The sequence below is a fragment of the Methylobacterium sp. ap11 genome, from assembly GCF_900110515.1.
GTDB classification, from domain to species: domain Bacteria; phylum Pseudomonadota; class Alphaproteobacteria; order Rhizobiales; family Beijerinckiaceae; genus Methylobacterium; species Methylobacterium ajmalii.
Map to the genome: position 1 here is coordinate 1 of NZ_FOEB01000034.1, position 52,822 is coordinate 52,822.

Consider the following 52,822-nt stretch of genomic DNA (forward strand, 5'->3'; position numbering starts at 1 on the left):
GGGTGCGGCGGAAGATGTGCGCCACTTCCACGGTGCGGGTGCCGAGCGCCCCCGTCGCCTGCTCGGCCGAGCGGCGCATGATCTCGGCGGCCTCCACCGAGCGCGCCTGGAGCGCGTCGCCGACCGTGTCGGCCGACGAGGTGAGGGCGGCGGCGGCCGCTTCGGCGCGCTCGGCGAGGCCCGACAGGGCGGTGCGCAGGGCGGTATCGGCGGTCTCGGTGCGCTCGCCGATCAGGCGGCTCGCCTCCTCGGCGGCGGCGACGAAGGCGGCCGCCGCGGTGGCGGTGCGCCCGTCGAGGGCGCCGGTGGCGTTCTCGGCGGCGAGCGACAGGGCCGCGGACACGTCCTCGGCCTGGCGCGTCAGGTGCTCGACGGCGGCGCGCAGGGTCGCGTCGGTGGCGTCGGTGCGCTCGGCGACGAGGCGGCCGGCCTCGTCGGCGGCCTTCGCGAAGGCGGTGGCCGCCGCCAGCGTGCGGGCGTCGAACTGCCCGGTCGCCTGCTCGGCCGCCCCGGTGATCGCCGCAGCGAGCGCCTCGGCCCGCTCGGTCATGCCGTCGACCGCGCCCCGCAGGGTCGCGTCGAGCGTCTGGGTGCGCAGGGCGACGACCTCGCCCGCCGCCTCGGCGGCGCGGGCGAAGGCCGTGGCGGCCTCCTCGGTCTGGTCGCCGACATGGAGCGTGGCGGCCTCCGCGGCCTTGCGGAACCGCTCGGAGAGCGCCACGGCGCGGGCGTCGAGGTCGGTCGCGATCTCGTCGGCGGTGCGGCGCAGGGCCTCGCCGGCGCCGGCGGTACGGTTCGCGAAGCGGTCCTGCAGGGTGTCGGCGGCGACGGACAGGGCTGCCTCGGTCTCCTGGGTGCGCCGGTCGAGCCCCTCGATGAGGTCGCGGCTCTTGGCGTCGAAGGCCGCGGCGAGGCCGCCGAGCGCCTGCTCGATGCGGCCCTCGGCCTCGGCGGTGCGCTCGCTCACCAGGGTGGCGACGCGCTCGCCGGTCCGGTCGAGGTTGCGCTCCAGGCTGCCGCCATGGCCGATCAGCACCTCCTCGACGCGCCCGATCGTCTCCTCGAGGCGGGCGGTGAGGTCGGCGCCGCGCACGCCGAGCGCCTGCGCCGCGTCCTCGACCAGGGTCGAGAGGTCGTCGCGCACCCGGACCGCCCGGTCGCCGAAGGCGGTGATGACGCCGTCGCTGGCGCGGGCGAGCCCGGCCTCGGCCTCGGCCGCGCGGGCGCCGATCGCCGCAGCGACGCCGGTGCCGGCCTGCTCGATCTCCTCGCGCAGCGCGATGCCGCGATCGGCGATGTGGGCCGCGATGGCGCTGCCGGACGCGGCGAAGCGCTCGGTGATGCCGGCGCCGGTCTCGGCGAAGCGCTCGGTGAGGTCGGTGCCGCGGGCGAGGAAGCGCTCTTCCAGGCTGACGGCCGAACGCTCGAAGGTCTCGCGGACCTGCGTGCCCTCGCGGTTGAGGGCCTCGATCACGCCGGCACCGGTCTCCGCGAGCGTGCGGGCGACCTCGCCGGCATTCTCGGCCAGCGTCCGGGTCAGCAGGCCGCCGGTGCGCTCGAACGCCTCCGTCACCTCGACCGCGCGACTCTCGAGGGCGCGGCTCAGGGATTCGCCGACGCCGTCGAGATCGGCCTTCACGCCCTGGCTGGTGGAGACGAGGCGCTGGACGAGTTCGTCGCCGCGGCCGGCCACGGCCTCGACCACCCGCTCGCCCGCGGCGGCGAGCGCCACCGTGACCGCGTCGCCCCGCTCGCCGAGCGCGGCGGTGATCGCCTCGCCGCGCGCCCCGAGGGCGTGCGTCACGCGCTCGCCCGCGCCGTCGACCGCGGTGACGATCCGCTCGGCCGCGGTGTCGAGCTCCTGGGTCAGGTTCTGGTGCGAGCCCTGGATCGCGCCGCGCACCCGCTCGGCGTTGGCGACGATCGATTCGCGCTGGGCCACCAGCTCGTCGACGAGGGTGCGGATGCGGATCTCGTTGTCCGAGTAGGCGCGCTCCAGGGTCGAGATCTCGCCGCGGACCAGGGTCTCGAGCTCGCCGGCCCGCGCCAGCGCCCGCTCGACGCCGTCGCCGACCGCCGCCACCTCGCGGCGGACCGCCTGGGACATGGTCAGGACCGCGTCGGTGGAGAAACCCTCCGGTTCGGCGAGGCGGATCGCCACCTCGCCGACGGCGCGGGCGACGAGGCGCATCTCCTGGGCACGCACCGCCAGCATCGCGGCGATGTAGAACAGCATCACCGGGGCGAGCACCGCCGCGGCGCCGATGGCGCCCTGGAGGCCGGTCAGGCCGGCGGTAAGGCCGTGCAGGTCCCCGCCCGACTGCGCCCAGGCGAGCGCGGCGAAGCCCGAGAGCCAGAGGAGGGCGGCGAGGCTGGCGACGGCATAGGGGGCGCGGGAGGGCTCGACCCGCAGGGTCTGCTGCAGGGCGCCGACGCTGCGGCGGTCGTCGTTGGCGACGAGCGAGCGGTCGGGCGGCAGCAGCCCGCCGTCGCGGCGGCCGTCGCGCGGGCCGGGCAGGGCGCTGCCGTCGAAGGCCGGCTCGCGCCCGGCGGCGGTGGCGAGGGGGTCGGCATCGTGCACGTCGGGCAGGCGCGGCTCGACCCGGCTCCCCTCCAGGGTCCCGTCGAGGGCGCGGGCGTCCGGCGACCGGGATTCCTGACCCCCGGCCGGATGGTCCAGGTTCAGGGCCTGCTCAATCGCCGACAGCGCCGCTTCCGCCGGATCCTTGAGCTTCTTTTCCGTCGCCATCGAACGCCCCGTTACGCCGTGAACGCCGCCGGGCGGCCCTCACGAGCCGCCGCGCCGCATCATCCCCGAGATCCCGCGAAACCCGCGCCGTGCCGCCAGCCGACGCGATCTCAGCGGTTTACCACGAGAACCTTAGACGCAAGGAGTACCAGCGGGATACCCGGACGGCGCGAACCCTCCCAAAAAGCTTAAGGGAATGGTTACCATGCCTCCGGGCGCGCTCCCGTGCCGCCGCTATCCTGCCGCAGAATCTGGGTTTTGGCGGCAGCAGGGAGGGACCCGCCGGGCCCGCATCCGGCTGTGGACAGGGCTCCACCGCCTTGCCGGGAACAGATCCCGCTTGCCGGGAACGGATCCCGGGGAGGGCCGTCCGTCCTCGGGCGTCGCGCCTCGGGTCTTGCGCGCGGCGCGTCCTTGCGGAATCCGACGCGTCGCGACCCCGCTGGCCTCAACGAGACGTCCCGATGGAGCCCCTCCTCGACCGCGCGCACCTGGCGCGCCAGACCTTCGACGACGACGACCTCGCCCGCGAGGTGCTGGCGCTGTTCTCCGGGCAATGCCGGCGGTTCCTGCCCGGCATCCTCGATGCCGCCCTTTCCCCAGCGGCGCGGGCGGACCTCGCCCATACGCTGAAGGGCTCCGCTCTCGGCGTCGGCGCCGCTCGGGTCGCCGCTCTCGCCGGACGGATCGAGACGGCCGGGCGGGACGGCGATGCCGGTGCCGCCGATGCCCTCGCGCCGGCCCTGGCGGAGGCGGTGCGCGAGACCCTGGAGTTGATCTGACGGCCCGCGGGCGGCGCAGGCGCGACCGGAGTGCCGCGCGACGCACGGCGCGCTTGCTTTCCGGTGCGCCAGCCGCCAATCAGGCCCCGCCGCGTCCTCGTCCGATCCGCGGCCGCGCTCGAGGCTTCCGGAGTCCCAGATGGTCCAGATCACCTACGTCGATGCCGCCGGCACGGCCCGCTCCGTGAAGGGCGAGGTCGGCTCGACCGTGATGGAGACCGCGATCCGCAACAACGTGCCGGGCATCGACGCGGAATGCGGCGGCGCCTGCGCCTGCGCCACCTGCCACGTCTATGTCGGCGAGGACTGGGCCGAGGCCGTCGGACCGGCCGAGCCGATGGAGCAGGACATGCTCGACTTCGCCTCGGACGTGCGGCCGACCTCGCGCCTGTCGTGCCAGATCCGTCTCAAGCCCGAGCTCGACGGCCTGACGGTCACGACCCCGGCCCGCCAGGGCTGACGAGAAGCGGCCGGCGGTCCGGGCGGGTGCGTCGCGCAGGTGCCGCGCCTCGCGCAGGCGGCGCGCGTGGCGCGATCCGGATCTCGCAGGACGGGTCCGCCGGGGCCAGCGCCCTTGGTCCGGTCGGCGCCCGCCTCGAGGCCGAGACGGCGCCGATCGAATGTCGCAAGGGGCGAGTCGTTTGCAAGGCACAAGTCTCGCGTGTACCGGCAGACGCAACGGCAGGGTCATGGACAAGACTGTCGTGACGATCGGGCGATGTCCGCAGATCCTATGATTTATTAAGCACCACTGTCCGATGATCCCCCCGGTTCCGGCATGGCCGGGCGGGGAGGCGCGTGTGACGAATCAGGTCCCGGCAGCGATCGACGATCGGGACCGCGGGGCGTGCTCCCTCGCGGGTATCGCCACCGCGGCGACGACCCTGCGCAAAGCGGCCCACGACAAGACGCAGCGCATCCGCCGGATCACCACCCAGGTGAAGATGCTGGCCCTCAACGCCCGGATCGAGAGCAGCAGGGTCGGCGAGCACGGCCGCGGGTTCACGGTGGTGGCCAACGAGGTCGGCGCCGTCGGCGATGCGATCGCCGGTCTGGCCCGGGAGCTGGAGGCGGATGTCGACGGGCAGATCGTCGGGCTCCAGGATCAGGTCGCCCGTCTGGTGACCCGGGCCCAGGGCGAGCGCCTGGTCGACCTCGCCCTCAACGCCGTGGAGCTGATCGACCGCAACCTCTACGAGCGGACCTGCGACGTGCGATGGTGGGCGACCGACGCGGCCCTGGTGGCCTGCGCGGCGGAGCCGCACGAGGCGGCGGCCGCCTATGCCGGGAAGCGCCTCGGTGTCATCCTGTCCGCCTACACGGTCTATCTCGACATCTGGCTGTGCGACCTCGACGGCCGCATCCTCGCCACCGGCCGTCCCAACCGGTTCCCCGGCCTGCGCGGCCAGAGCGTGGCGCAGGAGCCCTGGTTCCGTCAGGCCGCGTCCCTGTCGGGCGACGCGTACGCGGCCGCCGACATCCGGGCCGAGCCCCGGCTCGGCGGCGCCGAGGTGGCGACCTACGGTGCCGGCGTGCGCGAGGGCGGCGAGGCCTCGGGCCGGCCGATCGGGGTGCTGGCGGTGCATTTCGACTGGGCGCCGCAGGCGCGGGCGATCGTCGAGGGCGTGCGGGTGGCGCCCGAGGACCGGGCCCGCACGCGGGTGCTGCTCGTCGATGCCGCGCACCGGGTGATCGCGGCGAGCGACGGCCGGGGCCTCCTGAGCGAGCGGCTGCGGCTCGACGTCGACGACCCGGTCAGCGGCGTGGTGCCGGCGCCCGGCGGCAAGGGCCACACCGCCTACCACCGCACGCCCGGCTACGAGACCTACCGGGGCCTCGGCTGGTACGGGGTGATCGTGCAGGGAGCGGGCTGAGGCCCGGGGCGCGTCAGCGCAGCAGCGCCCGCGTCGCCTGGTCGATGCCCTCCAGCGTCAGCGGGTACATCCGGTCGGAAAAAATCTGCCGGATCATCGCGTTCGACTGGGTGTAGCCCCACTGCGCCTGCGGCACCGGGTTCAACCAGGCGACCTTCGGGAAGTGGTCGAGGACCCGGTTCAGCCAGACCTGGCCGGCCTCCTCGTTCCAGTGCTCGACCGAGCCGCCCGCCATCGCGATCTCGTAGGGCGACATCGCGGCGTCGCCGACGAAGACCACGCGATAATCGGACGGGTAGGTCCGGATCACGTCGAGGAGCGGCGTCGCCTCGGTGTGGCGGCGCCGGTTTTCCTTCCAGACCTTCTCGTAAAGGCAGTTGTGGAAGTAGAAGTGCTCGAAGTGTTTGAACTCCGAGCGCGCCGCCGAGAACAGCTGCTCAGCCAGCTCGACGTGCCAGTCCATCGAGCCGCCGACATCGAGGAACAGCAGCACCTTGACGGCGTTGCGCCGCTCCGGCCGCAGGCGCAGGTCGAGCATGCCGTGGCGCGCCGTTTCCCTAATCGTGCCGTCGAGGTCGAGCTCCTCCGCCGCCCCGGTGCGGGCGAAGCGGCGCAGGCGCCGCAGCGCCAGCCGGATGGTGCGCGCGCCGAGTTCCGCCGAATCGTCGAGATCCTTGAAGGTACGCTGGTCCCAGACCTTCACCGCCCGGAAGTTGCGGTTGCCGTCCTGGCCGATGCGGATGCCTTCCGGGTTGTAGCCGTAGGCGCCGAACGGCGAGGTGCCCCCGGTGCCGATCCATTTCGAGCCGCCCTGGTGGCGCTCCTTCTGCTCGGCGAGCCGCTGCTTGAGCGTCTCGAACAGCTTGTCCCAGCCGAGCGCCTGGAGCTGCGCCCGTTCCTCCTCGGTGAGGTACTTCTCCGCCAGCTTGCGCAGCCATTCCTCGGGGATCGCCTGCGGCTCCACCGCCTCGCTCAAGCTGACGACGCCCTTGAAGACCTGGCCGAACACCCGGTCGAACTTGTCGAGATTGCGCTCGTCCTTCACCAGGGCGGTGCGGGCGAGGTAGTAGAAATCCTCCACCCGCTTGTCGGCGAGGTCGCGGTCGAGGGCGTCGAGCAGGGTCAGGTATTCGCGCAGCGAGACCGGGACCTTGGCGGCGCGAAGCGCGGTGAAGAAGGACAGCAGCATGGCGCCGATCAACGCGCGAGCACCGTCCCCGGGTCAAGCCCCCTTCTCCGCCTCCTCGGCGACCGGCGCCGGGGCCTGACGCCGCGCCTCCGCGGCGAGGTTCCAGACGATGCCGCCGACGATCAGCCCGGCGCCGACGAACAGCCACGGGTCGAGGGTCTCGCCGTAGAGCTGCCAGCCGAGCACCGCGATGAGCGGGATGCGCAGGAAGTCGAGCGGCATGACCAGGATCGCGTCGCCGCGTCGGTAGGCGCTGGTCAGGCACCAGTGCGAGGTCAGGCCGGCGAGGCACACCGCGGCCAGCGCCAGGGCGTGGCGCCCCTCAAAGGTATGGGCCGGCAGCCCGGGAAACACCCGGCCGGCCACGAGGTTGAGCGGCAGCTGGATCAGGTTCATCCAGAACAGGATCGACAGCACGCTCTCGGTCCGGGTCAGCGCCTTGGTGGCGACCGCGGTCAGCGCGAACATCACGGCGGAGAGGAGCACCACGAGGCTCGCCGGCTGCAGGGCGGCGAGGCCCGGCCGCAGCACCACCAGCACGCCGAGGAAGCCCAGGCCCACCGCGGCGAGTCGGCTTGCGGTCAGCCGCTCGCGCAGGATCAGGACGGCGAGCAGCGTGACCCAGGCCGGCGTGGTGAATTCGAGGGCGAAGACCACGGCGAGCGGCAGGAGCGTGACGCCGTACGACCAGGCGTAGTTGCCGCCCCAATGGACGAGGTTGCGGGCGAGGTGCAGCCGCATCCGCCGCGCCGGCAGCGGCCGGCGGCGCAGGAGCGCGACCGCACCGACGATCGCGACGCCGGCCGCCGCCCGGGCCGCCAGGATGTCGAACAGGCCGAGCGCCGGCGCCAGCTCGCGCACCGCGATGGCGGTCGTCGAGAAGGACAGGAGCGCGCCCGCCATCCACAGGACGACGGCGGCGAGGTCGGGGAGGGGCTTCACCGGGTGCGCGCAGACCGCCGACGCGGTCGCGCCAGCGGCGCATTCTGGTCCTGCAACAACGCCGCATCGACCCCGCAGGCCTGCGCGATGGCGGCAATCAATGCAGGGCTGCCGTCGTGAGAGCCCGCTTCCATCGCGGTCAGCACCTCGGGGGATACACCGACCTTTGCCGCGAGATCGTCCAGGTTGAGGCCGGCCTGTCGGCGGGTCGCCGCGAGGAGCGACTCCCCGGCGAGCACGGCAGCGGTCAGCCAATCCGGCGCATAGACGACGGCGCCTGCGGCCTGCGCGGCCAGATGCTCCTCGGCCAGGCGCGCGGTCATGCGGTCTTCCGCGTCCTCGTCGCCGGCGCGGGCGAGGAGGGCGTCGTAGGCGCGCCGCGACAGGATGACGAGTTCCTCACCCCCATCCGTGACGATCGACTGAACGCTCATTCGCCTGACCTCATTCATAGATGTCGCGCCGATCGCCGACCGAAGACCTCGATGGCATCCGCCGTTTCGACGAACACCGCGCGGTACGACCCTGATCGCAGTCGAACTCCGGGAGCGCCAACCAGCGCCTTGACGTCGCCGGTGCCCGTCTCGGCGTAGCGTTGCAGCTTCGCCCGCATCTGCACCCGCGCCCGATCCGGCAGCCTCGCGAAGGCTTTCAGGGCCGGCCCGGTGAAGCGGATCGTCTTCATGCCCGATGACCGTCAGATGGGAGTGCGAAGGTCTCGGGATAAGATTGCCGCTACGGCCAGCGCACCGTCGGCGGCATCGACGACAGGATCGACGCGACGTTGCCGCCGGTCTTCAGGCCGAAGATCGTGCCACGGTCGTAGAGCAGGTTGAACTCGACGTAGCGGCCGCGCCGGACCTGCTGCTCGTGGCGGTCGGCCTCGGTCCAGGGGGTGGCGAGGTTGCGCCGCACGATCTCGGGATACACGCCGAGGAAGGCCTGCCCGACCTCGCGGGTGAGGGCGAGGTCGGCCTCGGTGTCGCCGGTCCAGTGGTAGTCGTAGAAGATGCCGCCGATGCCGCGCGGCTCGTTGCGATGCTTGAGGTGGAAGTACTCGTCGCACCAGGCCTTGTAGCGGGCGTAGTCGGCCGCCGGGTGCTTGGCGCAGGCCGCCTCGAAGGCGGCGTGGAAGGCTACCGTATCGGGATCGTCCTGGGTTCGGCGCCGGTCGAGGACCGGGGTCAGGTCGGCGCCGCCGCCGAACCACGTCTTGGTGGTGGCGACGAACCGGGTGTTCATGTGCACGGTTGGGACGTGCGGGTTCCACGGATGGGCGATGAGCGAGATGCCGGTGGCGAAGAAGCGGGGATCCTCCGCGGCGCCCGGGATCTGGCCGCGGAACTCGGGGGCGAACTCGCCGTGCACCGCCGAGACGTGGACGCCGCACTTCTCGAACACCCGGCCGCGCAGCATCGCCATGGTGCCGCCGCCGCCGGCCGCGCCGGAATGGTCGGTGCGCTCCCAGGGCGTGCGCTCGAACCGCCCCGGCCCGCCGGCCTCGGAGGCGAAGGGGCCGGTTGCCTCGGCCTCGATCTCCTCGAAGGCGGCGCAGATCCGGTCGCGCAGGGTGGAGAACCAGGTGGTCGCCGTGGCCTTGAGCGCGGCGAGGTCGGGAGCGGGCTCGGTCATGGCTGGTGTCATCCCACAGCGCCGGGCGCGGGCCAAGGCCCCGCGAGGCCGCCGGTCTGCCTCAGGGCCTCCCCCAGCATCATCCCGGCCGCCACCGCGACGTTGAGCGAGCGCAGGCCCGCCCGCATCGGGATCGCCACCCGGGCATCGGCGTCCGCGTGGACCGCCTCGGGCACACCGGCCGATTCGCGCCCGACCATCAGGCAGTCGCCGTCCGCGAAGGCGTGCGTCGTGTAGGGCACGGAGCCGGCGGTGGTGGCGAGCACCAGCCGGATGCCAGCCTCCCGCCGCCAGGCATCGAAGGCGGCATAGGAGCGGTGGCGGGTGATCGCGACGTGGTCGAGGTAGTCGAGGCCCGAGCGGCGCAGGTGGCGGTCCGAGACGTCGAACCCTGCCGGCTCGATGATCTCGACCGCGACGCCGAGGCAGGCGGCGAGCCGCAGCATCGTGCCGGCGTTCTGCGGGATGTCGGGCTGATAGAGGGCGAGGCGCAGCATGGGTCCGGGGGCCGTCGGGTCGTGTCCCCGACATAGCCCGTCGCGCCGCCTGCGGCATCACCCCCCGGTTGGCGGGCGGCGCCCACCGCATAGCTGAAGGACCTTATCCTCCTCGGGAGCCCGCATGTTCCTCGACTGGCTCGAGCGCCGCATCGATCCCTTCGCGCCCTTCGACGAGGCCGAGCGCCCGCCCGGCACGGTGGCGGGCTTCGCCTGGTTCTACCTGCGGCCGGTGCGCAAGCCCCTCGCGGTGCTGTTCGTGACGGCGCTCACCGCCGGCAGCGTCGAGGCCTCGCTCTACCTGCTGATGGGCTGGTTCGTCGACATCCTGGCCCGGTCGGGCCCGGAGACCCTGTGGCGCGACCATGGCACCGGCCTGATGCTCGCCGCCGCCCTGATCCTGGTGGTCCGGCCGCTCCTCGCCTGGGCGCACGAGGCGATCTCGAACCAGCTCGTGGTGCCCCAGACCACCGGGCTCATCCGCTGGCGCACCCACCTCTACACGCTGGGCCACGCCCTGTCGTACTTCCAGGCCGATTTCGCCGGGCGCCTCGCCAACCGGGTGACGCAGGTCGGGGTCGCGGTGCGCGAACTCGCGGTCGTGGTCATCGACACGCTCCTCTACGTCGCGATCTTCGCCGTCACGGCGGTGAGCCTCTTTGGCTCGATCAGCCCGTGGCTGGTCCTGCCCGTGCTGGTCTGGATCCTGGCCTATGCGGGGCTCACGGCCTACTTCGTACCGCGCGCCCGGGCGCGCTCGCTCCAGGTCGCCGATACCCGCTCGGCCCTCGTCGGCCGCATCGTCGACAGCTACACCAACATCCTGACCGTCAAGCTCTTCGCCCGCGACCGCGAGGAGCGCTCGGCGGTGCGCAACGCCACGGTCGAGCACACCGACGCCTACCTGCACTCGTTCCGGCTCATCACGGCGGTGACCGGCACGCTCTCGCTCCTCAACAGCATCCTCATCGTGGCGACCGCCGGCGTGGTGCTGGCCCTGTGGTCGCGCGGCCAGATGACGACCGGGGAGGGGGCGGCGGGCCTCGCCCTGGTGCTGCGGCTGATCGCGATGTCGGGCTGGGTGATGCAGACCGTGCGCGGCCTGTTCGAGCATATCGGCACGGTGCAGGAGAGCATGCAGACCATCGCCCGTCCGCACGCGCTCACCGACCGCCCGGGCGCCCGCGACCTCGCGGTGACCGGGGGCGAGGTTCGCTTCGAGGGCGCGAGCTTCCACTACGGCAAGGCCGAGGGCGGAATCATCGAGGACCTGACCCTGCGCATCGCGCCCGGCGAGAGAGTCGGCCTCGTTGGCCCGAGCGGGGCGGGCAAGACCACGCTCACCTCGCTGCTGCTGCGCCTGCACGACCTCGAGGGCGGACGCATCCTGATCGACGGGCAGGACGTCGCCGCGGTGACGCAAGCCTCGCTGCGCCGCCAGATCGCCGTGGTGACGCAGGACACCTCGCTTCTCCACCGCACCATCCGCGACAACATCGCGTATGGCCGCGAGGACGCCACCGAGGCCGAGATCGTCGCGGCGGCGCGTGCCGCGCATGCCGACGCCTTCATCCGCGACCTGTCCGACCACAAGGGCCGCGGCGGCTACGACGCCCAGGTCGGCGAGCGCGGCGTCAAGCTGTCGGGCGGCCAGCGTCAGCGCGTCGCCATCGCCCGGGTGATCCTGAAGGACGCGCCGATCCTGATCCTCGACGAGGCGACCTCGGCCCTCGATTCAGAGGTCGAGGCGGCGATCCAGGGCTCCCTCGATCGGCTGATGCAGGGCAAGACCGTGCTCGCCATCGCGCACCGGCTCTCGACCATCGCGGCTCTAGATCGGCTGGTCGTCCTGGATCAAGGGCGCATCGTCGAGGAGGGCCGCCACGCCGACCTCGTCAAGGCCGGGGGACTCTATGCGCGGCTCTGGGCGCGCCAGTCCGGTGGGTTCCTGGGGGACGACGCGGAGCGGGCGGCGGCAGAATAGGGCGCGCGCTCTCCATGCGACAGCGAGCCTGGGGAAAACGTTTCGAACGCTGGGGAAATCTCCTCTTCCCGCCCGCGAGGGAGAGTAGGAAACCCGCGTTCGATCTCCAAAAGGATTTTTCTCGTCTCGGACCCGAACCTACGAGGCGGCGTGCCTGCTGCCCGGGCCCTCGCCATTCCCGCCCTCGCCATCCCCCAGACAAACGAAAGGCCGGGCGACACGCCCGGCCCGCCGCGCAGGATCCGAGGATTACCGAGCGTTGCTGAACGGCTCGAACTTGGTCAGGCCGCGCATCAGCTGGCCGAGGAAGGCCTGCTCGCCTCCGCTGGTCGGCGTGGTGCGGGAGATGAAGTCGAACACGCGGCCGTCCTGCTCGCCGTAGAGGGCGACGCGCTCGACCTTGAAGCCGGCGTTGAAGTAGACGGCCAGGACGCGCTGGTCCCTCGGGCGCTCGCCCAGGAACATGACCGTGCGCTGGGTGTTCTGGCTGATGTAGTACCAGGACTTGTTGCCGACGGTCGACACGGTGGTCGGCGTGCCGAGGAGCTGGAGCACCTGCTCGGCGCTGGCGCCGGGGCGGACCTGGGCGACGGCGGCATCGTCGATGATGTAGCCGTGCCGGAACTCTTCGCCGATCACGCAGCCCGCGGCCGACAGACCGATCAGACCGGCCGCGGCGAGGCGGAGAAGCGACGGTGTGAAGCGGCGCGGCATCGAGACCTCGGGGAAACGTGTACGGGACGGTGTATCGGCCGGCCGGTTGGCGACCTTGCGCGAGAAGCGACCGTTGCCGTACCCCGGGGTTGTGGCGTTGGCAAGGCACGGCCAAGCTTCGGCCACGGGTGTGACGACCCGGTGCGGTGGGCAGTGTGTGCCGGGGTCCGTCCGCGTCAGGGTCCGTGCGTGCGGGACGATCGAGAGCTTGAGATGATTCGCAATCCCTTCCGCCGCGAGGATTCCCGCGAGCGCGCCATCCGGGCGCTGCACAGCCGGGTCAATGCGGGCGCCCGCGTCCCGGCGCTCTACCTCGACCTCGGCGTGCCCGACACGGTCGAAGGCCGGTTCGAGGCCCTGTGCCTGCACGTCGTCCTGGTGCTGCGCCACCTGCGCCGCCTGCCTCCCCCGGCGGCCGACATCGCCCAGGACCTCGTCAACTCGGTGTTCGAGCAGCTCGATTCGTCCCTGCGCGAGCTCGGCGTCGGCGACATGGGCGTGTCGAAGCGGATGAAGAAGCTGGCGCAGGCCTTCTACGGTCGGGCCGCCGCCTACGACGCCGCCCTCGACGCGAGTGACGCGGACGCGCTCGCGGCGTCGCTCGCCCGCAACGTGCTCGCCTGCGACGAGCCGGAGGCGGCCCGCCGCCTCGCCGCCTATGTCGGGGCGGCGGATGCGGGGCTCGCCGCGACCGACCTCGACGCGCTGATGGCCGAGGGCCCGGTCCTGCCCGATCCGGCGCGCTTCGCCGGCACCGCCGCGCGGTCCTAACGGAACGGCCGCGCCGAGCGTCCCGTAGCGGGGCCGCCGGTTTCAGGGCCCCTTGCGCCGGGACCGCGCGCGACGCATCTCGGGCGAAGCCGCGGAGCGCGCCCCCCGCTGGCCGCGCCGGCGCGGCGCCCCACGACCCCAGGATCCCCAGAGGAGCCAGCATGACCCCCGACAGCGTCGGCCCGTTCTCCCGTCCGATCCTGGTCGAGCGCATCCTGCGGACGGGCCAGCCCGTCACCGTCGAGGCCGGCGAGGAGGAGCGTGCCGCGCTCGCCCGCGACTTCGGCCTGCCGGGGATCGCCCGGCTCGTCGCGACCTTCCGGCTCTCGGGCTCGCTCCACCGGCTCCATGTCACCGGCACCGTCGAATCGGCGCTGACCCAGACTTGCGTCGTCACACTGGAGCCGTTCGACACGACCGTGTCCGAGGAGGTCGACGTCGATTTCGCCGACCAGGACGCCTTCGCGGGCACCGCCGCGGAGGATGCCGAGATCCCCGACCCGATCGTGAACGGCCGCATCGACCTCGGCAGCCTCGCGGCGGAGTTCCTGGCGCTCGGCCTCGATCCCTATCCGCGCAAGCCCGGCGTCGCCTTCGAGGCTCCGGCGGATGCCGGGGAGGAGACGCCCTTCGCGGCGCTCCAGACGCTCAAGGGCGACGAGGCCTGACGGGGCGCCCGGCCGCGGGCGCGGCGGGGGCGCGGCCGGCTTTCTCGCGCCGGTCCCGGACGCTTGGCGCGAGAAAGCCTTCAGAATTCGTTTGCGGCCCGGCGCGGTGTCGCTATTTTCCGCCGCGCCGCGGACCCCCTGGACGGCATCCGGCCGTTAGTCCCAAATCCGGTGGCGCTCTGCCCGCGGCGGATCCGAGAGGCTGTTCGACACCCCCATGTCCCAGAGAGTGCGCATCTCGCTCGACGCGATGGGCGGCGATCACGGCCCCTCGACGGTCGTGCCCGGTGCGGGGCTCGCCCGCGAGCGCCACCCCGAGACGACGTTCCTGATGTTCGGCGACGAGGCGGTGCTCGCTCCCCTGGTCGCGGCCGAGCCGCGCCTGAAGGGCGCGGTCGAGATCCGCCACACCACTGTGTCGGTGGCGATGGACGAGAAGCCGAGCCAGGCGGTGCGCTCCGGCCGCGGCAAGTCGTCGATGTGGAAGGCGATCCAGGCGGTGCGCGACGGCGAGGCCGACGCCGCGGTGTCGGCCGGCAATACCGGGGCCCTGATGGCGATGTCGAAGATCTGCCTCAAGACGATGTCGCACATCGAGCGGCCGGCGATCGCCTGCCTGTGGCCGACGGTGCGCGGCGAGAGCGTGGTGCTCGACGTCGGCGCGACGATCGGCACCGACGCCAACCACCTCGTCGACATGGCGGTGATGGGCGCTGCGATGGCCCGCATCGTGTTCGACCTCGACCGGCCGACGGTCGGGCTCCTCAACGTCGGTACCGAGGAGATGAAGGGCAACGAGGCGGTCAAGGAGGCCGCCCGGATGCTGCGCGAGGCCGACCTGGCGGGGCTGGCCTATCACGGCTTCGTCGAGGGCACGGATCTCGGCCGCGGCACCGTCGACGTGGTGGTGACCGAGGGCTTCACCGGCAACATCGCGCTCAAGACCGCCGAGGGCACCGCCAAGCAGATCGCCGCCTACCTCAAGGGCGCGATGGGCCGGACCCTGATGGCGAAGATCGGCTACCTGTTCGCCCGCGGCGCCTTCCGGGCCTTGCGCGAGAAGATGAACCCGAGCCGGGCCAATGGCGGCGTGTTCCTCGGGCTCGAGGGCATCGTCATCAAGAGCCACGGCGCCGCCGACGCCGAGGGCTTCGCCGCGGCGATCGATCTGGCCTACGACATGGCCCGTCACGACCTGATGCGGACGATCCGGGAGCGCCTCGACGCGACGCCGGCCCAGGCGTCGGCGTGACGACCGCCGCCGCTCAAGGAGAACGCATCATGACCCGCCTTCGCTCGGTGGTGCGGGGCTGCGGCTCCTACCTGCCGCGGACCACCGTCACCAACGACGACCTCGCCGCCCGGGTCGACACCTCGGACGACTGGATCGTCCAGCGCACCGGCATCCGCCAGCGCCACATCGCCGAGCCCGACGAGACCACCTCGGTGCTCGGCATCAAGGCGGCCCGCGCGGCCCTGGAGGATGCCGGCATCGAGCCTTCGTCGATCGACCTCGTGATCTGCGCGACCTCGACGCCGGACCACACCTTCCCGTCGACGGCGACCCAGATCCAGGCCGGGCTCGGCATCCAGGCGGGCGCCGCCTTCGACCTCCAGGCGGTCTGCGCCGGTTTCGTCTACGCGGTCGCCACCGCCGACAAGTTCCTGGCGACCGGAGCGGCCACCCGCGCCCTCGTCGTCGGCGCCGAGACCTTCTCGCGCCTGCTCGACTGGGAGGACCGCACCACCTGCGTGCTGTTCGGCGACGGTGCCGGCGCCCTGGTGCTCGAGGCGCAGGCAGGCGAGGGCCTCGCGAGCGACCGCGGCGTGCTGACGAGCCAGCTCCGCTCCGACGGCCGCCACCGCGAGAAGCTCTACGTCGACGGCGGCCCGGGCTCGACCGGCACGACCGGCAAGCTGCGCATGGTCGGCAAGGAGGTCTTCCGCTTCGCCGTCGGCTCGGTCACCGACGTGGTGACACAAGCCTTCGAGGCGACCGGCACCACCGCCGACGACCTCGACTGGTTCGTGCCCCACCAGGCCAACCGGCGCATCATCGAGGCCTCGGCCGACAAGCTCGGCATCGCCCGCGAGAAGGTGGTGCTGACCGTCGACCGCCACGGCAATACCTCGGCGGCCTCGATCCCGCTCGCCCTCGACGCGGCCTGCCGCGACGGCCGGATCAAGCGCGGCGACCTCGTGATGATCGAGGCGATCGGCGGCGGCTTCACCTGGGGCAGCGCGCTGATCCGCTGGTAGGCCCGCACCGGTCGGCCCGCAAAGTATCCGGGATCCCGCCCGACGCCCGGTTGACCCGGCGTGCAACGCCGATTAGCGTGCGCGATCATAGACATACGTTAGTTCGTGAATCAGCCGCCGGGGGAGCAGCACGATGGCAGGCAAGACGGTCACGCGGGCCGATCTGAGCGAGGCCGTCTACCAGCGGGTCGGCCTGTCGCGCACGGAATCCGCCGCCCTGGTGGAGACGGTCCTGTCCGAGATCTGCGGCTGCCTGTCCTCCGGCGAGACCGTGAAGCTGTCCTCGTTCGGCTCCTTCGTGGTGCGCGACAAGGGCAAGCGGGTCGGCCGCAACCCGAAGACCGGCGTCGAGGTGGCGATCGAGCCGCGCCGCGTGATGGTGTTCAAGCCCTCGAACGTGCTCAAGGCCCGGATCAACGGCGACGCCGCCCCGGACGAGGACGACGCCTGAACCGAGGCGCGGGCTGACGCGGGATCGGGCCGATGACCGGGATGCCGATCGGGGACGACGACGGGTCGGAGGCCGGCGGAGCCGACGCCCCCGGCCGGGCCCTCCTGCCCGAGAAGGAACCCGGTGCCTTCCGCACCATCGGCGAGGTCGCCGAGGACCTCGACCTGCCCCAGCACGTGCTGCGGTTCTGGGAGACGCGCTTCACCCAGGTTCGCCCGCTCAAGCGCGGCGGCAACCGGCGCTACTACCGTCCCGACGACGTCGACCTCCTGCGCGGCATCCGCCGGCTCCTCTACGGCCAGGGCTACACGATCCGGGGCGCCCAGCGGGTCCTGCGCGAGCGCGGCATGCGCTTCGTCCAGGCGGTCGGCCGCGGCGAGCAGGTCGCCCCGGCCTTCGTCGAATCGGACCACGAGCCGGAACCGGAGGCCGCGCCCCCGCCGCCGCTCGGTCGCGCCGACCGGGCGAGCCTGACCGCCGTCCTCGATGACCTAAGAGCGTGCCGGCGCCTTCTCTCCCGCCTCGATCCTCCCGCTCCGGCGGCCGACGCTCCGGGCGGGTAGCCGCCGCGCGGCCCAGCCCCCCGATCATCGCCGCCGCGGGCCCGGGGGCGTTCCCTGGCGAGACGCCGTGACGCGGTGAACGCGAATTTAGTGGCCGCAACGGAAGCGGCGCCTATCTGCGTCCGCGCACCGTATGGTCGGTTCGGGTTCGGGATGAAGGGTCGTCGTTCACGCTCGGCGCGGAGGTCGGTTTCGCCCGACGCCCGATTCGGCGATCCGCTTCTGATACCCTGCACCAGTATAGTGCCCCAGCCCCATCAGCGCGCGACTTCGCGGGCGGCCCGGTTCCCGTACCGGAGCTGCTCGCTCGCCCCTCCCGATCGCCGCGCGCGATCGGCATAGAAGGATCGACGGCGTGGAAACCTATAAAGACGTCCTGTCCGGCAAATGCCCGTTCGGCGGCGACCGCGTCGGCGGCGCCCAGGCGACGCCGCCGACCCTGGAGCAGTGGTATCCCGACCGCCTGCGCGTCGAGACGCTGCACCAGAACGGCCCGCAGGCGAATCCGCTCGGGACCGAGTTCGATTACCGGGCGGCCTTCGCGTCGCTCGACTACGAGGCGCTGAAGAGCGACATCCGGCAGTTCCTGACCAGCTCGGTGTCGTGGTGGCCGTCCGATTACGGCAATTACGGCCCGCAGATGATCCGCATGGCCTGGCACTCCGCCGGCACCTACCGCATCGCCGACGGCCGCGGCGGCGCCGGCCAGGGCCTGCAGCGCTTCGCGCCGATCAGCAGCTGGTGGGACAACGGCAACACCGACAAGTCGCGCCGCCTGCTCTGGCCGATCAAGCAGAAATACGGCAGCGCCCTGTCCTGGGCCGACCTGATGGTGCTCACCGGCAACATCGCCCTCGAAATCATGAACTTCCCGACCTACGGCTTCGCCGGCGGCCGCGAGGATGCCTGGGAGGCCGACAACGCGACCTACTGGGGCCCCGAGCTGTGGGACCCGACCAACGTCAAGTCGTTCGACGAGATGGTCAACCGCGACAAGCGCTGGCGCGGACAGAACGGCGAGGCCGATTACGACCTCGAGAACCCGCTCGCCGCCTCGCACCAGTCGCTGATCTACGTCAACCCGGAGGGGCCCTACGCCAACGGCGACCCGATGGGCTCGGCCCGCGACATCCGGGTGACCTTCACCCGCATGGCGATGAACGACGAGGAGACCGTGGCGCTGATCGCCGGCGGCCACGCCTTCGGCAAGAGCCACGGCATGGTCAAGGCCGACCGGATCGGCCCGCCGCCGGAGATCGCCCCGATCGAGGCGATGGGCCTGGGCTGGCACAACCCGGAGGGCTCCGGCGCGGCCGAGCACACGATGACCAACGGCATCGAGGGCTCGTGGACGCAGAACCCGACGACCTGGGACAACAGCTACCTCGAGAACCTGTTCAAGTTCGAGTGGAAGCAGACCCGCAGCCCCGCCGGTGCCCTGCAATGGGAGCCGACCGACCCGGACGCGCCGCGCACCCCCGACGCCCACATCCCGGGCAAGTCGCATCCGCTGATGATGATGACGAGCGACATCGCGCTCAAGACCGACCCGGTCTATCGCGAAATCTGCGAGAAGTTCCTGTCGGACTTCGACTACTTCACGCTCCAGTTCTCGAAGGCCTGGTACAAGCTGACCCACCGCGACATGGGCCCGAAGGAGCGCTATGTCGGCCCCGAGACCAAGATCGAGGACGATCTCCTCTGGCAGGACCCGATCCCGCCGGTCGACCACCCGCTGATCGACGAGGCCGACATCGCCGCCCTGAAGGCGGAGATCCTGGCCACCGGCCTGTCGGTTTCCGACCTCGCCTTCACGGCCTTCTCGTCGGTCGCGACCTACCGCAACAGCGACAAGCGCGGCGGCGCCAACGGCGCACGGCTGGCGCTCGCGCCGCAATCGGGCTGGACCGTCAACCGCCGCACCCTGCCGGTGATCGAGCGCCTGCGCGGCATCATGGCCGGGTTCAACGGCAAGGCGGCCGGGGGCAAGAAGGTCTCGCTCGCCGACCTGATCGTGCTCGGCGGCTGCGCGGCGATCGAGGAGGCGGCGAAGGCGGCCGGCGCCGCGACCCCGGTGCCGTTCGTGCCGGGCCGGATGGACACCACCGACGCGCTCACCGACGCCGACAGCTTCGAGTGGCTGAAGCCCCTGGTCGACGGCTTCCGCAACTACGTCGATCCGTCCTTCGCCGAGATCACCCAGGGCCGCGTCGCGCCCGAGGAGGTCTTCCTGGACAAGGCCAACCTCCTGGCGCTGACCGCGCCCGAATGGGTGGTGCTGACCGGGGGCCTGCGGGCGCTCAACCTCAACCACGACGGCTCGCGGCACGGCATCTTCACCGACCGCGTCGGCGCGCTCACCAACGACTTCTTCACCGTGCTGACCAGCATGGACTACGAGTGGAAGAAGACCGACGGGGCGGGCCACGCCTTTACCCTCGACGACCGGCAGACCGGCGAGACGAAGTTCACGGCGACGCGCTGCGACCTCGTCTTCGGCGCGAACGCGCAGCTCCGGGCGGTGGTGGAGATCTATGCCGGCCGCGACGGGCAGGAGCGGTTCGTGCGCGACTTCGTCAAGGTCTGGCACAAGCTGATGATGCTCGACCGCTACGACGCCAAGCGCAACGACGCCGGGGCGCCGAAGGCCGCGTGAGCGGATCGTCGGTCCCGTGAAGAAGAATCCCCTCTCCCACCCGGGAGAGGGGACCCCGCACCCTCAAGGTGCCATCAGCTTCGGAATCGCCCCGCGCAGCCGGGAATAGCCGCGGTTCGACAGCGGCCAGGCCCGCTCGTCCCAGTCGCGCCGGATCCGGCGGCAGCCCGCCGGCAGGGCCTCGGCCGAGGGGCCGACGGGGGCGTACGGCGTCGCCACCGGCAGATCGCCGGCCCAGCCGTCCCGCATCGGCTCCACGGGGCAGCCGAAATGCGCCGCCGCCCGGGCCAGCGCATCCGCCATCGCCGCCGCGTCCGCCGCCCGCACCGTCTCGCACGCCTCCTCCGCCGAGGCGACGAGGCCGGCGACGCGCGTCACCCGGGCGGCCCCGAGGGGCAGGGTCTCCGGGTTCAGGTCGTCGAGGTGGAGGAGCAGGGCGACCGGCCCGTCGGGCGCGGCATCGGCCGGCGGCAGGGGCGCCTCCCGGGGCGGAATCCCCTCGTCCAGCGAGGCGGCGGCCTCGTCGAGACCGGACGGATCGTGCCGGCCTTGCGTGAACTCGCGGATGTTGGCGCGCCTCGCGAGATACGGTTTGCCCCGCGTGTGCAGCCCGGCGACCCAGCGCCAGGACAGGGTGTTGCTCGCCGGATCGCCGTCGCGGAGGTGGCGCAGGAAGAACGCCGCGCCGAGCTCCCAGGGCAGCCGCAGGGTGAAGATCCAGATCGACGCGAACCACATCCGGGCGTGGTTGTGCAGGAAGCCGTCCGCGACGAGTTGCGCCGCCCAGGCGTCGAACCCGTCGATGCCCGTCTCGCCCGCGATCGCCCGCTCGTGGGTCCGGCGCAGGCCCGGCTCGTCGGAAAGGCGCACCCTCGCGGCCTCTCGCCCGGCCCGGTAGCGCGTCCAGGCCTCCGGGTGGGTCTCGAGATGGCCCTTGAAGTAGGTCCGCCAGAAGACCTCCGAGACGAATTTCTCCGCCCCCCGCTCCCCGAACGCGGACACCGCGGCCCGCGCCACCTCCTCCTCGGTCAGGAGCCGGCGGCGCAGGTAGGGCGAGAGGCACGAGGTCGTCGGCGCCCCGTCCCGGCCGGGATCGGTGTTGCGGTCGGCGGCGTAATCGGCGCCGGGGCCGGACAGGAAGGCGGCGAGGCGGTCGAGGCCGGCGGCTCGGGTCATGGCAAGATGGGACATGACGCGAAAACTAGTCCGGGCGCGACGCGCGCCAGGGGGCGGCGGACGTCCGGCGGCCGGGCTGGGCGGATCGGCCGCAACCGGCCGGCGTCACGGCTCTCCCGGCAGGGCCGAGGCCTCCAGGCGCCGGGCCGTGCGGCCGAGCAGGGCCTCCCGCAGCCGCAAGGTGTCGCCACGGGCCAGCATCCCGGCGAAGCGGTGGCGCAGGGCGGCGCAGCCGGGCGCGTGGCCGTGCAGGGTCGAGGCGGCGGCCAGGAGCGGCGTCGGGCGGGCCCGCGCGGCGAGGGGCGCCGGCCCGGCGAAGGCCCGGTCGAGGAGGCCTCCCAGGCGGCCGAGTCCCCTGCGATCCGGAAGGGCCTCGGCGGCGGCCACGAGATCGCCGTCCCGCCCGACCGCGCGGCAGGCCTCCTCGCTGCCGCTCGCCGCCATGGCGTCGAGAACGAGGCGGCCGAGATCCGCCATGGTGGCGTCGTCGGTGCCGAGGAAGGCGGTCCGGATCGCGCCGGCGGCCTCGGCCCGGATGAGGTCCAGCCCCTCGCTCTCGCTGCGGCCCTGGCGGTAGGCGTCGCGGTAGCGGGCGGCGATCCCGTCGAGCACCCCCGGCCGCTGCGCCGCGAACGGCGCGAGGAGGTCAACGGCGCGAAGCACCGCCGCGCGGGCGCCGGCGAGGGAATCGTCGTCGTCGAGGGTCGAATCCGGCAGGTCGCCCGGCCCGACCACCCGGGTGACGACGCCTGCGGCGCGCAGCCGCGCCGCGTCGGGGATCCAGATGTCGCGGGACGGCGTGCCGAGGGCCTGGTCGACGAAGTCGGGCTCGAGGCCGGCGGCGAGGTAGCGGCCGCGCTCCTCGGTCGAATCGACCTGGACCATGCTGCCGAAGGCGCCCGGCTCGTAGGGGGCGTGGAAGCCGAGCCGGCTGTCCTCGACGATCAGGCGCTCGCGGCCGCGCACGAAGGCGAGGGTGCAGGCCGAGACGCAGTAATCCGGCACGTAGGTGACGAGACCCCGCTCGGCCACCAGCTCGCCGATCGCCGCCCCCTCGTCGACGAGCCCGCCGTCGCTGGTCAGGTGCAGGCGGACCACGCCCGGGTTGGCGTCGAGCACGCGGCGCAGCCGCGCGGCGGCACCGTCGTTGAGGTCGCCCCACAGGCGCACGTCGCGCCCGCCCGGGCCGAGGGTGATCCGGGTCGGCGGCTCGTCGGGCGCGGTGTCGGGGGGAGCCTCGGCGGGGCGGGGCAGGCCGGCGAGCGCCGGGATGCCGGCCCGGTCGGCGAGGCCGAGACCTGCGAGGACGACGGCCAGCATGCCGGCCCACACACCCACCCGCGCACCGGACCATGCCCGGCGCCGCCGCACATCCGCTCCCACCATCCCGGACCCCCATATGCCCGCTTTTCGCGATGCCTTACGGCTTGACCCCAGTCAGCCACATCGCCGGGGCGATGCGAAGACCCTGGGGCATGGGCAAGGGTCAGCAAGATCCGGGCCGAACTGCGGCCGGAGCATGGTTCGTTTCGTCAGTGCGGCCCGAGAGCGGACAGAGTTGTCGAAATGCGGCGACGCGGGAGAAACTTGCGCCTTGCCCCGCGCCACCATGTCGCTGTGGCGGCTATGCCTCAATCCTTCAGCGGATCATGGCCCCAGTTCATGAGGGAGTAGCGCCAGCGCGAGGTCTCGGCGTCCTTCTCCGGCCCGCCCTGGGCGCGATGACGTTTGACGTAGGACGCGACCTTGCGCATGTCGGCGTAGTCCTCGTCGGTGAGGTCGGCCTTCTTGGTGTGCTTGATCTCGACGATTCGGCGGCCCTGGTGATGGCCGACCGATTCGCCGCCCTTGGCGCTCTCCTTCTTGGCGCCGTCGCTCCAGCCGACCGAGCGGCTCTCCTCGGTGTCGAGCCATTTCTCGAGCTCGCCCGGGCTCATGTTCACCGCCTCGCGGAAGGCCGTCCAGGTTTCCTCATGGTCGCTCTTGTCATGATCCTCCCGGGATGCCGCCTGCTTGCTCATGCGTCGTCTCCTGCTCGAATCCGGTCGCGCATCAACGTCGCGGACGCCCCGGCGTTCGTCGTCACGCGGGGATCTTCGGCAGGCCGCGGGGCGGGCCGCCAGCGGAGCGGCCCCGCGTCGCCGGTTCCCGCGTCATTCGCCCCGCCCGACCGGTGACCGTCCCGGCGAATGATGCTTAGGCTCGGCCGCAGAAGCTCATCCGGATGCGCCCGCCATGACCGACACCGACGAACTGCTCCACGAGGTCGACGAGGCGGGCATCGCCCGCATCACCCTCAACCGGCCGCAGGCGCGCAACGCCCTGACCTTCGCGATGTACGAGCGGCTGCACGGCCTCGCCGAGGCGATCGATGCCGATCCGGCGGTCCGCGCGGTGGTGATCCAGGGCGCGGGCGGGCGCGCCTTCGCGGCCGGCACCGACATCGCCCAGTTTCGCACCTTCTCGACCGCCGAGGATGCGCTCGGCTACGAGCGCTTCATGGACCGGGTGCTCGGCGCGCTCGAGCGCTGCCGCAAGCCGACCATCGCGGCGATCGCCGGGGCCTGCACCGGCGGCGGCGCGGCGATCGCCGCCACCTGCGACCTGCGCATCGCCACCCGCGACGCCCGATTCGGCTTTCCCATCGCCCGCACGCTCGGCAACTGCCTGTCGGTCGCCAACCTGCGCCGGCTCTCGGCCCTCGTCGGGGCTGCCCGGGTCAAGGAGATGATCTTCACCGCGCGCCTCGTCGAGGCCGAGGAGGCGCGGGCGATCGGGCTGGTGAGCGAGGTGGTGGAGGATGCCGCGGCTCTGGCCGAGCGGGCGACCACCCTGGCGCATCTGGTGGCCGGGCATGCGCCGCTGACGCTCGCCGCCACCAAGGAGGGCCTGCGCCGCGTGCGCGACGAGGCGCCGTCCGAGGCCGGGGACGACCTGATCCTCAGTTGCTACACGAGCGCGGATTTCCGCGAGGGGATGGAGGCGTTCCTGGGCAAGCGCCCGCCGCGCTGGACCGGGCGCTGACCCCTTCGCGAGGCGTGCCTATCCGGGCACCATCCCGTCCGGCAGCGCCATCGCGTGGTCGGCGATGGCGCCGGGGCGGGTGATCCACACCGCGTCCCGGGCCTCGGCGATGTGCGCGAGCGCCCGCCGCAGGGGCCGCAGCCGGTGCGGCTGGCCGACGAGGTAGGGATGGAGCGAGATGCCCATCACCAGCGGGGCGGCCTCGGCGGCAGCGCGCATCTCCTCGAAGGTGTCGACGATCATCTCGGCGAATTGCGCGCCGGAATCCTTGCGCCCGACGATCGACGGGATGTCGTTCAATTCCTGCGGGTAGGGCACCGACAGGATGCGGCCGCCGCCGCGGGTCGTGAACCAGGTCGGCTGGTCGTCGTGGCACCAGTCGAGGAGGTAGCGGTAGCCGGCCTCGGCGAGGAGGTCCGGGGTGGCGCGGCTCTGCGAGATCCAGGGCCCGAGCCAGCCGGCCGGCGCCTTGCCCTCGGCCCGGGCCAGGACCGCGGTCGCCTCGGCGATCAGCGCCCGCTCCTCGTCCTCGGGCAGGGTGCCCTGGCGCTCGGCGTTGCTGCGGCCGTGGCCGACCACCTCGTCGCCGCGGGCGCGAAACACCTCCATCAGGCCGGGGCACTCGGCGTAGATGCGGCTGTTGACCAGGATCGAGGCCGGCAGCGACAGCGCGTCGAACAGCTCCGCCAGGCGGAAGACGCCGACGCGGTTGCCCCAGTCGCGCCAGGCGTAGTTCAGCACGTCGGGCTGCGGCCCGCCCGGGGCCAGCTCGGCCCCGAGCCCGCCGCCGAACGCGAAGCACTCGACGTTGAGGGCGACGTAGACCGCCAGCCGCTTCCCTCCGGGCCAGTCGTAGACCGGGCGTTGCGGCAGGGGGCTGTAGCCGTAGCGCCCGTGCGGGCGGGTCTCGTCGCTCATCCGTGTCTCCGTGCCGGTCAGGGCTGCTTGGGGGGCGCCGGCGCCTCGGCCGGGGCGGCGGGCAGCAGGATGCCCGGGACGACCTTGCCCTCGGGACCGTATTCGCCGGCCACCGCCAGGCAGGCGGCCTCGCGGTTCTGCATCATCTGGTTCGACATCAGGGTGAAGATCGTCTGGACCTTGGTGCCGAAGGGCCCGCGCGGCGGGCGCACGTCGTCGATCGTCACCTGGTAGCGCGCGAGCAGCGCCTCGAACGCCTCGGTGCCGATGCGGTAGCCGCAGACGTTGGCCGCCGCGAAGATATAGGCCGCCGTCTCCAGCGCCCGCGGCGGCGGCGCATTGCGGATGCCCTGGGCCGAGGCCCCGCCGCAGGCGAGCGCGAGAAGGGCGCCGGTGAGGGCGGGCAGGCGGGAGAGGCGCATCGGCAAACGAATCCTCCGGCAGGGACGGCCCGGTCTACGGCCGGGCTCGCTCGACACGAGGCGACATAGCGCGACCCCACCCGGGTGCCAGGGCGGGTATCCCCGTCGTCCCTGGGCACGTCTGTCGGCGTGATGCGGTGCACGCCGCCGCCCGGCGTCCTATAACGGGGGCGGGACCCGCACCGCGCCGTCCGGTCGCCTGCCAGGGGGCATGCGGCTTGCCCCGGCGCGGATCGCGGCGCCCCCGACCGCCTCCGCGACCCGAGCCCCCCCGTGCCCCGTTCCGCCCGATGAAGCCCGTCCCGATCCGCCGCGGGACCCTGCGCGAGCCCGGCCCCGACCTCGCCCGGCTGCCGATGGCCCCCGACCTCACCGGGATCAGCGTGATCGAGGGCCTGCGGGCGGCCCTGGCCTTCGGGTCGATCATCCTGCTGCACACCTGGCTCGCCTGGCCGCCGCTCCTCACCATGGCGCTCGCCGCCAACCTGACCTGCTTCTGCGACATCGGCGGGCCGATCCGGCCGCGGCTGCGGGCGCTCCTCGCCTTCGCGGGCCTCGGCGGGCTGTTCTGGGGCGCCTTCGGGGTGATGGAGGGCTACGGTCCGGCCCTGGTGCTGCCGGTCGCGCTCGCGGTCATCTTCTGCTGCACCTTCGCGCGGGTCTGGGGCGTGCCGGCCCAGACCGTCGGCAACGTGCTGGTGGTGGTGCTCTGCCTCGCCCTCGACCGCGCGCTGAGCCCGCACCAGGGCGTCGTCGTCGCTGCGATGTTCTGGGCCGGCGGGCTCTGGGCGGCCTTCCTCGCACTCGTGGTGTGGCGGCTCCACCCCTACCGCCCGGCCCATGCGGCGATCGGGGACGTCTGGCGCGGCCTGTCGCGCCTCGCCCGCGACCTGCGCCGGCTCGCGGGCGAGGCGCAGGAGACCGGCCCCGCCATCTGGGAGGCCCATGCCCGCGGCCACCGGCGGGCGGTGCGCGACGCGATCGAGGCCGCCCGCACCCTGGTGCTCGACCTCGCCCGCAGCCGGGCCCGCCTGTCGGAGCGCAACGCCCGGGCGCTGATCCGGCTGGAGGCCGCCGAGCAGCTCTTCGGCACGATGATCGCCCTGTCGGACCACCTCGAGCGCGCGACCCCGGCGCAGCGGGCCGAGGCCGCGCGCCTCCTGCGCCTCCTGCCGCCGGCCCTGAAGGTGCTGTCGCGGGCGATCCGGCGCGACCGGCCGGTGGACCTCGCGCGGATCGAGCGGGCACTGGCCCGGGCCAGGCCCGGTCCGGGAGCCGATCCGGCCCTGCGGCGGATGGCCGAGCGCATCCTCGACCGGGTGCGGATCGGCGCCAAGCTGTCGGGGCCGGAGGACCTGGCCGGCGGCGGCGGGCTCGCCGGGTCGCCGGCCCTGCCCTGGCGCGAGACCGTGCTGCAGCCGCTTCGCGCCAACCTCACCTGGTCCTCGGCCAACCTGCGCCACGCCGTGCGGGCGACCGTCGTGGCGCTGCCGGCGCTTGCCGTCACCGCCTGGTGGCCCGGCCCGTTCACCCACTGGCTCACCATCACGGTGGTGCTGACGATGCAGCCCTTCTACGCCGCCACCTGGCAGCGGGCGCTGGAGCGGGTCGGCGGCACGGTGCTGGGCGGGCTGATCGGGGCGGTGCTGGCGTTCTACGCCACCTCGCCGCCGGTCCTCGCCGCCATGATGGTGCCGCTCAGCGTCCTCGGCTTTGCCGCGCGGGGGGTCAGCTACGGCACCTTCATCGCCTGCCTGACGCCGCTGGTCGTGGTGCTGGTGGAGCTCGTCGAGCCCGGGCACTCGTCCTGGGAGATCGTCGGGATGCGGGCCCTGTTCACGGTGCTGGGCGGGGCGGTCGCGGTGCTGGCGGGCCTGCTGCTGTGGCCGCTCTGGGAGCCGGCCCGGGTGCGCGATGCGCTCCGCACCGCCCTCGAGACCCATGCCCGCTACGCCGACGCCGTGGTGGCGGAGCGCCTGGGGGAGGCCCAGTCCGCCGCCGCCGAGGCCGCCGCCCGGGCGGCGGGGCTCGCCAGCAACAACCTGGAGGCCGCGCTCTCCCGCGCCTTGCAGGAGCCGCGCCGCCGCGGCCATGCCCGCATCGAGGCCGCGATGGTCGCCGACGCCACGCTCCGCCGCATGGCCGGGCGTTTGGCGATCCTGCGCCACGAGCCGGAGCCCGCGGGCGCCGAGGCCGCGACGTGGCGGGCCTGGCGCGACTGGCTGTCCCGGGCGCTCGCCGCCACCGCCGCCGGCGAGCGGCTGCCGCCGAAGCCCGAGCAGGCGGAGTCGACGGCGTTCGGGCGCATCGCCGCGCAGATCGAGCTTCTGGCCGGGACGCTGAAGCGGGCCGGGATCGGCGCCCGGGAGGCCGGCGGCTGACGTCCGGCCATTCCGATCGCCGCGGGGCCCCCCGTCCTTGACGAGAGGCACGCGACGCGAAACGCGATCACGGCCGACGGGGAGGACCCGATCGGCAACGATCCGTTACTCCCGCCGGAGCAGGAACACCCCCTGCGTACCGACGAGGTTCCACACCCACCAGGGGAGCGCGAAGCGCATCGGGTGGCCCGAGGCGTCGAGCGCCGAGGCGCGCTCGATCCGGGCGCCGACGAGGCGGCACAGGCCCACGAAGTCCCGGATCGTGCAATGGTGGATGTTCGGGGTCTCGTACCAGGGATCCGGCAGGGTGTCGGTCACCGGCATCCGGCCGCGCAGCATCAGCTCGCTGCGCACCCGCCAATGGCCGAAATTCGGGAACGACACGATCGCGTGGCGGCCGATCCGCAGGAGGTGCTCCAGCACCGCCTTGGGCTGGCGCGTCGCCTGGATCGTCTGCGACAGGATCACGTAGTCGAAGGCGTCGTCCGGGTAGGCGGCGAGGTCGGTGTCGGCGTCGCCCTGGATCACCGGCAGGCCGTGGGCGAGGCACGCGTTGACGCCCTGACGCGAGAGCTCGATGCCGCGGCCGTCGACGCCGCGCCGGTCGCGCAGGAGCGCGAGCAGCGAGCCGTCGCCGCAGCCGACGTCGAGGACCCGGGAGCCGGGCTCGACGAGGTTGAGCATCACCAGGTGGTCGATGCGCGAGGAGCCGGTGGCGTCCTGGGGCAGGATCGCGGGGGCGAGCGGGGCGGAGGCGTTCACAGGCCGCGCTCCCGGGCGGCGGCCGCGATGAAGCCCCTGGCGGCCGAGGTCATCGCCGGCTCGTCGAGCAGGAAGGCGTCGTGGCCCTTGTCGCTCTCGACCTCGACGAAGGCGACCGGCGCCGCCGCCGCGTTGAGGGCGTGGACGATCGCCCGCGAATCGGCGGTCGGAAACAGCCAGTCGGAGGTGAAGGACATGATGCAGAACCGGGTTTTGGTGCCCCGGAAGGCGTTGGCGAGCACGCCGCCGTGGTCGGCGGCGAGGTCGAAATAGTCCATCGCCCGGGTCAGGTAGAGGTAGGCGTTGGCGTCGAAGCGCTCGACGAAGGTGATGCCCTGGTGGCGCAGGTAGCTCTCGATCTGGAAGTCGGCGTCGAACGAGAAGGTCGGGGCGTCCCGGTCCTGCAGCCGGCGGCCGAACTTGCGGTGGAGGGCGGGCTCCGACAGGTAGGTGATGTGGGCGCCCATCCGGGCGACGCCGAGCCCCTTGGCGGGACGCGTGCCGACGTCGAGGTAGCGCCCGCCATGCCAGTTCGGATCGGCGAGGATCGCCTGGCGGCCGACCTCGTGGAAGGCGATGTTCTGGGCCGAGTGGCGCGCGCCCGTCGCGATCGGCATGGCGGCGAAGACCCGTTCGGGGTAGCTCGCCGCCCATTGCAGCACCTGCATCCCGCCCATCGAGCCGCCGATGCACAGGAAGAGGTCCTTGATGCCGAGCCGGTCGAGCAGCATCGCCTGCCCGCGCACCATGTCGCGGATCGTCACCAGCGGGAAGTCGAGCCCGTAGGCCCGGCCGGTCGCCGGGTCGAGGGAGGCCGGTCCCGTCGTGCCCATGCACGACCCGACGACGTTGGCGCAGATCACGAAGTAGCGGTCGGTGTCGACCGGCTTGCCGGGGCCGACCAGGCGCTCCCACCAGCCGGGCTTGCCGGTGACCGGGTGGGTGTTGGCGACGTGCTGGTCGCCGGTCAGCGCGTGGCAGACCAGCACCGCGTTGCTGCGTTCGGCGTTGAGCGTGCCGGCGGTCTGGTAGGCGATCTGCCAGGGCGCCAGCTCCACCCCGGCATCCATCATCAGCGGCGCGTCGGGCCCGAACTGGGCGACGGGGCTCGTCGGCTCGACCGCCTGGGAGGCGGCCTCGGTCCCGGGCTTCAGGAGAGGTGTGGCCATGCTTCTCACGGGGCTGGCGCCGGATGGCGGGCGTTAACGAAAAATCCGGAAGTCGTTCGTTCTCCAAACCGGACCGGCCGTTAAAGCGTCCGAAATTTCCGCTTCAACGGACGAAAGAGGTAGGGCTTCGCTGTCGCGCCGTCAATCGACGGAAGAACGATCTCCGGAGGCCCGCACGATGCCGGCCCTGGCCCGCGGACGGCGGCGGTCGTAAGACGGATCTTCCTGCCGCCTCATCCCGCGAAGCCATGACGTCGCCCCCGCCCACCGACCTCGCCGCCCTCCGGGCCGACATCGACCGCATCGATTCGGCGATGCACGACCTCCTGATGGAGCGCGGCCGGATCATCGACCGGCTGATCGCCGTCAAGAAGACCTCCGCCTCCGGCTCGGCCTTCCGGCCCGGCCGCGAGGCCTCGATGATGCGCATGATCGCCGAGCGCCACCAGGGGCTCCTGCCGCTCGACACCGTGGAGGGGATCTGGCGCGTCATCATCGCGACCTTCACCTACGTGCAGGCGCCGTTCGCGGTCCATGCCGACGTCTCGGGCGGCGACGCGCCGATGCGCGATTCGGCCCGGTTCCATTTCGGCTTCACGGTGCCGTACCGGCCCCATCCGAGCGCGGCGGCGGTCATCGCCGCGGTCGCCGCCTCGCGGGGGGATCTCGGGGTCTTTCGCCTCGACCAGGGTGTGACCGCCGGGGCCTGGTGGCGCCAGCTCGCGGGACCGGGGCGCCCGAAGGTGATCGCCCGGCTGCCCTTCATCGAGCGGCCCGGCCACCCGGCCGGCACGCCGGTTTTCTGCGTCGCCAAGCCCCTCGACGACCCGAGTGCGGCCCAGCGCGACTGGGTGCTCTACGCCGCCCGGTTCGAGCGCTGGCGCGACGAGGCGATGGAGGCCGTCGAGGCGCTCGGTGGCGAGGTGGTGGCGAGCGCCGGCGTCAGCGGGGGGCTGAGTCAGCTCCTGGCGCTGCCCGGCGACGTGAGCCCGGAGGAGGCGCAGGCGGCGCTCGCGAAGGCCGGGGCGACGCCTGGTGCCTTCGAGGAGATCGGCAGCCACGCGGCCCGGTTCCGGGTGGGGGCGGCGTAAAAAAGAATGGCGCGGGTTCCCCCTCCCCCCTCTGCGGGGGAGGGTGCCCGGCGGAGCCGGGCGGGAGAGGGGCAGCGCGACGCTGATTCAGTTCGCGCCCGTCAGAACGGTTCAGTGTTATCCGGAAGCGGCGTGCCCTCTCCCGGCCCCTGCCGACGCAGGGTCCACCCTCCCCCGCAGAGGGGGAGGGAGTAACCGGCGCCATTTTCCCCGACAGTCCTGCCCACAAGGGGGAAGGGAGACAGATCAGGCCGACACCCCGAGGCGCCGGTTCAGCCCGAGCGCCCCCAGCGTGCAGACCGCACCCGAGAGCAGGTAGACGCCGACCCACGGCAGCCCGAGATGGCTCGAGGCGTAGAGCGCGACGAGCGGCGCGAAGCCGGCGCCGACCAGCCAGGCGAGGTCCGAGGTCAGGGCCGAGCCGGTGTAGCGGTACTTGGTGCCGAAGTTCTCCGCGATGGCGCCCGAGCTCTGGCCGTAGGCGAGGCCGAGCAGCGCGAAGCCGACGACGACGAAGATCGTCTGCCCGGGCATGCTGTCGCCGAACAGCAGCGGGGCGATGATGCTGCCCAGCGCGAACAGGCCGATCAGGGCGGCGGCGAGCGCGATGGTCGAGCGCCGGCCGATCTGGTCGGCGATCAGGCCCGACATGACGATGGTCATCGTGCAGATGACGGCGCCGGCGAACTGCACCATCAGGAACTCGCCGACCGAGCGGCCGGTGAACAGGTTGATCCAGCTGACCGGGAACACCGTGACGAGGTGGAACAGGGCGTAGCAGGCCAGCGGCACGAAGGCGCCGACCAGGATGTTGCGGCCGCTCGCCCGCACCGTCTCGACAACCGGCTCGGGCTCGAGCTCGTCGGCCTCGAGCAGGCGGCGGAATTCTTCCGTCGCGACGAGGCGAAGCCGCGCGAACAGGGCCACGACGTTGATGGTGAAGGCAACGAAGAACGGGTAGCGCCAGCCGAAGCCCATGAAGTCGGCATCCGACAGCTGGAGCTGGAAGAACGCGAACAACCCGCTCGCCAGCATGAAGCCGACGGGCGCGCCGAGCTGCGGCAGCATCGCGTACCAGCCGCGGCGGGTCTTGGGAGCGTTGAGGGCCAGCAGCGAGGCGAGCCCGTCCCAGGCGCCGCCGAGCGCCAGGCCCTGGCCGATGCGGCACAGCCCGAGCAGCACCGCCGACCAGTGGCCGATGGTCTCGTAGCCCGGCAGGAAGGCGATGAGGCAGGTCGAGAGGCCGAGCAGGAACAGCGCGATGGTGAGCTTGGTCGCCCGGCCGTAGCGCCGGTCGATCGCCATGAACAGCACCGAGCCGATCGGGCGGGCCACGAAGGCGAGGGCGAACAGCCCGAAGGAATAGAGCGTGCCGGTCACCGCGTCCGCCCACGGGAACACGAGGCGCGGGAACACCAGCACGCAGGCGAGGCCGAACACGAAGAAGTCGAAGAACTCCGAGGTGCGGCCGATGATGACCCCGAGGGCGATCTCGCCGGGGGCGACGTGGCCGGGCTCCGACGAGGCCAGGCGGGCGTCCCGTTCCGGCTTGGAGGAGGAGGCGGCGGCAGCGTCCGCCGAGATCGTGGCCATATCGGAATCCTGCTCCGTCACTCTACGAAGGTCTCTTCCTTAGAGGAGAACCGGCCGTTTGGGGGCCTGGACAAAACGTCCAATCCCGCGGGGGCCGCGGTCGGCGTACAGGACAGGAGCCGAAAGCTGATCGTCCGGGCTGCCCGTGAAACACTTGCGCCTCCTCCTCGTACTTCCGTTCATCCTCCTCACCGGAGGATGCAATATGGTGCTGCTCTCGCCGTCCGGCGACGTGGCGCTGCAACAGCGTAACCTGCTGATCGCCTCCACGGTGCTGATGCTCCTCATCATCGTCCCGGTGATGGCGCTCACGGTCGCCTTCGCCTGGCACTACCGCGAGGGCAACAAGAAGGCGGTCTACGATCCCGATTTCCATCACTCGACCGGGCTCGAGGTGGTGATCTGGTCGGCACCGCTCCTGATCATCATCGCGCTCGGCGCGCTGACCTGGCTCGGCACCCACCTGCTCGACCCCTACCGGCCGGTCAGCCGCATCAGCGCCTCGAAGCCGATCGTGTCGAGCGTCGGCGATCCGATGGTCTCGGGCAAGCCCCTGGTGGTCCAGGTCATCGCCCTCGACTGGAAGTGGCTCTTTCTCTACCCCGAGCAGGGCATCGCCTCGCTCAACGAGGTCGCCGCCCCAATCGACCGGCCGATCGAGTTCCGCATCACCTCCTCGTCGGTGATGAACTCGCTGTTCATCCCCGCGCTCGCCGGCCAGATCTACGCCATGCCGGGCATGCAGACGCGGCTCAACGCCGTGATCAACAAGATCGGCGACTACGAGGGCTTCTCGGCCAACTACAGCGGCGCCGGGTTCTCGCACATGCGCTTCACCTTCAAGGGCCTCGACGAGGGCGCGTTCAGCGCCTGGGTCGCCAAGGCCAAGCAGGACGGCGGCGGTCTCAACCGGGCCGACTACCTGAAGCTCGAGCGCCCGAGCGAGAAGGAGCCGGTGCGCTACTACAAGACCGTCGACGCCGACCTCTACGACGCGATCCTCAACATGTGCGTCGACCGCGCCAAGATGTGCATGCACGACATGGCGGCGATCGACGCCCGCGGCGGCGGCGGCCGCGAGGGCCTGCACAGCGTGATGAGCCTGACCTACGACAAGGCGGTGCGCCGCGGCACCGGGGCGACCCAGCAGGCGACCTTCGTCACCGCGCTCTGCACCCCGGCCGACGCCTACGGCCTCGGCAACGCCAAGACGGCCGCCGCCAACGCGACGCCGCGCCTGAACTGAGCCGCTTCCGCCGGACCGGTCACCGGTCCGGCGGCGACACTGACGCGGGAACGACGCGCCTCCCGGAACCGCCCCGCGCGGGTCCGCCAGGCCGGGCCCCCGACGACGCTACCTGCACTCCAGGCTGAACCATGAACTCCGAGCACAATCCGATCGAAGCCTACCCGCACTGGTGGCGGCTGCTGTTCGGCCGCTTCACCATCGAATCCCTGCCGCTCCACGAGCCGATCGTGGTGGTGACCTTCCTGGCGGTGGCGGTCGGCGGCCTCGCCGTCGTCGGCCTCCTGACCCGCTACCGGCTCTGGGGCCCGCTGTGGCGCGACTGGCTGACCAGCGTCGACCACAAGAAGATCGGGATCATGTACATGGTCCTCGGGCTCGTCATGCTGCTGCGCGGCTTTGCCGACGCGGTGCTGATGCGCTCGCAGCAGGCGCTCGCGCATGGCGGCGCCGAGGGCTTCCTGCCGCCGCACCACTACGACCAGATCTTCACCGCCCACGGCGTGATCATGATCTTCTTCGTGGCGATGCCGCTGGTCACCGGCCTGATGAACTTCGTGGTGCCGCTGCAGATCGGCGCCCGCGACGTCGCCTTCCCGTTCCTCAACAACTTCAGCTTCTGGATGACCGCCGGCGGCGTCGTGCTGACGATGATGTCGCTGTTCGTCGGCGAGTTCGCGGCCACCGGCTGGCTCGCCTATCCGCCGTTGTCGAACATCGCCTACTCGCCGAGCACAGGTGTAGACTACTACATCTGGGCGCTGCAGATCGCGGGTGTCGGCACGACGTTGTCGGGCGTCAACCTGATCGCCACCATCGTCAAGATGCGGGCGCCGGGCATGTCGATGATGAAGATGCCGGTCTTCACCTGGACCTCGCTCTGCACCAACGTCCTGATCGTCGCCTCCTTCCCGGTGCTCGGCGCGGTATTGGCGCTGCTCACCCTCGACCGCTACGTCGGCACCAACTTCTTCACGAACGATCTCGGCGGCAACCCGATGATGTACGTGAACCTGATCTGGATCTGGGGTCACCCCGAGGTCTACATCCTGGTGCTGCCGGCCTTCGGCATCTTCTCCGAGGTGACCTCGACCTTCTCGGGCAAGCGCCTGTTCGGCTACGCCTCGATGGTCTACGCCACGGTCGTCATCACCATCCTGTCCTACCTGGTCTGGCTGCACCACTTCTTCACCATGGGGTCGGGGGCGAGCGTCAACTCGTTCTTCGGCATCACCACGATGATCATCTCGATCCCGACCGGCGCGAAGATCTTCAACTGGCTGTTCACGATGTATCGCGGCCGGATCCGCTTCGACCTGCCGATGATGTGGACGGTGGCCTTCATGCTGACCTTCGTCGTCGGCGGCATGACCGGTGTGCTGCTCGCCGTGCCCCCGGCCGACTTCGTGCTGCACAACTCGCTGTTCCTGGTCGCGCACTTCCACAACGTGATCATCGGCGGCGTGCTGTTCGGCCTGTTCGCCGGCATCTACTACTGGTGGCCGAAGGCCTTCGGCTTCCGCCTCGACCCGTTCTGGGGCAAGGTCTCGTTCTGGTGCTGGGTCGTCGGCTTCTGGGTCGCGTTCACGCCGCTCTACATCCTCGGCCTGATGGGCGTGACCCGGCGCATGAGCTCGTTCTCGGGCACCGAGTACCAGCCGCTCTTCGTCATCGCGGCCTTCGGGGCGGCGATCGTCGCCTGCGGCATCGGCGCGATGCTGGTCCAGTTCGCCGTCAGCATCCTGCGGCGCGAGCAGCTGCGCGACCTCACCGGCGACCCGTGGGGCGGCCGCACCCTGGAATGGGCGACCTCCTCGCCGCCGCCGGCCTACAACTTCGCCTTCACGCCGATGGTGCATGACGGCGACGCCTGGTGGGACATGAAGAGCCGCGGCTACAAGCGTCCGCTGGAGGGCTACAAGGCCATCCACATGCCCAAGAACACCGGCGCCGGCCTCGTCATCTCGGCCATCGCCACCGTGTTCGGCGTCGCCATGGTGTGGCACGTCTGGTGGCTCGCGGCGCTCACCTTCGTCGGCGTGATCGCGGCCGCCATCACCCACACCTTCAACTACGACCGCGACTACTACATTCCCGCCGACGAGGTGACGCGGAGCGAGGACGAGCGCACCCGCGCGCTCGCCACCGCCCCGGCCGCCACCCCCGTCGGAGCCTGAGGACCCCGCCATGGCACAGTCACAGACGGTCACGGCGAGCGACGCCGAGCTGCACTTCTACGTCGCCGACGAGCACGGTCACGCCGAGGGCGGGACCATGCTCGGGTTCTGGCTCTACCTGATGAGCGACTGCCTGATCTTCGCGATCCTGTTCGCGACGTACGGCGTGCTCGGACGGAACTACGCGGCGGGCCCGTCCGGCGCGGACCTGTTCGACCTCAAGCTCGTGGCGGTGAACACCTCCATGCTCTTGTTCTCCTCCATCACCTACGGCTTCGCCATGCTGGAGATGGAGAAGGGCGACCAGCGTATGACCCAGCGCTGGCTCGCGGTCACGGGCGCCTTCGGCCTCTGCTTCATCGGCCTCGAGCTCTACGAGTTCGCCCACCTGATCCACGAGGGCGCCACGCCCCAGCGCAGCGCCTTCCTGTCCTCGTTCTTCACCCTGGTCGGGACGCACGGCGTCCACGTCACCTTCGGGCTGATCTGGCTCGTGACCCTGATGGTGCAGGTGCACCAGCGCGGCCTGATCCCGGCCAACCGCCGCCGCCTGATGTGCCTGAGCATGTTCTGGCACTTCCTCGACGTGATCTGGATCGGCGTCTTCACCTTCGTCTACCTGATGGGGTCCCTGAAATGAGCGCCCGCGCTCCCGTCTCCGACAACGTGCACGTCGAGGTCGTCCACGACCATCACGAGGCCGGCCACGGCAGCCGGCGGGAATACATCACCGGCTTCGTCCTGTCGGTGATCCTGACGGCGATCCCGTTCTGGCTGGTGATGGCGGAGGTCTTTTCGGACTCCCGCGTCACCTCGCTGGTCATCATGGCCTTCGCGGTGGCGCAGATCGTGGTCCACATGGTCTACTTCCTGCACATGAACGCGCGGTCGGAAGGCGGCTGGACCATGATGGCGCTGATCTTCACGGTCGTGCTCGTGGTGATCGCGCTCTCGGGCTCGCTCTGGGTGATGTACCACCTCAACACCAACATGATGCCGATGTCGCCCGGCGACATGCGCAACATGCCGTGACGGTGGCCGACGGCGACCTCGCGAACCCTGCCGGGGCGGCCGCGCCGCCCCGGTCCAAGCGCTTCCTCCTGGTCGCGCTCTGCCTCCTGGCGACGACCATGTTCGTCGCCCTCGGCATCTGGCAGGTCGAGCGCCGGGCCTGGAAGCTCGACCTCATCGCTCGCGTCGAGGCGCGGCTCGCCGCCCCCCCGGTTCCGGCACCGGGCCGCTCCGACTGGCCACGGATCACCCGCGACGCCGACGAGTACCGGCGGGTGACGGCGACCGGCCGCTTCCTGCCCGACCGCGCCGTGCGCACCACGGCCTTGACCGAGAAGGGCGCCGGCTCCTGGCTCCTCGTGCCCCTCGTCACACCCGCCGGCGACACGATCCTGGTCAATCGCGGTTTCGTGCCGCCCGACTGGCGGGCGCCGGCCGGGGACGGGGAGGGGACCGTGACGGTCACCGGGCTCCTGCGCCTTCCCGAGCCCGGCGGCGGCTTCCTGCGCAGCAACGACCCCGCCCACGACCGCTGGTACTCGCGCGACGTCGCGGCGATCGCCGCCGCCAAGGGTCTCGGGGACGTGGCGCCCTACTTCATCGACGCCGACGCCTCCGGCAACCGGCCGGGCGAGCCGGTCGGCGGCCTGACCGTGGTGACGTTTCGCAATCACCACCTGATCTACGCGCTGACGTGGTTTGGCCTCGCCCTGATGGCGGGCTATGCGGTCTATCGGCTGCTGCGCGAACTGTGAGGCGGGTGTCTTCCGGGTGATGAAGTCGATGTCGGGCGCGCGGGCGAACGGGACAGCCATGACCGACTGGGCGGAACTCCGCCGCACCGCCCGCGCCGCCCTGATCTCGGCCGCCCGGCACCTCGGCATCGGCTCGCTGGCGGGCCTCGGCGAGGCGGGGCCGTCCGACGACGACCAGGATGGCGGCCGGCAGAACCTGCTGCTGCTCGTGCAGCTGCGCTGGATCGCGGTGGCGGGCCAGGTCGTCACCATCGCGGTGGCGCAGGCGGGCCTCGGCATCGCCCTGCCGCTCGGGGCGATGGCGGTGGTGCTGGCCGGTCTCGTGCTCCTCAACCTCGTCAGCCTCGCCTGGATCGCCCGCGGCGGCCCCGTCACCGAGGCGACGCTGTTCGTCGCGCTCCTCCTCGACGTCGCCGCGCTGACGGTGCAGCTCTCGCTGAGCGGCGGCGCCACCAACCCGTTCACCTCGCTGTTCCTGCTCCAGCTCACCCTGGCGGCGGTGCTGCTGAGCAGCCGGGCGACGATCGGCCTCGTCGCGCTCACCACCGCGGCGCTCGGCGTGCTGATGCTGGCCTACCGGCCGCTGGTGCTGCCGCAGGGCGAGGGCGAGACCGAGCTTTTTCGGCTCTATCTCGTCGGGATGCTGGTGAGCTTCGTCATCGACGCGGCGCTGATCGCGGTGTTCGTCACCCGGATCTCGCGCAACCTGCGCCGGCAGGATGCCCGTCTCGCCGCCCTGCGCCAGCGCGCGGCGGAGGAGGACCACATCGTCCGCATGGGGCTCCTGGCCTCGGGCGCCGCGCACGAGCTCGGCACGCCGCTCTCCTCCCTCTCGGTCATCCTCGGCGACTGGCGCCGGATGCCGGAGCTCACCGCCTCGCCCGACATCGCCCGCGAGATCGGGGAGATGCAGGAGGCGGTCGGGCGCTGCAAAGCGATCGTCACCGGCATCCTGCTCGCCGCCGGGGCCGCCCGGGGGGAGGCGCCGCACCTCACCACCGTGCGGGGCTTCGTCACCGAGCTCGCCGGCGACTGGCGCCGGATGCGCTCCTGCTTCTGCCTCCAGGTCCGCGACGAGTTCGGCGAGGACCAGGAGATCGTCTCCGACACCGCCCTCAAGCAGGTGCTGTTCAACGTCCTCGACAACGCCCTCGACCTGTCGCCGACCTTCGTCGAGCTGGTGCTCCTGCGCGACGGCGACACCCTGCGGCTCTCGGTCACCGACCGCGGCCCGGGTTTCGCGCCCGAGATGCTGGCGCGCCTCGGCCAGCCCTATACATCGAGCAAGGGCCGCCTCGGCGGCGGGCTCGGGCTGTTCCTCGTCGTCAACGTCGTGCGCAAGCTCGGCGGCACGGTGGAGGCCCGCAACCGCAGCTATGGAGGCGCCGTCGTGACCATCAGCCTGCCGCTCGCGAGCCTGACGGTGTGAGATGGCCGACGAGGACCGCCTGCTCGTCATCGTCGAGGACGACGACCGCTTCGCCGCCACCCTGACCCGCTCGTTCGAGCGCCGCGGCTACACGGTGGTGAGCCTGCCGGGCCTCGCCCCCCTCGAGGCCCTGCTCGCCGAGCGCACCCCGACCTACGCGGTCGTCGATCTGAAGCTCAACGGCGAGTCGGGCCTCGCCTGCGTCAAGGCGCTGCACGACCATGATCCGGAGATCCTCACGGTGGTGCTCACGGGCTATGCCAGCATCGCCACCGCCGTCGAGGCGATCAAGCTCGGCGCCTGCCACTACCTGGCGAAGCCCGCCAACACCGACGACATCGAGGCGGCGTTCTCGAAGGCGGCGGGAGACGTCGACGTCTCCCTCGACGGCCGGCCGACCTCGATCAAGACGCTCGAATGGGAGCGCATCCACCAGACCCTGGTCGAGACCGACTTCAACATCTCGGAGACCGCCCGCCGGCTCGGGATGCACCGGCGCACGCTCGCCCGCAAGCTCGACAAGCAGCAGGTGAAGTGACCCGGCCCGTCCCGGGCCGCCAGCTTACGCGGCCTTGGGCTGCCTGCATGGCTGGGCCGTGCGGAATGCGGTTTCGCATTCTGGCGAAGGCGGCGCACCCGCGGTAACGTCCGGCCCGAAATGCAAGGAGGAGACGCCATGAACCCCCCGTCCGCCGCGGTCGCGACCCAGACCAACCTCAGCCCGGTGAAGCCCCATGAGGGCACCCGCGGCGCGTTCCGGTGGGACGACCCCTTCCTGCTCGACGACCAGCTCACCGACGACGAGCGCCTGATCCGCGATTCCGCCCGCAGCTTCGCCCAGGAGCGCCTGCTGCCCGGCATCGTCGAGGCCTATGCCGAGGAGAAGACCGACCGCTCGCTGTTCAACGCCATGGGCGAGCTCGGCCTTCTCGGCGTCACCCTGCCGGAGGAGTACGGCTGCGCCGGAGCAAGCTACGTCGCCTACGGCCTCGTCGCCCGCGAGGTCGAGCGGATCGATTCCGGCTACCGCTCGATGATGAGCGTGCAATCCTCGCTCGTCATGTACCCGATCTACGCCTACGGCGACGAGAGCCAGCGCAAGAAGTACCTGCCGAAGCTCGCCTCGGGCGAGTTCGTCGGCTGCTTCGGCCTGACCGAGCCGGATGCCGGCTCCGATCCCGCCGGCATGAAGACCCGGGCCGAGAAGATCGACGGCGGCTACCGGCTGTCGGGCGCCAAGACCTGGATCTCCAATTCCCCGATCGCCGACGTGTTCGTGGTCTGGGCGAAGTCCCCGTCGCACGACAACCAGATCCGCGGCTTCATCCTCGAGAAGGGGATGAAGGGGCTCTCGGCGCCCAAGATCAAGGGCAAGCTCTCGTTGCGCGCCTCGGTCACCGGCGAGATCGTGATGGACGGCGTCGAAGTGCCGGAATCGGCGCTGCTGCCCAACGTCTCGGGGCTCAAGGGGCCGTTCGGCTGCCTCAACCGGGCGCGCTACGGCATCTCCTGGGGCGCGCTCGGCGCGGCCGAGGATTGCTGGCACCGTGCGCGGCAATACACCCTCGACCGCAAGCAGTTCGACCGGCCGCTCGCCCAGACCCAGCTGGTGCAGAAGAAGCTCGCCGACATGCAGACCGAGATCGCGCTCGGCCTCCAGGGCTCGTTGCGGGTCGGCCGGCTGTTCGACGAGGGCCGGATGGCGCCGGAGATGATCTCGCTGGTCAAGCGCAACAATTGCGGCAAGGCGCTGGCGATTGCCCGTGAGGCGCGCGACATGCACGGCGGCAACGGCATCATGGGCGAGTACCACGTGATGCGCCACGCGCAGAACCTCGAGACGGTCAACACCTACGAGGGCACCCACGACGTCCACGCCCTGATCCTGGGGCGCGCCCAGACGGGCTTGCAGGCGTTCTTCTAGGATATTGTCCGACGAGGCGGATGCCGGTTCGTCGAAGAAAATGCGACGAAGCAAAGATTGAGAGCGCTTCGCGATTGCAACGCGATCGCAGAGCGCTCTAGTCCTCGATCGCCCGTCGCCAATAGTCCAGGCTCTCCGGGTTCACCGGGGAGCCTGCCTCCGCAACGAAGCCGAGGACGGCCTCGTGGAAGATCCGCGCCTCGCCGATCCCGGTAAGGTCGCGCAGCGCCGTGAGGGTGCGGGTGATGCGCAGGTGGTTGTGGTCGAAAGCCCGCCGCCAGCCCGTCGTCCCGGCGTAGAAGCGCAGCATCCGGTCGCGGGCGGCGAGCAGCCCGGCCCGCGCCGCCGGGTCGGCCCGGATCGCCGCGGCCTCCGCGGGCCCGAGCACCGGCGCCCCCGGCACCGCCCGGCTCGGCGCATCGAGCGGAAACAGCCACTGGATGAAGTCGTGCACGCCCTCGATCCGGGCGTCGTCGAAGGCCAGCACCTCGGCGAGGCGGCGCCCGCTCCCGTCGCGGCCGCGGCCGGCGAGGAAGGCGTGGACCGGTCCTGCATCCGCCTCGGTCATGCCTTGCGCCTCCCGCTGCCTTGCCGGGCCCGCTCGCCTTGTCGTGTCGATCTAAGGCGAGGCGCAGCGGCGCACAGGCGGCGCGGTCGCGCAATCGAGGCTGCAGTGCTGGCGCGCGCCGCAGAACCACGACAGGCTGCCGCTCTTGAGGCAGGCGCCGCCGCATTGCCGGTAGGCGCCGTAGATCGGCCGGACATAGACCGGCTCGGTCAGCGCCCGCGCCCGCTCCGCCCCCGGCATGGCGGACGCGGGCATCGCCGCGAGCGCGAGGAGGAGAAGGGTCGCGCTGGAGCGAAGGTCGATCATCACCGGGCCGCCGTGTGGAACGGCCCGATGATCGGTTCACCCGCGCGGCGGGTCGATTAAATTGCGCTTCATCGTTGCGCCGGCGAGATCGGTCAGGCGGCTTCCTTGCGCTCGGCCCGCGCCGCCTCCAGGGCCCGCACCCGCGGAATCACCTCGTCGCCGAAATACTTCACCTCCTCCTGGAAGTGCAGGAAGCCGAGGAGCGCGAGATCGGCACCGGCCTCCTTGAGCGCCAGGATGCGCTCGGCGATCTGGTCGGGCGTGCCGATCAGGTTGGTGCGGAAGCCGTCGTTGTACTGGACCAGGTCCTCGAAGGTGGAGTTCGCCCAGTTGCCCTCGCGCTCGGGCGAGGCGGCGCCGGCATTCTTCGCCTCGTGGCCGAAGGCGCGCACCGCGTCCGGGTCGGCCTGGTCGATGATGTCCTTCAGGACGGCGCGGGCCTCCTCCTCGGTGTCGCGGGCGATCACGAAGGCGTTGACGCCGACCTTCACGCTGCGTCCCTCGGCCTCGGCCTTGTGGCGGATGTCGTCGACCTGGAGACGAAGCTTGTCCGGGGTGGCGCCGTTGGTGAAGTACCAGTCCGAGACCCGGGCCGCCATGTCCCGCGCCGCCCGCGAGGAGCCGCCCTGGAAGATCTCGGGCAGCGGCTCGGCCGGCTTCGGCTTCAGGGTGTAGTTGCTGTAGCGGTAGAAATCGCCCCGGAAGGTGAAGTCGTCCTCGGTCCAGATCCCCCGCAGGGCCCGGATGAACTCCTCCGAGCGGCGGTAGCGCTCGTCGTGGTCGAGCCACGGCTCGCCGATCGCCCGGAACTCGCCCGAGAACCAGCCGCTGACGATGTTGACCGAGATGCGCCCGTGGGTGAGCTGCGAGATCGTGGCGATCTGCTTGGCGGCGATCGTCGGGTTCCACGGCCCGGGCAGGATCGCGGCGATCACCTTCAGCTTGTCCGTGGCGGCGAGCAGCGCGTGGCTGAAGGCGACCGATTCGTGCTGGTACTCGGCGCCGTAGCCGGCGGTGAAGCGGATCTGGGTCAGGGCGTAGTCGAAGCCGGCCGTCTCGGCGATGCGCGCCAGCTCGCGGTTGTAGTCGCCGTCCCAGCCCGTGCGCTGGGGGATCTTGCTGACGACGAGACCGCCGGAGACGTTCGGCACCCAGTAGGCAAAGCGAATCGGCTCGGGGGTTTGCTGCGTCATGGGCGGATCCTCGCTCGTCAATCTGAAGAAGAGCCGGCGCCGTCATGGTCGAACGGCGCGGTTGACCTTCAGTATCGAAGGCCGTTTCCGCGCCGTCAAAAGCATCGTCGTGCTTTTTTGCGGCCCGCGCGGGAAACCCGTTCTCTCGAACGGGGCTTGCGTGCGGACGATCTTCCGTCAGGCCTTCGGCCGCTCGCGGTTGCCGTATTGCGCCAGCTCCAGCCGGGCGATCGAGCGGTTGTGGACCTCGTCGGGCCCGTCGGCGAGGCGAAGCGTGCGGATGCGGGCGTAGGAATAGGCGAGGCCTGCATCGCTGCTGACACCGGCGCCGCCATGGGCCTGGATCGCGTCGTCGATGATCTTGAGCGCCATGCGGGGGGCCGCGACCTTGATCATCGCGATCTCGAGCTTGGCGCCCTTGTTGCCGACCTTGTCCATCATGTCGGCCGCCTTGAGGCAGAGGAGCCGCGTCATCTCGATGTCGGTGCGGGCCTCGCCGATGCGCTGCTCCCAGACCGAATGGTCGGCGATGCGCTTGCCGAAGGCGACGCGGGTCAGAAGGCGCTTGGCCATCTTCTCCAGCGCCTCTTCCGCGACGCCGATGGTGCGCATGCAGTGGTGGATGCGCCCCGGCCCGAGGCGCCCTTGCGCGATCTCGAAGCCGCGGCCCTCGCCGAGCAGCAGGTTCTCGGCCGGCACCCGGACGTCGTGCAGGATCACCTCGGCGTGCCCGTGCGGCGCGTCGTCGTAGCCGAAGACCGGCAGCATCCGCACCACCTCGATCCCGGGGGTGTCGAGGGGGACGAGGATCTGCGATTGCTGCTGGTGCAGGGGCGCGCTGGTGTCGGTCTTGCCCATCACGATCGCGACGGCGCAGCGCGGGTCGCCGACGCCCGAGGACCACCACTTGCGGCCGCTGATGACGTAGTGGTCGCCGTCGCGGCGGATCCTGGTCTCGATGTTGGTGGCGTCGGACGACGCCACGTCCGGCTCGGTCATCAGGAAGGCCGAGCGGATCTCGCCGGCCATGAGGGGGGTGAGCCAGCGCTCCTTCTGGGCCTTGGTGCCGTAGCGGTGCAGCACCTCCATGTTGCCGGTATCCGGCGCCGAGCAGTTGAACACCTCGGAGGCCCACTGGATCCGGCCCATCTCCTCGGCGCAGAGCGCGTAATCGAGGTTGGTCAGCCCGGCACCGCAGAAGTCGCCGTCGTCGTGATCGGGGGAGGGCGGCAGGAAAAGGTTCCACAGCCCGGCCTCGCGAGCCTTGGGCTTCAACCGCTCGATCACCGGCACCGGCTGCCAGCGGTCGGCGCCGAACGCCTCCATCTCGGCCTTGTAGGTCGGCACCGCGGGGCGGACGTGCTCGTCCATGAAGGCCCGGACCCGGTCGCGCCAGTGGCGTTGCCGCTCGGAGAGGGTGAAGTCCATGCGCGCGATCCTCCCGTGGCCGGGGTCTTCGGCCCCGGCATTCCCGGGCGGGAGCCTAGCGCCAACCGGCGCCGAGCAAAACCGTCTTTTCGAAAGAGGTGCGATGGGTGGGCAGGAGCGGGGCCGTACCGAGTTTTCGAAGGTGCCGCCGCTCGCTCGACTTGGCTCATCCCCTCGGTGTCATCCTGGGGCCGCGACAGCGGAACCCGGGATCCATAACCGCTGAGATTTCCGACTGAAGCGGGGCGCTGACCGCCTCATTCTCGACCGTCAGCGGTTATGGATCTCGGGTTCTCGACTTCGTTGAGCCCCGGGATGACATGACGGTTGTCGATCCTGTCCGGCCAGAACGATCCCGAGCGACCTTTCAGTCCCGATACACCCGCGCGTAGCGCCGCCCGAGCCCCGTCAGGATCTCGTAGCCAATGGTCCCGGCGTGGCGCCCCACCGTGTCGAGATCGAGCCCGTCGCCGATGAGCGTCGCGGGGGCGCCGCGGACCGCCGCCTCGGCGGGTGCACCGGTGACGTCGAGGATGATGAGGTCCATCGAGACGTTGCCGACGAAGGGGCAGCGCACGCCGCCGACCACCGCCTCGCCGCGGCCGGTCGAGGCGCGGGGAAAGCCGTCGGCGTAGCCCAGCGACAGGGTGGCGAGGCGGCGCGGTCCGGAGGCGGTCCAGCGGGCGTTGTAGCCGGCGGTCTCGCCGGCCGCGACCTCGCGGACCTGCAGGATCGTGGCCTCGAGCCGCACCACCGGCCGCATCGGATTGTCGTGCCCGGGCCGCGGATTGCCGCCGTAGAGCGCGTAGCCGGGACGCGCCAGGTCGGCGCGGCAGGAAGCGAGGAAGTCGCCCGACGAGTTGGCGAGCGAGGCCCGGACGCCCGGATAGGCGGCGCGCACCCGGGCGAACTCGGCGGCCTGATGGTCGGTGAGGGGGTCGTGCTCGACCTCGGCGCTGACGAGATGGCTCATCAGGAGGTCGATGCCGGCCTGTGCCACGACCGGATCGCCGGCGAGCGCCAGCCCCTCAGCGACCGAGAGGCCGAGGCGGTTCATGCCGGTATCGACGTGGAGCGCCGCTAAGCGGGTCGTGCCCTCGGCCCGATTCGCCGCCGCCCACTCGGCGACCTCCTCGCGCGACCCGAGCACCGGGCGGAGATCCGCCTCCCGGTAGGCGGGCGCGCTGCCCGGGGGAAAGCCGTTCAGCACGTAGATCGCGGCGTCCGGCAGGGCGGCCCGCGCACGCACGCCCTCCGACAGGTGGGCGACGAAGAAGGTGCGGCAGCCCTCCCGCCACAGGGCCGAGCCGGCCTCGGCGATCCCGCAGCCATAGGCGTCGGCCTTGATGACTGCAGCGGTCTCGGGGCACTCCGCGGCTTGCGCGAGAATCCGCCAGTTCGCCCGCAGGGCCGAGAGGTCGATGGTCAGGCGGCCGCCATGGCCGATGGGGCTCGATTCGCTCATGTGCCCGGTCTACCTCCCGCGACAAGCCCCGCCAAGGGAGGAGACCGAGGGCGCCTCACCGTAAGGGTAGGATTTGCCTCCGTCTCTGCCCGACGGCCTGATGTGGTCGCGCAGATGATTTTCCCATCCTACCCGCGACCTCATCCTGAGGTGTGACCGAAGGGAGCCGCGAAGGAGGTCTCCAGAAATCTCAGGGCTGTCGGGAGCCCTCCTTCGAGGCCCACTTCGTGGGCGCCTCAGGATGAGGTCGCGGATGGGAAATCCACCGGTCAAGTCAAGCGGGGCGTCAATGCGTATCGGGCAGCCGGTCGCCTTGTGCCAGGTTCGAGAACCGGGTGATCTCGGCGTCGAACTGGAGCTCGACGGTGCCGGTGGGGCCGTGGCGCTGCTTGCCCAGGATCACCTCGGCCTTGCCGTAGACGCGGTTCATCTCGGCCTCCCAGGTGAAGAACTCCTCGGTACCCTCGCGCGGCTTCTTGTTCTTGACGTAGTATTCCTCGCGGAACACGAACATCACCACGTCGGCGTCCTGCTCGATCGAGCCCGATTCGCGCAGGTCCGAGAGCTGGGGCCGCTTGTCGTCACGGGCCTCGACCTGGCGCGAGAGCTGCGACAGGGCGACGATCGGCACCGCCAGCTCCTTGGCGAGCGCCTTCATGCCGGTGGTGATCTCGGTCATCTCCTGCACCCGGTTCTCGCCCTTCTTCGACGAGCCGGAGAGCAGCTGGAGGTAGTCGACGACGAGCAGGTCGAGGCCGCGCTGGCGCTTCAGCCGTCGCGCCCGGGCCGCCAGCTGGGCGATCGAGATGCCGCCGGTCTGGTCGATGTAGAACGGGATCGTCTGCATGTCCCGCGCGGCGTCGGTGATCTTGTAGAACTCCTCGGGCCGGATGTCGCCGCGGCGGATCTTGTAGGAGGCGACGCCCGATTGCTCGGCGATGATACGGGTGGCGAGCTGCTCGGCCGACATCTCGAGCGAGAAGAAGCCGACGATGCCGCCGTTCTTGGTCGCGATCGAGCCGTCGGGCTGCTTCTCGCCGACATAGGCCTTGGCGATGTTGAACGCGATGTTGGTGGCGAGCGAGGTCTTGCCCATGCCGGGACGGCCGGCCAGGATGATCAGGTCCGAGGCCTGCAGGCCGCCCATCTTGGCGTCGAGGTCGGACAGGCCGGTGGCGATGCCCGAGAGCCGCCCTTCGCGCTGGTAGGCCTTGGCCGCCATGTCGACCGCCGCCGTCAGGGCGTCGGAGAATTTCTGGAAGCCGCCGTCGTACTTGCCGGTCTCGGCGAGCTCGTAGAGCCGGCGCTCGGTCGCCTCGATCTGCTCGCGCGGCGAGGTCTCGACCGGGGCCTCGTAGGCGCCGTTGACCAGGTCCTCGCCGATGGTGATGAGCCGCCGGCGCAGGGCCAGGTCGTAGATCGTGCGGCCGTAATGCTCGGAGTTGATGACCGTCGAGGCCTCGGCGGCGAGCCGCGCGAGGTACTGGCCGACGGTGAGGCCGCCGAGGTCGGCGTCGCCGAGATAGGTCTTGAGGGTGATCGGGCTCGCGAGCTTGCCGGCCTTGATCAGCGTGATCGACACCTCGTAGATCCGCCGGTGCACCTCCTCCATGAAGTGCTCGGGCAGCAGGAAGTCCGAGACCCGGTAGAACGCGTCGTTGTTGACCAGGATCGCGCCGAGCAGCGCCTGCTCGGCGTCGATGTTGTGGGGGGCGACGCGGTATTCCTGCTGCACCGGCTCGAGGTTCGCCGTCAGGGTGCTGGGGATGGCCATCCGGCGGGGCTCCAGGCGAGAGGGGTGAGACGCGGAAGTACGGGTGTCGGATCATAGCCGCTGCCGCGACCCGCGCACCGGCATCCTTGACCGAACCTTGCTTAACCGAGCCTTGCCCGGAAGCCCGTTGCCGGCTCCCGAAACGAAGGCGGGGCCCGCGACTCGCGCCGCGGACCCCGCCATGCTGGAACAAAGTGGGAACAAGTCAAGCCCGAAGCCCGGGCTTGTCCCCGCTGTCCCGGTTCTCCCGCCGTGGGCGGGAGAACTTTCGGGGATATCAGCGGTCGTCCGCGTCCGGGCCGGCCTCGGCCAGGGCGGCACCGACCTCGAGGCCGAGGTCGTCGAGGTTGAACTCCTCGCGGGTCGTGGTCGACTCGCCGCGGGCCTGGCGCTCGGCCTCCTCCGGGCTGCGGGCGATGTTGACGGTCACCGAGACCTCGACCTCGGGGTGCAGCACCACCGGGACGGTGTGCAGGCCGAGCGTCTTGATCGGCTGGGCGATGCTGAACTGGTCGCGGCTGATGGTGAAGCCGTCCTGGGTCACCACCTCGGCGAGGTCGCGCGGGGAGACCGAGCCGTACAGCACGCCGGACTCGCCGGCCTGGCGGATCAGCACGAAGCTCTTGCCGTTGAGGGTCTCGCCGACCTTCTCGGCCTCGGCGCGGCGCTCGAGGTTGCGGGCCTCGAGCTGGGCGCGCTGGTCCTCGAAGCGCTTCTTGTTGCCTTCCGTGGCGCGCAGGGCCTTGCCGCGGGCGAGCAGGTAGTTGCGGGCGAAGCCCGGGCGCACCTTCACGGTCTCGCCCATCTGGCCGAGCTTGGCCACGCGCTCGAGCAGGATCACGTCCATCGTCGTCGTCCTTCGTCTGGGGAGGCCGCACGGGCCCCCGGGGTGGTGATGGCGGAGCGTTTCCGCCGTCGGGGATCCGGACCGCCTGGGCGGGCCGGGGATTCGCTTGTCGCCCAGGTCGCCGGCGTCAGGTCGCCGGCGGGACCTGGGCGGGCCGGCGCCGGCCCGTGAGGGCGTCGACGAGGCCGAACAGGGCGAGGGCGGCGAGCGCCACCCCCTGCGTGAGGAAGACCAGCACGTAGAGGCCGATCAGCAGCGGCGTGCGGCCGGGCTTGGCCCGGCTGCGGTCGTGGATCGCCGCGAGACCCTGCAGCGCCAGGGCGGCCGCGAAGGCGCCGACGAGTGCGACCCCGAAGGCGCCGGCATAGCCCGGCGCCACCGTCAGGATCGCCCCGGCGGCGAGGCCCCAGAGCGCGCGGCGCGGCAGCGCGGTGGCGGCGAGGTCCGGCCAGGGCCGCGGCAGCCGGCCGGAGATCTGCACCACCCGGGCGCCGGCCCAGAGGTAGAAGGTCAGGAGCAGCGTGAAGGTCGTCGCCATGATGGCGGGGGCGAGGCCGGCGACCCGCTCGGCGATGCGGGCGAGGTCGTCCTCGTCGAGGCCGGCGCCGCGGGAGGGGGTCTCCTGCAGCTGGAGCTGCAGCATCGCCCGGGCGAGGCGCTGGACCCGCTCCTGGTAGGCGGCGTGGTCGCCGGATGAGAGCATCACCACGACGACGAGGGCGACGGCCGCCGTGACGGCGACCCAGGCCAGCAGCCGCCCGGTCGGGTACCATTCCATGCGGCCGGGCGCCGTCTCGCGGCCGAGCAGAGCGAGGTAGCCGAGCCACCAGGCGGGCAGCGCGGTCGAGACCAGGAAGGCGAGGCCGCGCAGGGGGGAGGCGACGAGGGCGAGGGCGAGCGTGCCGGATGCGGCGGCGACGAGGCCGGTCCGGTGGCTCCAGCCCATCGCCACGATCAGGATCGGCAGCGGGGCGAGCAGGTAGAGCGCGAGCGCGAGCGGCGTCGCCTGGACGACGACCCCGATCAGGAGCGCCGAGGCGAGGCCGGCGACGACGCCGATGCCGGTGTGACGAAGCATGAAACCCTGTCCGCTGTCCCGCCGCCCGGTCCGGGCGGGGTTAGAGGCGTCTTTCGTCGCCCCAGCGACCCGGCGGCACGCGGCCGCCGGGTTGTTGATCAGTCGATTAGCGGATCACGTAGGGCAGGAAGCCCAGGAAGCGGGCGCGCTTGATCGCCTGGGCGAGCTCGCGCTGCTTCTTGGCTGACACCGCGGTGATGCGCGAGGGCACGATCTTGCCGCGCTCGGACACGTAGCGCGAGAGCAGCTTCACGTCCTTGTAGTCGATCTTCGGGGCGTTGGGGCCCGAGAACGGGCAGGTCTTGCGCCGACGGAAGAACGGACGACGGCCACCGCCGCCACCAGCACCGAAAGCCATGGCTTACTGCTCCTCGTTCGTGTTGCGCTCGGTGCGCTCGGCGCGCTCCGGACGGTCGCCGCGATCCGGGCGATCGCCGCGCTCGGGGCGGTCACCGCCGCCGAAGCCGCCGGCGAAGCCGTCGTCGTCACGGCGACGGCCACGCTCGCGGTCCTTGCGCTCGTCGCGGTCGCGCTTCTGCATCATCGCGGACGGCTCGGACTCGAGCTCCTCGACGCGCACGGTCATGAAGCGCAGCACGTCCTCGGAGATGCGCATCTGGCGCTCCATCTCGGCGAGGGCCGCCGGGGGAGCGTCGATGTTCAGGAGGGTGAAGTGCGCCTTGCGGTTCTTGCGGATGCGGTAGGCGAGGGACTTCACGCCCCACATCTCGGTCTTCTCGACCTTGCCGCCGTTCTGCTCGATGACGGACTTGTAGGTCTCGATCATCGTTTCGACCTGCTGCGAGGTCACGTCCTGGCGAGCCAGGAACACATGCTCGTACAGAGCCATGATGGGCCTTTCTCAGGGAGACTAGGCCCGCCACCTGAAGACGCGGGAAAGCGGTTCTGGTATCGGGCCGGTTCGTCCTCGCGTCGCACGGCGCCAAGCCCTTCGAGCCTGCAAAGGCCCGAGCGGTTGTTCGAAGGCGGAGACACGGGACGACGGGGCGAACCCCTGCGGCGGGTCTGGAAGACCCGTCACCGTCCGTTCAGCCCCCGGCCGGAGCGAACGCGAGGCGCGGCCTATAGCAGGTTCTGGAGAAAGGGCAAGGGCCGCACGCGCGGCCGCGCGGATCCGCTAAGCCGCGGGTAACCATCGGGCGGCTACGGTTGCCGCAGCGTTCGCGACAGGAAGTCCTTGCCCGATGGCCTCGGCCGCGCCCCTCCGATCCGAGACCACGGCGCCGGCGCGGTCCGACGCCGCAGCCCTCGCCGACCTCGTCGAGGCCGCCGAGCGGATCGCGCCCGGGAGCGACGCGGCCCGCATCCTCGCCGGCATGACCGATCTGCTGGTGGCCCGGGCCGGCGACCTCTCGGCCCCGCAGGTCGGGGCCTTCGACGAGGTGATGACGGTGCTGGCCGAGGGCGCCGGCACGCAATCGCGCGGGCGCCTCGCCCGGCGGGTCGGCACGCTGCCCCGCCCGCCGCGCCGGCTCACGCGGCATCTCGCCTGGGATCCCGAGGCCAGCGTCGCGGTGCCGGTGCTCGCGCGCTGCGCGTCTCTGCCCGAGGAGGTGCTGCTGCGCGTCGCCCGCAGCCGCGGGCCGGCGCACCTCGCGGCCATCGCCCGGCGCGAGACGGTGGCGGTCCGGGTCGCCGACATCCTGGCCGACCGCGGCGACGAGGCGGTGATGGGCACGCTGCTGCGCAATCCGGGCGCGCAGCTCTCGCTCTCCGCGCTCTCGCTGCTGTCGGAGCGGATGCAGGACCGGGACGGCCTCGCCCGCGGGCTCGACGCCCGGCCGGGCCTGCGCCCGACCCAGCGCGCCGCCCTGCTGCGGCGCCGGGAGCCGGAACGTCCGGGGCCGCACCGGCGGGCGCTCGAGGCGGTCGCCCTGCGGATTCGCCTCGGGCTCGAGGAGGCCGACATCCGCCTCTGGCTCGCCGAGGGCCGGACCGCCGAGGCGCTCCTCGGGCTCGCCCACCTCGCCGGCTGCGCGCCCGAACGGGCCGAGGCGTCCTATCGCGTGCAAAACCCGGCCGGGCTGGCGCTGCTCGTGCGCGCGGCGGGCCTGCGGCTCTCCACCCTCGGCGCCTTCCTGCGCGCCCGCTCCGGCCCCGCCCTGACGCCCGAGCATGCCGGTACCGCCGTCGAGGCCTATCGGGCCGTGACCGTGGCCGAGGCGCGCGGGGCGGCGGCGGACCACAGGCCGGATACGACCGGCCCGCGCGGGCGCCCGTCGGCCATGAACGAGCGCTAACTCGTTAAGTCCCGCCGCGCACCGGGTGCAACGAATCATTTTCAGCGTTCTTTTACTTGTTTCTGAGGTATTTCAAGCAGCTTCTTTATTGTTGGGCGCCCCCGATGAATCTCCTCGGCAACGCACGGATCCTGGTCAAGGCGGTGCTACCTTTGGTCATCGTCGCAGCGGTGGCCGGCGGGCTCGCCTTTTACGCCCGGAGCAACTTGGTGCAGTTGGCCGTTCAGGCGCGCCAAGTGGTCCACGTGCAGATGACGCGCCTGCAGAACATCATGAACGTGCAGATCTCCGTGAACGAGGTCAGCATCCTGAGCCGGAACATCGCCATGGAGTTCCGCAAGGAGGAAATGGCCGGTTACATGCAGCGCTACGATGCTGCCAAGGCATCCGCCCTTGCCAGCGCCGATACGCTGATCGCCCTGTCCGATTCGCCTGAGCGCAAGGCGGCCAACACGGGGCTGCGGGAGACCTTGACCGAGTTCTTCACGATCTCCGAGCGGGCGAACGTGCTGGGGCTCAGGAACGACAACGAAGCGGCCGGGAAGATCCTGCTGGTCGACGCCGCCCCGGTGCGGCGGAAGGTTCGCGATTTCGTGCAGAAGCGCATCGACCTCCTGACGGCGGAACTCAAGCGGGCGAGCGACAATGCCGACCGGTCCGCCGCCGAGGCCGGGACCGTCCTCGTCGGTGCGGCGGCCGGAGGGCTCCTCGCCGCCCTGGCGCTCGCGGTGGCGATCGTGGTCTTCGGCATCACGCGGCCCCTCGGGCGCCTCGTCGGCGTGCTCCGGCGAATGGCGCAGGGGGACGCCGATGCCGCGATCACCGAGGCGGCGCGCGGCGACGAGATCGGCGCCGTGGGCCGCGCGGTCGAGGGCATCCGGGACATGGTCGCCCGCAAGGCGGCCGAGCAGGCGGAGATCGAGTGCCTGGCCGAGGCGGCGGCGGCCGCCGAGCGCAAGCGCACGATGACGGAGCTCGCCGACGGGTTCGAGCGGGCGGTCGGCGGGATCGTCGGCCTGGTGTCGTCCTCGGCCACCGAGCTGCAGGCCACCGCCGGCACGATGACCGCCACCGCGACCCAGACCGCCTCGCA

At 71.6% G+C, this 52,822-nt stretch carries 49 protein-coding genes and 1 pseudogene; 24 read left to right on the plus strand and 26 right to left on the minus strand.

All coding sequences use genetic code 11. The features are described 5' to 3' along the window. A pseudogene (locus BMX97_RS29535) lies at nt 1-2,749 on the minus strand (hypothetical protein); the annotation flags it as partial. A gap of 464 nt (nt 2,750-3,213) precedes the next feature. Between BMX97_RS29535 and BMX97_RS29540 the strand changes: the two are divergent. The 3 genes from BMX97_RS29540 to BMX97_RS29550 all read left to right on the plus strand — a co-directional run bounded on the left by BMX97_RS29540 (nt 3,214) and on the right by BMX97_RS29550 (nt 5,405). Further along, nucleotides 3,214-3,531, plus strand: coding sequence for an Hpt domain-containing protein (locus BMX97_RS29540; protein ID WP_091754719.1), 318 nt, complete (start codon nt 3,214-3,216; stop codon nt 3,529-3,531). Between the two features lie 139 nt (nt 3,532-3,670). Further along, nucleotides 3,671-3,991 (plus strand): 2Fe-2S iron-sulfur cluster-binding protein, encoded by a 321-nt coding sequence (locus tag BMX97_RS29545; RefSeq protein ID WP_060846512.1) that lies wholly within the window; start codon nt 3,671-3,673, stop codon nt 3,989-3,991. A 340-nt stretch (nt 3,992-4,331) separates the two neighbouring features. Next, on the plus strand, nt 4,332-5,405 hold the full coding sequence (locus tag BMX97_RS29550) for a methyl-accepting chemotaxis protein (protein ID WP_244538708.1): 1,074 nt from the start codon (nt 4,332-4,334) through the stop codon (nt 5,403-5,405). A gap of 13 nt (nt 5,406-5,418) precedes the next feature. Here BMX97_RS29550 and BMX97_RS29555 read toward each other — a convergent pair whose 3' ends face one another. The 6 genes from BMX97_RS29555 to BMX97_RS29580 are packed head-to-tail and all read right to left on the minus strand — an operon-like array spanning nt 5,419 to nt 9,665. Beyond that, nucleotides 5,419-6,594: a vWA domain-containing protein gene (locus BMX97_RS29555; RefSeq protein ID WP_091754753.1), complete on the minus strand. Its 1,176-nt coding sequence runs from the start codon at nt 6,592-6,594 to the stop codon at nt 5,419-5,421. A gap of 33 nt (nt 6,595-6,627) precedes the next feature. Then, nucleotides 6,628-7,536, minus strand: coding sequence for a DMT family transporter (locus BMX97_RS29560; protein WP_091754721.1), 909 nt, complete (start codon nt 7,534-7,536; stop codon nt 6,628-6,630). Beyond that, entirely contained in the window at nt 7,533-7,970 is a 438-nt protein-coding gene (locus BMX97_RS29565; protein ID WP_177202398.1) for a helix-turn-helix domain-containing protein, read from the minus strand. Before BMX97_RS29565 ends, BMX97_RS29560 begins: the two co-directional genes overlap by 4 nt. Nucleotides 7,971-7,984: 14 nt before the next feature. Further along, nucleotides 7,985-8,221, minus strand: coding sequence for a type II toxin-antitoxin system RelE family toxin (locus BMX97_RS29570; protein WP_244538709.1), 237 nt, complete (start codon nt 8,219-8,221; stop codon nt 7,985-7,987). 50 nt (nt 8,222-8,271) lie between these two features. Then, on the minus strand, nt 8,272-9,168 hold the full coding sequence (gene hemF, locus BMX97_RS29575; RefSeq protein WP_244538710.1) for an oxygen-dependent coproporphyrinogen oxidase: 897 nt from the start codon (nt 9,166-9,168) through the stop codon (nt 8,272-8,274). Nucleotides 9,169-9,176: 8 nt separating this feature from the next. Then, entirely contained in the window at nt 9,177-9,665 is a 489-nt protein-coding gene (locus BMX97_RS29580) for a tRNA (cytidine(34)-2'-O)-methyltransferase (RefSeq protein WP_091754723.1), read from the minus strand. 124 nt (nt 9,666-9,789) lie between these two features. On the opposite strand from BMX97_RS29580, the gene BMX97_RS29585 reads away from it, so the two are divergent. Further along, entirely contained in the window at nt 9,790-11,649 is a 1,860-nt protein-coding gene (locus tag BMX97_RS29585; protein ID WP_091754724.1) for an ABC transporter ATP-binding protein, read from the plus strand. 249 nt (nt 11,650-11,898) lie between these two features. On the opposite strand, the gene BMX97_RS29590 is transcribed toward BMX97_RS29585, so the two are convergent. Further along, nucleotides 11,899-12,363: an outer membrane protein assembly factor BamE gene (locus tag BMX97_RS29590; RefSeq protein WP_091754725.1), complete on the minus strand. Its 465-nt coding sequence runs from the start codon at nt 12,361-12,363 to the stop codon at nt 11,899-11,901. Nucleotides 12,364-12,576: 213 nt separating this feature from the next. Here BMX97_RS29590 and BMX97_RS29595 point away from each other — a divergent pair, with 213 nt between their 5' ends. From BMX97_RS29595 to katG, 7 genes are all read left to right on the plus strand, one after another. Next, entirely contained in the window at nt 12,577-13,134 is a 558-nt protein-coding gene (locus BMX97_RS29595; RefSeq protein ID WP_091754726.1) for a ubiquinol-cytochrome C chaperone family protein, read from the plus strand. A 161-nt stretch (nt 13,135-13,295) separates the two neighbouring features. Further along, on the plus strand, nt 13,296-13,802 hold the full coding sequence (locus tag BMX97_RS29600) for a YceD family protein (protein WP_091754727.1): 507 nt from the start codon (nt 13,296-13,298) through the stop codon (nt 13,800-13,802). A 217-nt stretch (nt 13,803-14,019) separates the two neighbouring features. Beyond that, nucleotides 14,020-15,054 carry a phosphate acyltransferase PlsX gene (plsX, locus tag BMX97_RS29605; RefSeq protein WP_091754728.1) on the plus strand — a complete coding sequence of 345 codons (1,035 nt, stop codon included), beginning with the start codon at nt 14,020-14,022 and terminating at the stop codon, nt 15,052-15,054. 29 nt (nt 15,055-15,083) lie between these two features. Next, a complete protein-coding gene (locus BMX97_RS29610) occupies nt 15,084-16,061 on the plus strand; it encodes a beta-ketoacyl-ACP synthase III (protein ID WP_091754729.1) in 978 nt (325 codons plus the stop codon). A 133-nt stretch (nt 16,062-16,194) separates the two neighbouring features. Beyond that, complete coding sequence (locus BMX97_RS29615) at nt 16,195-16,512, plus strand: integration host factor subunit alpha (protein ID WP_091754730.1); 318 nt, start codon at nt 16,195-16,197, stop codon at nt 16,510-16,512. A 32-nt stretch (nt 16,513-16,544) separates the two neighbouring features. Beyond that, complete coding sequence (locus BMX97_RS29620) at nt 16,545-17,075, plus strand: MerR family transcriptional regulator (RefSeq protein WP_244538711.1); 531 nt, start codon at nt 16,545-16,547, stop codon at nt 17,073-17,075. Nucleotides 17,076-17,430: 355 nt separating this feature from the next. Further along, nucleotides 17,431-19,731, plus strand: coding sequence for a catalase/peroxidase HPI (gene katG, locus BMX97_RS29625; protein ID WP_091754731.1), 2,301 nt, complete (start codon nt 17,431-17,433; stop codon nt 19,729-19,731). A 63-nt stretch (nt 19,732-19,794) separates the two neighbouring features. Here the strand turns inward: katG and BMX97_RS29630 are convergent, their stop codons facing one another. The 3 genes from BMX97_RS29630 to BMX97_RS29640 all read right to left on the minus strand — a co-directional run bounded on the left by BMX97_RS29630 (nt 19,795) and on the right by BMX97_RS29640 (nt 22,928). After that, nucleotides 19,795-20,922, minus strand: a complete 1,128-nt coding sequence (locus BMX97_RS29630) for an FAD-binding domain-containing protein (RefSeq protein WP_244538712.1) — start codon at nt 20,920-20,922, stop codon at nt 19,795-19,797. 90 nt (nt 20,923-21,012) lie between these two features. Continuing rightward, nucleotides 21,013-22,227, minus strand: a complete 1,215-nt coding sequence (locus tag BMX97_RS29635; RefSeq protein WP_143074743.1) for a COG3904 family protein — start codon at nt 22,225-22,227, stop codon at nt 21,013-21,015. 311 nt (nt 22,228-22,538) lie between these two features. After that, nucleotides 22,539-22,928: a DUF3140 domain-containing protein gene (locus tag BMX97_RS29640; protein WP_091754734.1), complete on the minus strand. Its 390-nt coding sequence runs from the start codon at nt 22,926-22,928 to the stop codon at nt 22,539-22,541. A 214-nt stretch (nt 22,929-23,142) separates the two neighbouring features. On the opposite strand from BMX97_RS29640, the gene BMX97_RS29645 reads away from it, so the two are divergent. Then, nucleotides 23,143-23,931 carry an enoyl-CoA hydratase gene (locus BMX97_RS29645; protein ID WP_091754735.1) on the plus strand — a complete coding sequence of 263 codons (789 nt, stop codon included), beginning with the start codon at nt 23,143-23,145 and terminating at the stop codon, nt 23,929-23,931. Nucleotides 23,932-23,949: 18 nt separating this feature from the next. Here the strand turns inward: BMX97_RS29645 and BMX97_RS29650 are convergent, their stop codons facing one another. Continuing rightward, nucleotides 23,950-24,849, minus strand: a complete 900-nt coding sequence (locus BMX97_RS29650; protein WP_091754736.1) for a polysaccharide deacetylase family protein — start codon at nt 24,847-24,849, stop codon at nt 23,950-23,952. Between the two features lie 17 nt (nt 24,850-24,866). Beyond that, on the minus strand, nt 24,867-25,271 hold the full coding sequence (locus BMX97_RS29655) for a hypothetical protein (protein WP_091754737.1): 405 nt from the start codon (nt 25,269-25,271) through the stop codon (nt 24,867-24,869). Between the two features lie 290 nt (nt 25,272-25,561). On the opposite strand from BMX97_RS29655, the gene BMX97_RS29660 reads away from it, so the two are divergent. Then, the gene (locus BMX97_RS29660) at nt 25,562-27,652 is read left to right on the plus strand and encodes an FUSC family protein (RefSeq protein WP_091754738.1); all 2,091 of its coding nucleotides are present in this window, start codon (nt 25,562-25,564) and stop codon (nt 27,650-27,652) included. Between the two features lie 105 nt (nt 27,653-27,757). On the opposite strand, the gene metW is transcribed toward BMX97_RS29660, so the two are convergent. Together metW and BMX97_RS29670 are read right to left on the minus strand one after the other, a co-directional pair. Next, the gene (gene metW / locus BMX97_RS29665; RefSeq protein ID WP_060846492.1) at nt 27,758-28,414 is read right to left on the minus strand and encodes a methionine biosynthesis protein MetW; all 657 of its coding nucleotides are present in this window, start codon (nt 28,412-28,414) and stop codon (nt 27,758-27,760) included. Continuing rightward, entirely contained in the window at nt 28,411-29,583 is a 1,173-nt protein-coding gene (locus BMX97_RS29670) for a homoserine O-acetyltransferase MetX (protein WP_091754739.1), read from the minus strand. Before BMX97_RS29670 ends, metW begins: the two co-directional genes overlap by 4 nt. 248 nt (nt 29,584-29,831) lie before the next feature. On the opposite strand from BMX97_RS29670, the gene BMX97_RS29675 reads away from it, so the two are divergent. Further along, complete coding sequence (locus BMX97_RS29675; RefSeq protein WP_060846490.1) at nt 29,832-30,674, plus strand: chorismate mutase; 843 nt, start codon at nt 29,832-29,834, stop codon at nt 30,672-30,674. Between the two features lie 246 nt (nt 30,675-30,920). Here the strand turns inward: BMX97_RS29675 and BMX97_RS29680 are convergent, their stop codons facing one another. Then, nucleotides 30,921-32,267 (minus strand): MFS transporter, encoded by a 1,347-nt coding sequence (locus tag BMX97_RS29680; protein WP_091754740.1) that lies wholly within the window; start codon nt 32,265-32,267, stop codon nt 30,921-30,923. A 145-nt stretch (nt 32,268-32,412) separates the two neighbouring features. Between BMX97_RS29680 and cyoA the strand changes: the two genes are divergently transcribed. From cyoA to BMX97_RS29720, 8 genes are all read left to right on the plus strand, one after another. Next, complete coding sequence (cyoA, locus tag BMX97_RS29685; RefSeq protein WP_091754741.1) at nt 32,413-33,513, plus strand: ubiquinol oxidase subunit II; 1,101 nt, start codon at nt 32,413-32,415, stop codon at nt 33,511-33,513. Nucleotides 33,514-33,644: 131 nt separating this feature from the next. Next, nucleotides 33,645-35,690: a cytochrome o ubiquinol oxidase subunit I gene (gene cyoB, locus BMX97_RS29690; RefSeq protein WP_091754742.1), complete on the plus strand. Its 2,046-nt coding sequence runs from the start codon at nt 33,645-33,647 to the stop codon at nt 35,688-35,690. A gap of 10 nt (nt 35,691-35,700) precedes the next feature. Beyond that, the gene (cyoC, locus tag BMX97_RS29695; protein WP_091754743.1) at nt 35,701-36,330 is read left to right on the plus strand and encodes a cytochrome o ubiquinol oxidase subunit III; all 630 of its coding nucleotides are present in this window, start codon (nt 35,701-35,703) and stop codon (nt 36,328-36,330) included. Further along, on the plus strand, nt 36,327-36,722 hold the full coding sequence (gene cyoD, locus BMX97_RS29700; protein WP_060846485.1) for a cytochrome o ubiquinol oxidase subunit IV: 396 nt from the start codon (nt 36,327-36,329) through the stop codon (nt 36,720-36,722). The genes cyoC and cyoD overlap by 4 nt, the downstream gene beginning before the upstream one ends. A 98-nt stretch (nt 36,723-36,820) precedes the next feature. Next, nucleotides 36,821-37,456, plus strand: a complete 636-nt coding sequence (locus tag BMX97_RS29705) for an SURF1 family protein (protein WP_091754756.1) — start codon at nt 36,821-36,823, stop codon at nt 37,454-37,456. Nucleotides 37,457-37,514: 58 nt separating this feature from the next. After that, nucleotides 37,515-38,885 carry an ATP-binding protein gene (locus tag BMX97_RS29710; RefSeq protein ID WP_091754757.1) on the plus strand — a complete coding sequence of 457 codons (1,371 nt, stop codon included), beginning with the start codon at nt 37,515-37,517 and terminating at the stop codon, nt 38,883-38,885. A gap of 1 nt (nt 38,886) precedes the next feature. Beyond that, complete coding sequence (locus tag BMX97_RS29715) at nt 38,887-39,423, plus strand: response regulator transcription factor (protein WP_060846483.1); 537 nt, start codon at nt 38,887-38,889, stop codon at nt 39,421-39,423. A 138-nt stretch (nt 39,424-39,561) separates the two neighbouring features. Beyond that, nucleotides 39,562-40,809, plus strand: a complete 1,248-nt coding sequence (locus tag BMX97_RS29720) for an acyl-CoA dehydrogenase (RefSeq protein WP_244538713.1) — start codon at nt 39,562-39,564, stop codon at nt 40,807-40,809. 97 nt (nt 40,810-40,906) lie between these two features. Here BMX97_RS29720 and BMX97_RS29725 read toward each other — a convergent pair whose 3' ends face one another. The 10 genes from BMX97_RS29725 to rpsF form a co-directional block, all read right to left on the minus strand. Next, the gene (locus BMX97_RS29725; protein ID WP_091754744.1) at nt 40,907-41,377 is read right to left on the minus strand and encodes an opioid growth factor receptor-related protein; all 471 of its coding nucleotides are present in this window, start codon (nt 41,375-41,377) and stop codon (nt 40,907-40,909) included. Nucleotides 41,378-41,428: 51 nt separating this feature from the next. Beyond that, the gene (locus BMX97_RS29730; protein WP_091754745.1) at nt 41,429-41,683 is read right to left on the minus strand and encodes a hypothetical protein; all 255 of its coding nucleotides are present in this window, start codon (nt 41,681-41,683) and stop codon (nt 41,429-41,431) included. Between the two features lie 92 nt (nt 41,684-41,775). Further along, on the minus strand, nt 41,776-42,876 hold the full coding sequence (gene sfnG, locus BMX97_RS29735) for a dimethylsulfone monooxygenase SfnG (RefSeq protein WP_091754746.1): 1,101 nt from the start codon (nt 42,874-42,876) through the stop codon (nt 41,776-41,778). A 177-nt stretch (nt 42,877-43,053) separates the two neighbouring features. Beyond that, complete coding sequence (locus BMX97_RS29740; protein ID WP_091754747.1) at nt 43,054-44,304, minus strand: acyl-CoA dehydrogenase family protein; 1,251 nt, start codon at nt 44,302-44,304, stop codon at nt 43,054-43,056. A gap of 367 nt (nt 44,305-44,671) precedes the next feature. Continuing rightward, nucleotides 44,672-45,769 carry an alanine racemase gene (gene alr, locus BMX97_RS29745; protein WP_091754748.1) on the minus strand — a complete coding sequence of 366 codons (1,098 nt, stop codon included), beginning with the start codon at nt 45,767-45,769 and terminating at the stop codon, nt 44,672-44,674. Nucleotides 45,770-46,055: 286 nt separating this feature from the next. Continuing rightward, on the minus strand, nt 46,056-47,543 hold the full coding sequence (locus tag BMX97_RS29750; RefSeq protein WP_091754749.1) for a replicative DNA helicase: 1,488 nt from the start codon (nt 47,541-47,543) through the stop codon (nt 46,056-46,058). Between the two features lie 277 nt (nt 47,544-47,820). Then, nucleotides 47,821-48,390, minus strand: a complete 570-nt coding sequence (rplI, locus tag BMX97_RS29755) for a 50S ribosomal protein L9 (RefSeq protein ID WP_060848650.1) — start codon at nt 48,388-48,390, stop codon at nt 47,821-47,823. A 127-nt stretch (nt 48,391-48,517) separates the two neighbouring features. Then, complete coding sequence (locus BMX97_RS29760; RefSeq protein ID WP_091754750.1) at nt 48,518-49,468, minus strand: DUF2232 domain-containing protein; 951 nt, start codon at nt 49,466-49,468, stop codon at nt 48,518-48,520. A gap of 106 nt (nt 49,469-49,574) precedes the next feature. Further along, the gene (rpsR, locus tag BMX97_RS29765) at nt 49,575-49,826 is read right to left on the minus strand and encodes a 30S ribosomal protein S18 (protein ID WP_012332436.1); all 252 of its coding nucleotides are present in this window, start codon (nt 49,824-49,826) and stop codon (nt 49,575-49,577) included. A gap of 3 nt (nt 49,827-49,829) precedes the next feature. Next, on the minus strand, nt 49,830-50,318 hold the full coding sequence (rpsF, locus tag BMX97_RS29770) for a 30S ribosomal protein S6 (RefSeq protein WP_091754751.1): 489 nt from the start codon (nt 50,316-50,318) through the stop codon (nt 49,830-49,832). 355 nt (nt 50,319-50,673) lie between these two features. Between rpsF and BMX97_RS29775 the strand changes: the two genes are divergently transcribed. Next, entirely contained in the window at nt 50,674-51,729 is a 1,056-nt protein-coding gene (locus BMX97_RS29775; protein ID WP_091754752.1) for a DUF2336 domain-containing protein, read from the plus strand. Between the two features lie 209 nt (nt 51,730-51,938). Next, nucleotides 51,939-52,822 (plus strand): HAMP domain-containing protein (locus BMX97_RS29780; protein WP_244538714.1); only part of this gene is annotated, 884 nt, incomplete at its 3' end.

Excerpts from the sequence above, each read along its gene's own strand:
- BMX97_RS29540 (WP_091754719.1), top strand. The coding sequence starts at position 3,214 with ATGGAGCCCCTCCTCGACCGCGCGCACCTGGCGCGCCAGACCTTCGAC.
- BMX97_RS29545 (WP_060846512.1), top strand. The coding sequence starts at position 3,671 with ATGGTCCAGATCACCTACGTCGATGCCGCCGGCACGGCCCGCTCCGTG.
- BMX97_RS29555 (WP_091754753.1), bottom strand. The coding sequence starts at position 6,594 with ATGCTGCTGTCCTTCTTCACCGCGCTTCGCGCCGCCAAGGTCCCGGTC.
- BMX97_RS29565 (WP_177202398.1), bottom strand. The coding sequence starts at position 7,970 with ATGAGCGTTCAGTCGATCGTCACGGATGGGGGTGAGGAACTCGTCATC.
- BMX97_RS29570 (WP_244538709.1), bottom strand. The coding sequence starts at position 8,221 with ATGAAGACGATCCGCTTCACCGGGCCGGCCCTGAAAGCCTTCGCGAGG.
- hemF (WP_244538710.1), bottom strand. The coding sequence starts at position 9,168 with ATGACCGAGCCCGCTCCCGACCTCGCCGCGCTCAAGGCCACGGCGACC.
- BMX97_RS29580 (WP_091754723.1), bottom strand. The coding sequence starts at position 9,665 with ATGCTGCGCCTCGCCCTCTATCAGCCCGACATCCCGCAGAACGCCGGC.
- BMX97_RS29585 (WP_091754724.1), top strand. The coding sequence starts at position 9,790 with ATGTTCCTCGACTGGCTCGAGCGCCGCATCGATCCCTTCGCGCCCTTC.
- BMX97_RS29590 (WP_091754725.1), bottom strand. The coding sequence starts at position 12,363 with ATGCCGCGCCGCTTCACACCGTCGCTTCTCCGCCTCGCCGCGGCCGGT.
- BMX97_RS29595 (WP_091754726.1), top strand. The coding sequence starts at position 12,577 with ATGATTCGCAATCCCTTCCGCCGCGAGGATTCCCGCGAGCGCGCCATC.
- BMX97_RS29600 (WP_091754727.1), top strand. The coding sequence starts at position 13,296 with ATGACCCCCGACAGCGTCGGCCCGTTCTCCCGTCCGATCCTGGTCGAG.
- plsX (WP_091754728.1), top strand. The coding sequence starts at position 14,020 with ATGTCCCAGAGAGTGCGCATCTCGCTCGACGCGATGGGCGGCGATCAC.
- BMX97_RS29610 (WP_091754729.1), top strand. The coding sequence starts at position 15,084 with ATGACCCGCCTTCGCTCGGTGGTGCGGGGCTGCGGCTCCTACCTGCCG.
- BMX97_RS29615 (WP_091754730.1), top strand. The coding sequence starts at position 16,195 with ATGGCAGGCAAGACGGTCACGCGGGCCGATCTGAGCGAGGCCGTCTAC.
- BMX97_RS29620 (WP_244538711.1), top strand. The coding sequence starts at position 16,545 with ATGACCGGGATGCCGATCGGGGACGACGACGGGTCGGAGGCCGGCGGA.
- BMX97_RS29630 (WP_244538712.1), bottom strand. The coding sequence starts at position 20,922 with ATGTCCCATCTTGCCATGACCCGAGCCGCCGGCCTCGACCGCCTCGCC.
- BMX97_RS29635 (WP_143074743.1), bottom strand. The coding sequence starts at position 22,227 with ATGCTGGCCGTCGTCCTCGCAGGTCTCGGCCTCGCCGACCGGGCCGGC.
- BMX97_RS29640 (WP_091754734.1), bottom strand. The coding sequence starts at position 22,928 with ATGAGCAAGCAGGCGGCATCCCGGGAGGATCATGACAAGAGCGACCAT.
- BMX97_RS29645 (WP_091754735.1), top strand. The coding sequence starts at position 23,143 with ATGACCGACACCGACGAACTGCTCCACGAGGTCGACGAGGCGGGCATC.
- BMX97_RS29650 (WP_091754736.1), bottom strand. The coding sequence starts at position 24,849 with ATGAGCGACGAGACCCGCCCGCACGGGCGCTACGGCTACAGCCCCCTG.
- BMX97_RS29655 (WP_091754737.1), bottom strand. The coding sequence starts at position 25,271 with ATGCGCCTCTCCCGCCTGCCCGCCCTCACCGGCGCCCTTCTCGCGCTC.
- BMX97_RS29660 (WP_091754738.1), top strand. The coding sequence starts at position 25,562 with ATGAAGCCCGTCCCGATCCGCCGCGGGACCCTGCGCGAGCCCGGCCCC.
- BMX97_RS29670 (WP_091754739.1), bottom strand. The coding sequence starts at position 29,583 with ATGGCCACACCTCTCCTGAAGCCCGGGACCGAGGCCGCCTCCCAGGCG.
- BMX97_RS29675 (WP_060846490.1), top strand. The coding sequence starts at position 29,832 with ATGACGTCGCCCCCGCCCACCGACCTCGCCGCCCTCCGGGCCGACATC.
- BMX97_RS29680 (WP_091754740.1), bottom strand. The coding sequence starts at position 32,267 with ATGGCCACGATCTCGGCGGACGCTGCCGCCGCCTCCTCCTCCAAGCCG.
- cyoB (WP_091754742.1), top strand. The coding sequence starts at position 33,645 with ATGAACTCCGAGCACAATCCGATCGAAGCCTACCCGCACTGGTGGCGG.
- cyoC (WP_091754743.1), top strand. The coding sequence starts at position 35,701 with ATGGCACAGTCACAGACGGTCACGGCGAGCGACGCCGAGCTGCACTTC.
- cyoD (WP_060846485.1), top strand. The coding sequence starts at position 36,327 with ATGAGCGCCCGCGCTCCCGTCTCCGACAACGTGCACGTCGAGGTCGTC.
- BMX97_RS29705 (WP_091754756.1), top strand. The coding sequence starts at position 36,821 with ATGTTCGTCGCCCTCGGCATCTGGCAGGTCGAGCGCCGGGCCTGGAAG.
- BMX97_RS29710 (WP_091754757.1), top strand. The coding sequence starts at position 37,515 with ATGACCGACTGGGCGGAACTCCGCCGCACCGCCCGCGCCGCCCTGATC.
- BMX97_RS29715 (WP_060846483.1), top strand. The coding sequence starts at position 38,887 with ATGGCCGACGAGGACCGCCTGCTCGTCATCGTCGAGGACGACGACCGC.
- BMX97_RS29720 (WP_244538713.1), top strand. The coding sequence starts at position 39,562 with ATGAACCCCCCGTCCGCCGCGGTCGCGACCCAGACCAACCTCAGCCCG.
- BMX97_RS29725 (WP_091754744.1), bottom strand. The coding sequence starts at position 41,377 with ATGACCGAGGCGGATGCAGGACCGGTCCACGCCTTCCTCGCCGGCCGC.
- BMX97_RS29730 (WP_091754745.1), bottom strand. The coding sequence starts at position 41,683 with ATGATCGACCTTCGCTCCAGCGCGACCCTTCTCCTCCTCGCGCTCGCG.
- sfnG (WP_091754746.1), bottom strand. The coding sequence starts at position 42,876 with ATGACGCAGCAAACCCCCGAGCCGATTCGCTTTGCCTACTGGGTGCCG.
- BMX97_RS29740 (WP_091754747.1), bottom strand. The coding sequence starts at position 44,304 with ATGGACTTCACCCTCTCCGAGCGGCAACGCCACTGGCGCGACCGGGTC.
- alr (WP_091754748.1), bottom strand. The coding sequence starts at position 45,769 with ATGAGCGAATCGAGCCCCATCGGCCATGGCGGCCGCCTGACCATCGAC.
- BMX97_RS29750 (WP_091754749.1), bottom strand. The coding sequence starts at position 47,543 with ATGGCCATCCCCAGCACCCTGACGGCGAACCTCGAGCCGGTGCAGCAG.
- rplI (WP_060848650.1), bottom strand. The coding sequence starts at position 48,390 with ATGGACGTGATCCTGCTCGAGCGCGTGGCCAAGCTCGGCCAGATGGGC.
- BMX97_RS29760 (WP_091754750.1), bottom strand. The coding sequence starts at position 49,468 with ATGCTTCGTCACACCGGCATCGGCGTCGTCGCCGGCCTCGCCTCGGCG.
- rpsR (WP_012332436.1), bottom strand. The coding sequence starts at position 49,826 with ATGGCTTTCGGTGCTGGTGGCGGCGGTGGCCGTCGTCCGTTCTTCCGT.
- rpsF (WP_091754751.1), bottom strand. The coding sequence starts at position 50,318 with ATGGCTCTGTACGAGCATGTGTTCCTGGCTCGCCAGGACGTGACCTCG.
- BMX97_RS29775 (WP_091754752.1), top strand. The coding sequence starts at position 50,674 with ATGGCCTCGGCCGCGCCCCTCCGATCCGAGACCACGGCGCCGGCGCGG.